Genomic DNA, 48,209 nt, shown 5'->3' with positions numbered 1-48,209 from the left:
ACGCCCGGCACATTGGCCTGGCCGCCGAGCTTGCCTTCGGTACCCACTTCGCGCGCCACGCGCGTGACTTCCGAGGCGAACGAGGAGAGCTGGTCCACCATCGTGTTCGCCGTCGATGCCGCCCGCAAAAAGTGACCCTTCAACGGCCGGCCATCCACGTCCAGCGCCATGGTCTGCGACAGGTCGCCTTTCGCTACCGCGCCGATCACGCGCGCCATCTCCGTCGTCGGGCGGACCAGGTCGTCGATCAGGGTATTGACCGAGCGGACCATGACATCCCAGCCGCCCGAAACGCTCGGCACAGTGGCGCGCTGGTTGAGGCGGCCCTCGCGTCCGACGACGCGGCTGACCGTGGTGATGCTTTCGGCCATCTGCTCGTTGGCCTCCATGATGTCATTCAGCGTATCCGCGACCTTGCCGGCAAGTCCGGTCCAGTCGCTCGGCATGCGGGCGCTGAAATCGCCTTTTTTCAATGCCTTGAGGGTGGAAAGCAGGACCTTGATGTCCAGCTCGTCGACGGGGGTGGCGCACGTGTCCATGGATTTACCTTCTAATAATGGTGAAGCCCGGCCTGACGAGGCCGGGCGCGGTCAGGCGAGGCTGCGCTGCATCAGCGTCTGCACGAGGTCGCCGGCCGGAAGAGGTTTGCTGTAGAAATAGCCCTGGTGTTCGTCGCAGCCGAGGTCATGCAGGACCGCAAGCTGCTCCCTGGTCTCGACGCCTTCGGCGACGACGCGCAGGGCAAGGGCGCGTGCCATGTTGACGATGGCCGCCACGATGGCCGTGTCGCTGGCATTCTTGCCGAGGTCGCGAACGAAGGACTGGTCGATCTTCAGGATGTCGATCGGCAGGGTCTTCAAGATGGAGAGAGAGGAATAGCCGGTGCCGAAATCGTCGATGGCGATCGTGATGCCGCTTTCGCTGATCTCGCGCAGAACGGCCGTTGCCTTCTCGGTGTCGGTGATGACCAGAGACTCGGTAATCTCCAGCTGGATGCTCGATGGCGGCACTTGCTGCCTGCGCAGCTCGCGCTCGATGATCTCCGGCAGGTCGGCGTAGATCTGCGGGATGGCGACATTGACCGCGATCGGTATCGTCGGCATCGGAATCCCCTCATCGCGCCATTGCCTCGCTTGCGCGCAGGCGGCGGCAATCACCCATTCGCCAATCGAGACCAGCATGCCTGTATCCGATGCGGCGGGGATGAATTGCCCGCCACTCAGCAGCCCATGCCGCGGATGATGCCAGCGCAGCAAGGCTTCAACACCCGCGACGCGCCCGGTGCGCGCCTCGATTTTTGGTTGGTAGTAGAGCTCGAACTCGTCATTTTCCAGGGCGTGCTGGAGTTCCTGCTCCAGCCGGGAGCGTTCGAGCATGCGCGCATTCAGGTCCTCATGAAAAAACTGGACCGTACCGCGCTGTTCCTGCTTGGCGTGATACATCGCGAGGTCGGCGCTGCGCATCAGCGTCTGCATGTTCGTGCCGTCCTGGGGGAACAGGCTGATCCCCACACTTGCCGACGTCTTGATGGATTGCGAGCCCAGCAGGAATGGCTGGTCGATGGTCGCAATGATCTTGCGCGCGACCTCGGCCGCCGCCGTGTAATTGGGAAGCGCCTCCATCAGCACCACGAACTCGTCGCCGCCCAGCCGGGCAACGATGTCCGATTCGCGCACCGAGTGGCAGATGCGGTCCGCGACTTGCAGCAGGAGATCGTCTCCGGCGTCGTGGCCGAGGCTGTCGTTGATGCTCTTGAACCGGTCGAGGTCAAGAAAGAGCAGCGCGAGCCGCTGACCGTAACGGTTCGCCATCGCAATCGCATGTTCCAGGCGCTCAGTCAGGGAGCGACGGTTCATCAACCCGGTCAGGGGATCACGCGTGGCAAGGTCGTGCGCGCGCGCTTCGGCCTGCCGGCGTTCGAGGATCTCGCTTTCCAGCGCGGCATTGATGCGCTTGAGGTCGCGCATCTGCTGTACTTGCAGGTCGCGGTTCATCAGCGCAAGCTCCTCCTTCTGGTACTCGAGCTGGAGGTTCTTCTTGGCCAGTTCGATGAATACGGCGACCTTGCTGTGGAGGATCTGCGGAATGACCGGACTGATCAGGTAGTCCGCCGCGCCGTGCTGGTATCCGCGCAGGCGATTCATTTCGTCGGCGTAATAGGCGGTGATGAAGATGATCGGCACCGCTGCGGAGCGCGGATGCGAATGGATGGTTTGTGCGGTTTCGAACCCGTCCATGCCGGGCATGCTGACATCCAGAAGGATCACGGCAAAATTGTGATCGAGCACCGCGCGCAGCGCTTCGGCGCCGGATGTCGCGGTAATGACCTCATACTCGTCCCCTTGTGGGGCATTGACCAGCAAGGTTTTCAGGGCGAGCAGACTTGGCGGGTGATCGTTGACGAGAAGAATTTTTGGTTTAAGCAATTGAATCGTCTCTCGTGGCCCTCAGGCGGGCGTCATATAGTCATGGCCTCGCAGCTTGCGCGAGGCCGAGGCGGAAAGGCATTGCGTTTGCATGCCGGGCGCGGGTATCCAGAGGGAAAGCTTGCGCGGAGCAAAGCACTCCCATCGTCTCCACGCCGAGACCCTTAGAAAGATGAAAATGGCCAATGTTCCCAGCAGAAGCAGGAAATATCGAACTTGAAACGAGGGATTTAAGGTGAAGATTTCCTTCCTGCATCAAACGTTGGGTGCGCTGATGCAAGAGGGAAATTTTGGGTCGGCTCAGCGAATGCGGCCGGGACTGAGTTGCTGCACATCAGCACCGAAAACGGCAATATGGGATGGCACGGAAAGTCCGCGCAGCATCGCAGCGTACAGCTCGCCTGCGGCGGCGGATGACTGGATTCCGTATCCGCCCTGGCCGGCCGCCCAAAAGAAACCGGGCAGCGTGCTGTCGAAGCCACCGACCAGGCTTCCGTCAGCGACAAAGGAACGCAGGCCGGCCCAAACATGTCGGGGCCGCCGGATGGCGAGCGTCGTCATCGTCTCGATGCGGTCGATGGCCAGGGCAATGTCGAGTTCTTCCGCCTGGACATCGTGCGGTTCAACGGGGTCCGCATTGGCCGGCGATCCGAGAAGCAGCCCGGCATCAGGCTTGACGTAGTAGGTTTCATCGACGCCGATGAACATCGGCCAGCGCGACGTGTCGAGTCCATCCGGCGGCGCAAAGGTAAATGCGGAACGGCGTTTCGGCACGAGGCCGATCGGCGCTGCTCCGGCCATGGCGCCGATCACATCACACCATGCGCCTGCGGCATTGACCACAACCGGCGCTTCGACGGCCTGCGTGCCCGCGGTCACGCGCCACTTGCCGTTCGCGTGCGTCATGGCGGACACCGGCGCGTCGCACATGACCTTGCCGCCCGCCGCACGCATGCCACGCAAATAACCCTGGTGCAGGGCGTGGACATCGATGTCCGATGCATCAGGTTCATACACCGCGCCGAGAACGCGCTCAGGCCGCAGCGCGGGCACCAATTCACATGCCTGCGCCGCGTCGAGCCGCTGCGCGTGACTGGATACCGACCTCACGATCGCATCGTGTTCGGCGAGCATCGCCTCCTGGCCTTCGCCGGCCACCATCAGCGCGCCGCGCGGTGTGAGGATGGGATGATCGGTGAAGCCTGCGGGCGGCTTCTCGAAAAAGGCGCGGCTGGCGCAGGTCAGGGCGCGTACCTGTGGCGGTCCGTAACTTTCAAAGAAGAGGGCGGCGGAGCGTCCGGTGCTATGGTAGCCCGGCTGGCTCTCCTGCTCGAGCAGGATGACACGGGCGTGAGGCGCGAGCCAGTAACCGATGGCGGCGCCGGCGATGCCGCCACCGATAATGAGGAAGTCAGCGGTTGTGTCGGTCATGGGTAAGTTGTCAGAGTGTTCAGGATGCACGTGCAAGAAAACGTTTCGTCGATGATATCCGATACGCATGTACGCCCGGCACGACAGTACACAGTTCTGATAATTGACACAACCGGCCTCCATGGGCGAGCATCTTTCCTCCCGCGTGCAGAAGAAGGGCTGCACATTTCCTCACATTGCAATTCGTATCACATGGCACGCATCCTGATCGTCGAAGACAATCCCGCCAACATGAAACTCGCTGTGCTCGTCCTTGCCAGTGCGGGACACCGTGCGCTCCAGGCGACCACGGCCCAGGAAGGCATCGCATGTGCACTGAAGGAAAGGCCAGACGTTGTCCTGATGGACATGCAGTTGCCTGACATGGACGGCGTCGAGGCAACGCGCATTCTCAAGGCGGCGCCTGAAACCGCGCATATCCCTGTCATCGCCGTCACCGCGTCCGCGATGAAGGGCGACAAGGAGCGCGTGCTGGAGGTCTGCGACCGGTATGTCGAAAAGCCGATTGATTACAAGCGGCTGATTGCCGAGGTCGCGGACATTTCCGCGGCATCCAGCTAGCGTCCATTTCCTGCGCGTCCCGCCAATTCTCTTGAGTTACATAGAGATTATTTCTGAATCAGAAATGGTGTCTTGCTGGCTTTCGTCTTTTTTGCATGAATTGATGTGGATAGACTGTGCTTCATCGATGAGCGCACAAGATAAACAGCGAGTTGCGGCTCACCGAGGCGGGCAAAAAGTCCCGCACTCATCCACCTCTTTATCGTATGGAGCACATCATGAACGCAAAGAACATCATCGCCGCCGCCGCCATTTTCGCCGCTACCGGATCCGCCTTCGCGCAGGGCAATAGCGAATTCGTCGAATTCACAGACTTCGTGTCGAGCCGCACCCGTGCCGAAGTGAAGGCCGAAATCGTGCAGGCAGCGGCAACCCCGGAATTCGTGGAGTTCAACAACATCGCATCCTCCACCCCGCGCGCCCAGGTCATTGCCGAGACCCGCGCTGCCTACGACCAGGGCCTGCTCGCACGCTCGCCGGAATTCGTCGAACACGTGAACGTCGCATCGTCCCGCAGCCGCGCCGACGTCCGCAACGAAGTGATGCAGGCCGCCAAGCCGTCCCGTACCGCGATCGGCGGCTAAGCATGGCGGACGACGCAAGCCGTTGATTATTCGTCGACCGTCGGGTGGATGGGTTTGAACGGCTTGCGGAAATGCTGTACGAGGAAGTCGATAAAGGTGCGCGTCCTGACGGATTGATTGCGCCGGCCGGGGTAATAGACGAACAGGTCGGCCGACGGGAGCGTGAGCTCCGGAAGCACGACCTGCAGCCTCCCGCTTTCGACATATTTCGCGAGGTCCCACTCGGAGCGGATCAGGATGCCGTGTCCATCGAGCGCCCAGCCGAGGACGATGTCGCCATCGTTGCTCGATAACGCGCCATGCACCTTGATCGCTTCGCTGTGCTCACGCTGCATGAAGCGCCAGATCCCATAGGCATCGTCGTTCTGGCGATGGATGATGCAGCGATGATCGGCAAGGTCGGCGAGATTTGCGGGCGTGCCATGCCGCTTGAGATAGGCGGGCGACGCACAGAGGAAGCGCCGGTTCGACATCAATCGCCTCGCATTCAGACGCTTGTCCGGCAACGTGCCGAAGCGGATCGCCAGGTCGAACCCGCTCTCCACCAGGTCTACCGGCCTGTCCGTCACTTCAACCTGCACCTCCACTTCCGGATACTTCTTCGCAAACGCGGAAACAAGCGGCGCGATCGTCGTGCGCCCAAAGCCCAGCGTCGCGTTAACCCGCACCAGCCCGCGGGGTGTGTTGCGTGCCGACGTCACGGCTTCTTCCATTTCCCCGATCTCGTCGAGGATGCGTGTGGCGTGCGCGAGAAACGTTTCCCCTTCGCTCGTCAAGCTGAGGCTGCGGGTCGTACGGTTCACAAGCCGTACGCCAAGCCGGGTTTCGAGTTGCGCCAGCCGTTTGGTCGCCGCAGCCGGGGTCAGGTCAAGCGCCCGCGCGGCGGCGGACAGGCTGCGATGTCGAGCGATGAGGACAAAGAATTCCAAGTCCGCCGAGATATGTGTTTTCACTCAAATTCATAAGTAAATTGAATTGGAGTTGATTTTAATCGTCTTTTCCGCGATTAACCTAGCGTCTCCCCGCCAGTGCATCCGCAACGCCGTTCAGGAGATACCCATGAGAATCGTCGAAATCCGAGAGAAAACCGTCCCCATCAGTTCGAACATCCGCAACGCGTACATTGACTTCAGCAAGATGACGCTGAGCCTCGTCGCCGTTGTCACCGATGTCATCCGCGATGGCAAGCCCGTTGTCGGCTACGGGTTCAACTCGAATGGACGGTACGGGCAGGGGACCTTGATGCGGGAGCGATTCATTCCCCGCTTGCTGGAAGCCAATCCGGAGAGCCTCGTCGACGGGACCGGCAGGAACCTTGATCCGGAAAAGGTCTGGAACACCATGTTCACGAACGAAAAGCCGGGCGGCCACGGCGAGCGTTCCGTGGCCATCGGCACCATCGACATGGCCATCTGGGATGCCGTCGCGAAGATCGAAGGCAAGCCGCTGTTCCAGCTCCTTGCCGACCGTTACGGGAACGGCAAGCCCAACCGCAAGATATTCGTCTACGCCGCAGGGGGCTACTACTATCCGGGCCAGGACCATGGAAAGCTGAAGGACGAGATGCGCAGCTACATCGACCGCGGCTATACGGTGGTGAAAAAGAAGATCGGCGGCGCTTCGCTCGACGAGGACCTGCGCCGCATCGACGCCATTCTCAGCGTGTTGCAGGATGGCCAGAAACTCGCCGTCGACGCCAATGGACGCTTCGATCTCGACACGGCCATCCGCTACGCGAAGGCGCTGTCGCAGTACGACCTGTTTTGGTATGAGGAACCCGGCGACCCGCTGGACTTCGAGTTGCAGGCAACCTTGCGCAATTATTATGATAAACCGATGGCGACGGGCGAGGATCTGTTCTCGATGCAGGATGCGCGCAACCTGATCCGCTACGGCGGCATGCGCCCGGACCGCGACTGGCTGCAATTCGACTGCGCGCTGAGCTACGGCCTGGTCGAATACCTGCGCACGCTGAAGATGCTGCATCAGCACGGCTGGTCGCCGAGCCGCTGCATTCCGCACGGCGGCCACCAAATGTCGCTCAATATTGCGGCCGGTCTCGGATTGGGCGGCAACGAATCCTATCCGGACCTGTTCCAACCGTATGGCGGTTTTCCAGACGGCGTCAAAGTGGATAACGGATATATCACGATGCCGGACCTGCCGGGCATCGGCTTTGAAGGGAAGGCGGACCTCTACGCCGAGATGCAGAAGTTGTCCGCCTGAACCGAATGGCAATCGTGCCGGTTTCGGCACGGTGTGCGCCGTCGCACTTCAGAAGCGACAACGCCACCGATCTGCCGGTGGCGTTGTCCTATCTTCCCAAAGTCATTGTTGGTCTCTGTGCCCCTGAATGACGTCAGAACTCATCCCACTCGTCATTCGTTCCGGTCTTCAGCGCGACAAGCTGGCGCGGCTCCGAACGGCGCTGCGCAGCGACAACCGTGCTCGAGGTGGTCTTGCGGCCCACGGGTCTTGCCGGAGACCGCGTCTCCCGGACAGCGGATTGAACGGGCGGAACGCCACCTTCGATCTTGAACACGCTGACGACGCCCGCAAGCGATGCGGACTGTTCCCGCAGGGCTTCGGACGCTGCCGCGGCTTCTTCCACCAGCGAGGCATTCTGCTGCGTGACTTCGTCCATCTGCGTAATCGCCTGGTTGATCTGCTCGATGCCTGTAGTCTGCTCGGTGCTGGCCGCCATGATCTCGCCCATGATGTCCGTCACGCGTTTGACGCTGTCGACGATCTCGGTCATCGTCGTGCCCGCCTGGTCGACCAGACGTGACCCGGTATCCACCTTCTCGACGGAGTCGTCGATCAGGGCCTTGATTTCCTTCGCCGCCGAAGCGGAGCGCTGCGCCAGGTTTCGCACCTCGGCGGCCACCACGGCAAAGCCGCGTCCCTGTTCGCCTGCACGTGCGGCTTCCACCGCGGCATTCAGGGCGAGGATGTTGGTCTGGAAGGCGATGCCGTCAATGACGCCGATGATGTCGACGATCTTCTTCGCCGATTCATTGATCGACCCCATGGTGTCGACCACCTGCGAGACCACCGATCCGCCCTTGCTTGCGACCTCGGAAGCGGACAGCGCGAGCTGGTTTGCCTGCTGGGCATTGTCGGCGTTCTGCTTCACCGTGGAGGTCAGTTCTTCCATCGAGGACGCGGTCTCTTCCAGCGAGCTCGCCTGTTCTTCGGTACGGGAAGAGAGGTCGAGGTTGCCGGTGGCGATCTGGCTGGAGGCGGATGCAATCGATTCCGTTCCCTTGCGCACTTCCTGGACGATATTCGAGAGACTGTCGCGCATGGCCTTCATCGCGAACAGCATGCTCGCGTTGTCGTCCTTGCGCAGCGTGACGTTGACGGTCAGGTCGCCGCTCGCGATGCGGTTGGCGATCTCCGTGGCGTAGGCCGGTTCGCCGCCCAATTGCTTGACGAGCCCGCGCGTAATCATGACTGCCGCCCCGATTCCGGCCGCGAGAGCGAGGGCGGACAGCAGGATCATCCAGAATCGCGCGCTGTCGTAGGCCTCGTCAGCCGCCTCTGCGTCCTTCGCGTTGTTCTGCTTCTGGAGATTGATGTTTTCGTCGAGCGCGTCCTGCCATTTCCGGGTGGCCGGCGCGGCGGTGGACATCAGGAATTGCGTTGCTTCGGCATCCTTGTTTTCCTTCGCCAGTTCGATCACCTTCTGATTGAGCGGGCGGGCCGTCTGCATGGCTTCGCGTATGCGGGTCCGCAACGCCATGCCGGCCTCGTTTGCGGGAACCTTGTCCAGCGCCGCCGCGGCGTCATCGTATTTCTTGCGCGTTTCGCCGATCTTCGCGATTTCGGCTTCGATGGCCGCTGCATCCTGGAGCAGCACGACGGTTCGGGTGATGCGCGATACGACGTGAACGGCTTCCGACATGTCCTGCAGGAGGCCCATCTTGTAGACATTGACGTTAACGATCTGATCGACGCGGTCATCAATCTGTCGCATGCGGAGCATGCCAAGTGCGGCGACAAATGCCAGCATGACGAGAACGATGCCGAAACCGAGGCCAAGACGATGACTGACCTTCATCTTTGAAAGATTCACAATGTGTCTCCCTGTTGTTGTGAAATGAATTGCAGGCTTCAGGCGGCTTGACGAAGCCTTGTGCCCAGGCCGAGCACTTCGTCGTTCACCACTTTGTCGATGTCGAGGAGGATGAGCATCCGATCGTCGACCGTGGCGAGTCCCTTCAGATAATTGCTGTCGAGCGCCGTGCCCATTTCAGGCGCCGGCTTGATCTGCTCCGGCGAGAGCAGGACGACGTCCGATACGCTGTCGACGACAATGCCGATGACGCGCGTACCGATGTTGAGGATGATGACGACCGTGAACTGGTCATAGGTCACGCTGCCGACGTTGAAGCGGACGCGCATGTCGACGATCGGCACGATGATGCCGCGCAGGTTGATGACGCCCTTGATGAAGTCGGGCGCATTCGCGATGGTGGTGACAGCCTCGTAACCGCGGATTTCCTGTACGTTGAGGATGCCGATCGCGTACTCTTCCTTGCCCAGCCTGAACGACAGGACTTCATTTTCATTACTGCTTTGCGTGTCGTTGCTCATGTCTCCTCCTTATTTATTTGAAGCAACAATAAGATGATTTTCGGGCGAGCGAAATTGGAACGAATGCATAAAAGACAAAGTTGTCACTTGGAAACAACGAATGTGCTTATGCGGTAAGTGCCGACGGAAAAAGGTGATGCGGGAGAGGGAAAGCCGCCCGTGGATTTTCTCTGACAGGACGGCGTGGACAGGGACAACAACGACCGACGCGGGCGGCCGGTTTGGAATGGTTAAAATGCGTTGACGTAGTTCTGACGTCTTGCATTCCTCTGACTCCCGATTCAATGTCCACCGGGAAATTAAATCGCACGGAGAAGAAACTCGCCTCTCATGTTTATGGTGGTGTCGATTCCACTTTGCAATGACTTGACCTAAGTCAATTTAATGTTTGACGGAAAGTTACACGACCAGCGCAACGTCTGGTAGTGACATCTTATGCGCCGCAGGTGGCGGCGATCATGTCAAGTTCCACGGTTGCATTCTTCGGCAATTGGTAGACACCGACCGAAGTGCGCGAATGCACTCCCGCGGCACCGAGAATCCGGAACAGGAGGTCGGACGCGCCATCGGCCACTTCGCTCTGCTGGGTGAAATCCGCGGTGCACTGCACATAGACGGTGATGCGCAGGATGCGCTCGACCTGCTCCAGCGATCCGAGCGACTGCCGCAACAGGGCGAGGGCGCGCATGACGCAAATGGCCGACGCATGTTGTGCGCGGGCGAGAGGCACATCCGCGCCTGCCCGTCCGGTGACCATGACCTCGTTGCCCACACGGGGGATCTGCCCGCTAACATGGATCTCCCCGCGATGACGAACGAGGGGCGAATAATTGCCGCCGATGCGGATCTCACCATTGAAGTCGTAGCCTAGTTCCCGTGCGGCAGCCTGGAATGCTTCTTCGCGCGACATGTGTTCTCCCTGACATCGAAGCTGGAATGTCCATGCATGCTGCCACGGCATTGTCAAAACCGCAATGCGATCAGTGGAGCCGGTACCAGGACGCAAACTCTGGCGCGGGAAGGGGATGGCTGAAGAGGAAGCCCTGGGCCTGGTCGCAGCCGAAATCGCGCAGGAAGTTCATCGACTCTTCGGATTCGATGCCTTCGCCCACCACTTTGAGATTGAGCGTCCGGCCAAGCGCGATGATCGCTTCGGTAATCGAACGGCTGCGGCGGTCGCTGGTCATGCTGTGGATGAAGGAGCGGTCGATCTTCAGCTTGTCCAATGGCAGGCTGCCAAGATAGCTGAGGCTTGAATAACCGGTGCCGAAATCGTCGAGGGAAATCCGGATGCCGATATCCTGGAGTTGGCGAAGCCGGGCAACGGTTTCGGGAACGTTATCCATCAGGGTGCTTTCCGTGACTTCTATCTGCAGGAATGAAGGATTCATGCCCGAGTCTTCGACAGCCTGCACGATGGCCGAAGCGAAAGAGGGTTGCCGGAACTGGATCGGCGAGACGTTGATGGAGATGGTGATCGGCTGCAGTCCGGCCTCGACCCAGGCACGATGCTGCCGGCATGCCTCCCGTACCACCCAATCACCAAGACGGTTGATCATGCCGGCTTTTTCCGCGACGGGGATGAAGTCGGCCGGCGCAAGCAGGCTGCCGTCGTCCGCACGCATGCGCAGCAAGGCTTCGGCGCCGATGACGCGCTGGCTGCGAATCTCGATGATCGGCTGGTAGTGCAGCGAGAAACCGTCCGACTCGAAGGCGCGCTTCAGCTGCATTTCGAGGCGAAGCAGGTCGTTTTCGCGTTCGTTGATACCGGGTGAATAGATCTTGAAGTTGCTGCGGCCCGCTTTTTTTGCCGCGTACATTGCGAGGTCGGCGCAGCGGACCAGGGATTCGAGGTCAGTGCCGTGTTCCGGAAAGAGGCTGATGCCGATCGAGGGAGAGACATTCAGCTGCAGTTCACCAAACGGAATGGGGCGGGAAACAGCGGCGACGATATGGCCGGCCACCGTTGCCGGATCGTGCGGCGACACGATCGACGGGAGCACGACGATAAACTCGTCACCGCCCAGCCTGCTGACGACGTCTTCCTTGCGCGTGCAGGCAAGGAGGCGTTGCGCGACATCCTGCAGCACCTTGTCGCCCGCATCATGGCCGTACATGTCGTTGATCGGCTTGAACCGGTCGAGGTCGATGAACAGCAGGGCGCCGCCGGTGCCGGATCGCAGCGCGCGTGCCAGGATGTGCGTGCAGTATTCGTGTAGCAGCGCGCGGTTGGGCAGGCCGGTCAGGGAATCGTGGCGGGCGGCATCGGCGATCTGCTTTTCCGAGCGCTTGCGTTCCGTAATGTCGATCGCGACGCCTTTGACGAACACGGGAGCGTCAGCATGATCGAACATGACGTGCCCGCGGTTTTCCAGCCATACGATCCTGCCATTGTCAGGACGGACCAGCCGGTATTCCAGGCGGTAGCGCGGATTTGCCGGCGTGCAGTGAAGCGGCGCATCGCGTACGGCATGGGCATCATCGGGGTGGACGGCGTCAAACGCGGATTGGCCAAAGGCGGCCGCGCTACCGATGATCTCCGGCGCATTCTCCGAAAGTTTCACGCGTCCTGTCGCAAGGTCCCAGTCCCACACCAGCATGCGTGCCGCATTCATGCCCTCCCGCAGCCGGTCCTGGCTCTCGCGCAAGGCGGCCTGTGCGCGGTAGGCCTCGGTGACGTCGTTGAGCTGGCAGACGATGCCGGTGACCTTGCCGTCGTCGTCGACCACCGGCTGGAACAGCGCATCGAAATAGACGTCGTGAAGCGGTGCACCCGACGTCAGCCGCAAGTCCGCCCGCATGCCGCGCCCGATGAAGGGCTTGCCGGTATTGAAGACCTCGCTGAGCAGGTCGTCATAGCCCTGGCCGGCGAGTTCAGGGACGGCCTCCAGCAAGGTCTTGCCGATGATGTCCCGCCTGCCGACAAATTTGAAATAGGCGTCATTTGCCATGTCGAACACGAGATCCTTGCCGCGGAAGGCGACCAGGGGACTTGGCGCATGCTTGAACAGGTCGCGCAGGCGTTCGCTGTCTGCCTTGAGCAGGAGGTTGGCTTCGTGAACGCTTTGCGCGCGCAGGAAAATGCCGCTTTGCGCGTCGCCCAGTTCGACCGGCAGGCCGTCCTCGGGTGTGTGAAGTGCTTCGCGCAAACGCTGGAGTTCCGTGACGTCGATCGGGTGCTGCAGGAGGGTGTCAACTTCTCCGACTGCGTTCAGCACCGGGGTGGCGACAATGCTCCAGTAACGGACTTCGAAGCCGCCGCCTTCCGGTTCCGGGCGCGGAATGTCGAAGCGCAGGAGGGCGAGGGTGTCGGGCTGCTTGGTGCGGATGGCACGCTCGAATGATGCAATTGCCTGGCGCAGCGTGTCGGGATCGGTCGGAAAGGCATCCCAGGCCCAGCGCCCGACAATGTCCGACAACGCGCGCTTGGTGGAAGCCAGGTAGGCCTTGTTTGCGCCGACGATGTTGAGCGCCCGGTCCAGCACGAGGTAAGGGTTGGGCGAGGCGTCAAACAGCGCATGGTAATCGAGCTCACGCGCGTCCGCAGGCTCGCAGGGCGGACTCCTTTCGTGCTGGCCGTCCTCGAAAGCCGACTGTTGCGGCTTTCTTTTTCTACGATGACGGATGTCCATGGGAAACCTGGGAAAGTCACGTAACGATGATTGCTCGTGTGATAGACGGTGTATTCGACCCAGTAGTTTCCGGATGCGCCGATCAAGCGCCATGGGCAGGCGTCACTGCCTTGATTTTCATCAATGGAAAGTTTCTCTTGAAAATCATGAACATAGGAAAACTTCCTCGCACTTGTCCACAGAATTGACCACAGGAATTGTGGGGAAGTGCACAGGGTCAGTGCTTTTGGTTGTCCTGCGTGCCACGTCCGGTTCGTTGCTGGAGTTCGTCGATGCGCTCCGACGCCTGGGCTTTGGTGAGCGACTCGTCCATCTCCTCGCCGGCCTCCTCGGAAAGGGTCTTGAGGTAGGACTTCTGCGCCCCGGTCATTGGTTCGTCACCGGTCGTCCAGTCCTTCGGGTCCTTCAGCATGTTGCTGTTTTGCGCTTCACTTTGGGTTTGCTTGTCCATGTTGGCCTCCAGAGGGGAATGACAAATATGCACAAAAGACTGTGGATTTATACAGTTTGTTCCCGGGATGCCTGGAGTAGGGGCGAAAAAAAACCCGCAGACCTTGCGGTTTGCGGGTGAATCCAATTCAAGAAGAGTTGGAGGAGACAGGTACTACTTTATCGCAATGCAGCATAGTTGTCTTCTTTATTGTCGTTATATGAGTTATATGCATTGGTTATAAAGAGCGTGAAAATAAGAAAGCCCGCTATGCAAACGCTTCGCGGGCTCCTGTCTCACTCGTCATCCTGAAATGGATTTTTTTGGTGCAGCGAGTGGATATTACAACGAAAAGTTCGAAATTCGCGAAAAAATACCCCCGTGCATTGAAAAGTTGAGAATCCTTACTGCGCGGCCTTTTCCCGCTCCTGCAGCTCGCGCCACTGGAGCTTTCCCGTAGAGGATTTTGGCAGCGCATCGACAAACTGCACGATACGCGGACTCTTGTATGCGGCCATGTTGGCATGCGCCCAATCGACGATTTCCTGCTCGCTGACCTTGCCGCGAAAAGCCTCGCGCAGCACGACCACCGCCTTTACCGTTTCGCCGCGCTTCGCATCCTGCGCCGCAATGACGCAGGCTTCCTGGATCGCCGGATGCTGGTACAGCAGGGATTCCACTTCCGCCGGCCAGACCTTGAAGCCGGAGGCGTTGATCATCCGTTTCAGCCGGTCGACCATGAAGAAATAGCCGTCCTCGTCGGTCTGCGCCAGGTCGCCGGTGCGCAGGAACCGTTTTCCCTCGAGCTCGACGAAGGTCTCCGCGCTGGCCTGCGGATTGTTCCAGTAGCCTTGCATGACATGCGGGGCATGGACGACGATTTCGCCGACTTCGCCTGGTGGCAATTCGTGGAAGTCCGACGGGTCGACCACACGCGCGTCGACGTTATAGAGCGGAATGCCGAGGCACTGCTTCATCGGGCGGTGCATCGGGTTGATGTGCGTGGCGCCGATGGTCTCCGACATGCCGTAACCCTCGACATAGGGCACGCCGATGATTTCCTTCATCTTTTGCGCCACCGCTTCCGGCATTGCCGCACCGCCGCCGCGGATGCCATGGAGGCTGGAGAAGTCGAACTCGGCGATGCGCGGGTTGGCCAGCAGGTCCACGACCATGGTCGCGATCAGCTGCATGGTCTTGACCTTGTAGCGCTGCACGCATTGCGCCGCCACCTCGCGGTCCCAGCGCGTGAGCAGGACGATGGTGGCGCCGTGGTAGAGCGGGCCGCTCATGCTGCCCACCATGCCGGTCACGTGGAAGAAGGGCAGCACCGACAGGATCACCGCGTCCTGGTTGGTATTGAACCACTGCATGCTCGCTGCCACCGAAAACATCACGCCGCGATGGGTATGCATGCATCCCTTCGGATGGCCAGTCGTGCCGGAGGTATAGGGCATGACGCACAGGTCATCCGGGCCGGCGGTCAGCGGGCCGGGTTGGAGCTGCTGCGCCAGCGCGTCGCTCCACAGGGTGACGCCGGGGCCGGAAATCGGTTGGCGCGGAGCAGCCACGACATCGGGCAGGCGGAGATCCGTCGGGCGCCGCACATAGTCCGAATAGGCGGCCACCAGGATGTGCTCCAGTCCCTCGCCGACGAGCGGTCCCATCTGCGGATACAGGTCCTGGGCGACGATGGCGACCTTTGCTCCGGTGTCCTTCACGTAGTGGCGCAACTCGTTGGTCAGGTTCATCGGGTTGACCGGAACGACCACCGCGTTGGCGCGCAGGATGCCGTAATACGCCAGCACGAATTGCGGACTGTTCTGCATGTACAGCAGGACCCGGTCGCCCCGTTTGACACCGCAGGTCTGTTCGAGCCAGCCCGCGATCCGGATCGTCTCGTCACGGAACTCGGAAAAGCTGATGGAGGTGTCGTAATACTGGATGAACGGCTTTTCCGGCCAGCGTGTGGCGGAAACTTCCACGTTGTAAAAGAGATTGGTCTGCGGGGCGCTCAGGGTGCGCGAGTGGCCGGCCGGCCAATGGGCGAAATGGCGGTCTGACATGGGTTGTGGTTCTGCAATGCAGAATTGAGTTCCAAAATTGACATGTGATCGTAGCAGGCCGGATGCGTAGTGTAAATGGGTACCTGAACCTGCATGGTGACAAAGGTCTAACACACCATATGTCTAGAACAGGAGTCAGCATGTACAGGAACACGATTATTTCCGTTGCCCTGTTGGCCGTGTCCGGCACCGTATTCGCGCAATCCTCCGCGCCGCCGGCCTCTTCGCGCGAGCCAAGCCTGCGTGAAGCCATCCAGGAGTCGAGCGGTGCATCCGGGACGAAGGGGAGCGGCGCGAGCGGCACCGGGCCGACCACGGAGGGAAACAAGGCGCTCAATTCAACGGTGCGCGGCAATTCGTCCGACGCGTCTACTTCGGACCGCGACACCTCGCGCCGCTGGTCCGGTGTGGGGAGCACCGGCGGCGCAACCGGGACAGGCACGAGTTCGGGAACGACGGACGATCCGCCGACTTCCGGGGGGAATCAGCAGGGGAGTTCGGCGTCGGGCGCGGCGGATGACAGTAATCGTTCGCAGAAGCACACGACCGAGGGAATACGGGAGCCGGGTGGGAGCCGGTAGTAATGCCGATCATTCCCGCGAAGGCGGAAATCCACGGTGAGGCAGTTGGAACACACTCACTATGGGTTCCCGCCTTCGCGGGAACGACGGGGAGTGGGGATTTCAGAAATCGAATAGGCGGCGCCCGCAAGCAAACACCAGGTGAATCCATGGAAGTTATCAGAACACCTGGCAGCCTACTTCACACCCGCCATATCCGGCAGCGAATGCGCGATCCCCTTGTGGCAATCGATGCAGGTCTTTTCCCCACGTGCCAGCAGGGTCGAGTGCGCGTCCACCGCGCGCTTGCTCTGCTTGGTGAAATCCATCGATTCAAATTGATGGCAATTCCGGCACTCGAGTGAATTGTTGGCCTTGAGCCGCCGCCACTCGTTGTTGGCCAGCTGCAGCCGATGCGCCTCGAACTTCTCGCGCGTGTCGATCGTGCCGAAGATCTTGCCCCACACTTCCTTCGATGCTGCCATCTTGCGTGCCATCTTGTCGGTCCAGTTATGCGGCACATGGCAGTCCGAGCAGATCGCGCGCACCCCGCTGCGGTTGCTGTAGTGGATTGTGTTCTTCAGCTCGGCGAACACGTTGTCGCGCATTTCGTGGCAGCCGGTGCAAAACTTCTCGGTGTTGGTCGCTTCCATGATCGTATTGAAGCCACCCCAGAACAGGATGCCCATTACAAACGCACCGATGGTGAGGAAGCCGAAGCTGAGGTGGACGCTGGGACGGCGCAGGATGTCCCAGAAGCGCCTGAGCATGCGAATCATGTAGCCCCCTTACTTTTTCGGCCTGGCTGGCGCGGCTTCGGCGGGAGGCGCTTGATTCAGCATCGTGTCGACATCCTTGAAGTTGTTGTTGACGAGCGGGTTGAGGTTGGCCTGTGGCACATGGCATTGCATGCAGAAATAGCGCCGCGGAGACAGCTCCGCCAGGAAATTGCCGTCGCGGTCCATAAAGTGCGTGACGCTGATCATTGGCGCCTGGCTTTCCTGGGTGCGTGTGCGGGCATGGCACATCATGCAGCGGTTGGCATTCTTGTCGAGCTGGTAGCCTTCGATCTTGTGCGGAATCACAGGCGGCTGCATCGCGTAGTTGCGCGAGCGCCGCACATCGCTGTTGTCCGGATTGACGATGGGCGGCGGCGGCGCAGTCTGGTCCAGGGGTACATTACCGCGCATGCGGTCGTAGAAATTCTGCGCCGAGGCGAGGCAGGGAAGCAGCAGCAGGGTTGCCAGTATTTTTCTCATTGCGGCCTCCTATACCTTGCGCAGCTTGACCGCGCACTTCTTGAAGTCGGTCTGGAAGGAAATCGGATCGGTCGCGTCCAGCGTTACCTTGTTGATGAGCTGGCTGGCATCGAAGAACGGCACGTAGACCAGGCCGCGAGGGGGCCGGTTGCGGCCCCGCGTTTCGACGCGCGACCGGATCGATCCCCGGCGCGAAGTGATCTCGATGAGATCGCCGCGCCGTGCGCCGAGGTCCTTCGCATCATCGGGATGGATGTAGCAGACTGCATTGGGAACAGCCCGGTACAGTTCCGGCACGCGGCGCGTCATGGTGCCGGTGTGCCAGTGCTCCAGCACGCGTCCGGTGGACAGCCAGAACGGGTACTCCTTGTCCGGTTCTTCCGCCGCCTTCTCGTAAGGCAGGGCAAAAATGACGGCCTTCCCGTCCGGCATGCCGTAGAAGTTGAATCCTTCCCCCGGCTTCACATAAGGGTCGGTGCCTTCGCGATAACGCCAGCGCGTTTCCTTGCCGTTCACCACCGGCCAGCGCAGGCCGCGTTCCTTGTGATAGGTCTCGAACGTTGCCAGATCGTGACCGTGGCCACGGCCGAATTGCGCGTATTCCTCGAACAGGCCTTTCTGGAGGTAGAAGCCGAACGCCTTGGCCTCGTCATTCGCGTAGCCGGCTTCCATCTGCGACGCCGGGAACTTGTCCACTTCACCGTTCCGGAAGAGCATGTCGTACATCGTCTTGCCGCGATACTGCGGCGCCTTGTCGAGCAGTTCCGGCGGCCAGACTTCCTCCATCTTGAAACGCTTGGAAAACTCCACCAGCTGCCACAAGTCCGAGCGCGCCTCGCCGGGCGCATTGACCAGCTGGTGCCAGAACTGCGTGCGGCGTTCCGCATTGCCGTAGGCGCCTTCCTTCTCCACCCACATGGCCGCAGGCAGGATCAGGTCCGCCGCCATCGTTGACGCAGTGGGGTAGACGTCCGATACCACGACAAAGGCATTCGGGTTGCGCCAGCCGGGCAGGATTTCCTGCATGACGTTGGGGCCCGCCTGAACGTTGTTGGTAACTTGGGTCCAGTAAAAACCGAGCTTGTTATCCTTCAGCATGCGGCTCTGCACCACGGCGTGATAACCGGGCTTGTCGGGAATCGTGCCGGGCGGGAGTTTCCAGATTTTTTCCGCAATCTCGCGGTGCTTCGGATTCACCACCAGCATGTCGGCGGGGAGACGGTGAGAGAAGGTGCCGACCTCGCGCGCCGTTCCACAGGCGGAAGGCTGGCCGGTCAGCGAGAAGGGACTGTTGCCGGGCGTGGAAATCTTCCCGGTCAGCAGGTGCAGGTTGTACAGCAGGTTGCTGCACCAGGTGCCGCGCGTATGCTGGTTGAAACCCATGGTGAAGAAGGACATCACCTTCACCTTCGGATCTGCATACATCTCGGCCAGCCGCTGCAGGCGGTCCTTGGGGACGCCGGACAGCTGCGAGACGGAGTCGACATCGTAGGTGCTGACGAACTTCGCGAACTCCTCAAGCGTGATCGGCTTGCCGCCGCCTGCTTCGGCGACATTCTTTGCCGCCTTCTGCAGCGCATGGTCGGGGCGCAAGCCGTACCCGATATCGGTGTTTCCCAGTACAAAGCGCGTGTGCTTATTGACGAAATCGCGGTTGACCCGGTTGGTGCGGATGATGTGGTTGGCGATGTAGTTCATGATCGCCAGGTCGGTCTGCGGCCGGAAGATCATCGACAGGTCGGAGAGCTCGAAGCTGCGGTGCTCGTAGGTGGAAAGGACCGAAACCCGGACATGCGGCGCCGACAGCCGGCGGTCCGAGACCCGCGTCCAGAGGATCGGGTGCATTTCCGCCATGTTCGATCCCCACAGGACGAAGGCGTCCGCCGCCTCGATGTCGTCATAGCAGCCCATCGGCTCGTCCATGCCGAAGGTGCGCATGAAGCCGGCCACCGCTGACGCCATGCAATGCCGGGCGTTCGGGTCGATATTGTTTGACCGGAAGCCCGCCTTGAACATTTTCGCGGCGGCGTAGCCTTCCCAGATGGTCCACTGTCCGGAGCCGAACATGGCGATGCCGGTCGGGCCCTTTTCCTTCAGCGCCTTCTTGGCTTGCTGCGCCATGATGTCGAACGCGGCGTCCCACGAGATCGGCGCGAACTCGCCATTCTTGTCGTACTTGCCGTTGGTCATGCGCAGCAGCGGACGGGTCAGCCTGTCCTCGCCATACATGATCTTGGAAAGGAAATAGCCTTTCACGCAGTTGATGCCGCGGTTGACCTCGGCATTGATATCGCCATGGGTCGCGACAACGCGGCCATCCTTCACGCCTACGTTCACGCCGCATCCCACGCCGCAGAAGCGGCACGGCGCCTTGTTCCAGGTCAGTTGGGTTTTCGCCGCGTCGGTGACGACGTTGGAGGCGAGTGTCTCGAGGGGAATGCCGACTGTCGTGGCCGCGGTCACCGCGGCCGTCTGCTTGATGAATGCGCGTCGCGTCATCTTCATGTTTCGATCTCCTGTTCGATGTCTGCCAGCGGCTCGGCATGCTGGTACACGAGCGCGACATCGGCGACGCCGGGCAGCGCGCGCATGGCATCCATGTAATCGAGTGTCCGTTTCGTGCTTTCCGTCTCAAGGGTGACGATCATTTTTCCATCCGCGGATGTCGCGTGTATCGTCGCGCCCGGAATCGCGCGGACATGGGCGGTGACGGCATCAACGCGTTCTGGCCGGGCGAAGACGACGACACCTGCGATATGCACTTCCTGTTGCATGGACGGGATGCTTTCGGATGCGGTTGATGGGATCATGGGCGGTTCAGCCGGAGGGCAGGGAACCGGTCATGAGCTGGTACATCCAGATGAAGAAGCCGTACCCCCCGACAACGGCAACCGCGAGAATGGGCGCCGTAATGACCGTAAGGAAGAGGAATGCCCGCAGTTCCTGCGCTTTTGTTGCCGGTAGCTGTCTATCGTCCATATCTCTCCGTTTGTCCCGTGATGTGACGGTAGGGATGGCCGAGCCGTTGTGCGCCGCCTGCATTCAGGGTGGCGCGGAAAACGCGGACGGTTATAGGTGAGCGGGCCCGGCCAATAGGTATTTTGGCAATATAGATACTCGGGGAATCATGATGGTTCCCTTCCGCGAGACAAAATGGCACGCATAGACGATGCCGGAATGCAAGGGGCGCTTATTTGCGGGGCTTCAGCGCGTTTCCAGGCTCGGCGAGGGTGCACGCCATCAGCCGCCACATCGCATCCTTGATCATGGCAAGCGTGATACGGCCCTTGCCGCGTTCAAGGTAGTAGCGGTACCCGAGGAACTCGATGCCGGTGACCATCAGTTCGACCAGGAGGCGGCTCTGCACCTTGGCGCCGCTCGACTCGATGGTTTTCGTATAGAGGTCGACGATGCGTGCGAGGACCTGCGGACGCAGCTCGGAAACCGGGGAATACGGGTCGTGAAGCTCGACGTAGAAGGGGCGAAGCAGCGGCCCCATGCTTTTTGCCCAGTCCAGGTACAGCTCGACCGCATGGGCCATCTTCTGCTCGATCGGCGCCTCGGCCGGAATGCGGGTGACGAGGCGATCGACGAGTCCGTGATGCGCCCCGGCGATGACCAGGCGCAGCGGCTCGTCGACGTTGCTGAAATGCCGGTAGAAGGTGGGACGCGAGAGCTCGGCCTTTTCCAGGATGGCCTTGACACTCAGCGCGTGGTAGCCGGTTTCGCCATAGGCCGCAGCCGTCGCATTGAGGAGGCGGTTGCGAATCTCGGCCTGGTCCGCTTCACTCTTTGTCGGACGGCCGCGAGGGCGGGAGTGGTTGTCTTCTGGCGTGGCTGATCGCATCGCAGTCTGCTGGTCGGGACCTGGAAAACGGAGGGCGCTTGTGGCGCTGTCCGGCTGTTACCGCATTTTAACAAAGCGGCAACTGCATTATGAAATCTCAAGAGTGGTGCACCGATGCTGCACCGTGCCTTGAATTAAAGTGACAGTGCTGTTACTTTAATTCAGCCGGGCCCCGAAAAACGGTCAAAGAACCGCCGCGCCGGCATCAAGAGAGTGGGACAAACCAACACCAATGGAGACAATCAATGACAAGCAGACCGGTCAGGTCCGCCTGGCTTGCGGCCGCGCTTTGCGCCGCAGCCGGCGCCTTCGCTGCAACTGCCTCGGCACAAACCAGCTTCTCCGCCACGTATAGCGGCGCCGGCATCAACGGCGGGAGCTGCACCAGCACCTACAACATCTCCGGCATGGAGCCGGCGGACACCGGGACCCATCCCGTATTTGTGTACATGGTCGGCACCGCCGAGACTTATACGAATGCGGCCGCGATGGAGGCGGTCCGGCGCATGGCGGCCAAGGGCTACGTCGCCGCCACGATCGAATACGCGAGCTCCCAGTTCGGCACATGCTCAGTCATCAGTGGCAAGGCGTCCTGCGTTTTCAACCCGGCCAACGCCGCGAGCGCCGTCTCCCAGCTGTGCTCGCGCGCGAGGGCGGATTGCTCCAAGGGCATTGTGGTGGCGGGCTTTAGCCAGGGCTCCATCATGGCAATCCTCGCAAAGAATTTCGATGCGCGCGTACAGGCGGCGTACGGAATCGGGGCCGGTGTGCAGTATTCGGCCTATGATCTCCGATCCTGCGTTGCCAACGGCAACCGCGTCCTGCATAGCGACCGCCTGCGCGCGGTCAATGGGGAACGGGACAACTTCAACGGCGGCACGGCCTCGGCGGCGCGCAGCCAACTGCAGGAACTGACCGGCCTCAACTGCGGGTCCACTGCCTATGGCTGCCTCAGTCCGAACAACAGCGGCTGGCTGATCGTGAAAAACGCCCAGGTTGCCGACCGTTCCGCCGATCACTGCTACATGCGCCGCTCGGGAGACTGCCTGGGCAGCCAGAACAGTCTTGATGCCGGCTGGCAGGGCGGCACCACGAACTGGCAGCTCGAATCCAACCTCCAATGGCTCACGACATTTACCGCGAAGTAAGCGCAATGCGATGACCCGTGCAGCAAAAGGCTTGCAGGTCCTGGCAGTCGCCGCACTGATGGCATCTGTCATCGGCGGCGCGTTGCTTGCGGGGGGCGAAGTGCCTCCCGCTGCAGCGGCGCGCGAACCGGACTTCTTTGCTTTCGTGCGCCCGCTGCCGCATTCCATTACTCCTGAAAGCCAGCATCGGGAGCCCGCTCCCGACCCACGCTGGCGTGCCATCTTTGAACGTCACCTGGAATTGGCTGGCGAAGGGCCCGGTACCCATGAAGCAATCGCGCGCGAGTCCGGTGGGTTAACGCCTGCGGCGCGCGACGCTCTGGACAAGTACCTCCGCTATCGCCGGCAAATGCGTCCGCTTCAGGCGGCGATTGACGAGGGGCGCGATGTCCCGGGTTCAATCGCAGCGCTGCAAGCGCTGCGTGCCGAGCTCTTTTCTTCTGTGGAGCGCGAGATGCTCTTCCCGGCTGACGATGCCTATGAAGGGTTCCTGCTCGCGCGACAAGCGCTCATCGCCGATGCCACTCTCGGCGACGATGAACGGCATCACCGCCTCCTACAACTGGAGGCGTCTCTTTCTCCTGAAACAAGACAAGTGGAAGAAATGCGCGGCGGCATCGTGCGCCTGGCGCCCTCACTGCAGCCGGGGGACGAGGAGGACGTGTATCGGCTCGCCCCCGGGCAGTGACGGCAGCCTGTTGCTACCCGCGATCAGCGGGTAGTCGACGAAGTGCCTGACGGCGAAGTCGTTCCATAAGGCTGCGTCGCCGACGATCCCGATCCTGACGTGCTGTCGGACGAAGTCGAGCCGCTGCCGGAGGACGTGCCTGAACCGGTCGTCGAGCTGTCCGTCCCTGACGTGCCGGACGTTCCCGTGCTCGATCCGCTGCCGCTACCCATCGTACCGCTGGTCGATCCGGAGCCGGAGGTGGAACTGTCCATGCTGGATGTGCCGGAGGTCGAACTACCTGTTCCAGAGGTTCCCATTCCAGAAGTACCGCTTCCTGATGTTCCGGACGAGGTGCTGCTGTCCGTCGTGCCGGTACCCGAAGACGACGTGCCCGATGTGGAGCTGCCCGAGCCCGAGGTGCCGGAGCTGCTTGTGTCGCTGCCTGAGGTTCCCGAGGTTGAACTGCCTGATCCGTAGCTCGGCGTCGACGGTGTGCTCAAGCTTCCCGAGCCGCTTCCCGAGGAGGATGTGCCGCTCGACGGCGAGCTGCCGCTCGTGCTGGAACTGCCGGACATGTCGCTGCTTGACGAGCTGCTGCCGGACGTGCTGCTGCCGCTCATGCCCGAGCTGCTGGAGGAACTGTCGCTCTTTGGCGTTTCCACCGTGGTCGTCGTCGTAACCGTTCCCGATGCGCCGCTGCTGGGCGAGGATGAACTGGCGCCGGACGAAGAACTACTGGCCTTGGACGGATCGGTTGTTGTCGTGGTAGTCGTGGTTTGCCCGAACGTCATCGTCGCCGTTCCGAGCAGCGACAGAAAGATTGCAATAGGTAATTTCTTCATGTTCGCTCCTAGTTTGATTTGGATTCGAAAGACCCCGGAAGGTAAGGATTTAGACTTGAAATTGTTGACAGGTTCGCAGTTTTTCAGCATCGGAACGCTGAGGGCGAGCAGATTGACTCCTGTCATTGCTCCGTGGATTGCAAGATCGGTCGCTGCGCTGCACTGGAGAGCGATGTACCATTGGAAAATTTCTTGAGCGGGAGACGCGTGATGACGGAAGGGTGCGGCAGGATGGGCAGTCGAAGCAGTGCCGCAGCCGTCAGTCGGAATGCGGCATGAACATGCAAAGCGCACCGGTCGCGGGGAAGTCCTCCATGCTTGCGGAGGGGCAAGCCAGCGAGGCGCCGTTTCGAACGGTCTGGGAAACCGACCACCGTGGCATGAACCATTACCAGAGTCCTTCGTGGTACAGGTACGTTGGTGAGGGATTCGGCAGTTCATTCGGCGAGGATTGGCTGCGCTTCTATCACCCGGCGGACCGGGAACACTTGACGTCGGAATGGGAAAAGAGTCTGCGTACGGAAGGCGAACATCCCTACGACATCGAGGTACGCATTCGTCGCCATGACGGCGAGTACCGGTGGTTCCGCGTCACGGGGACGCCGCAGCGCGCCCGGGACGGAAGCGTCGTCAAATGGGCCGGCAGCTGCACTGACATTCACGACGAGAAACTGGCACGGCTTGCTTCCGACACGCTGGAGTCGCCCCCGGACACGCCTTCAACGCAGGCGGACACAGGACGTCGGCGCGGGTGGGGACGCGTGCGGCTCGGCGCGCTTGAAACACGCCTCTTCCTGATCGTCCTTGCCGGCTTGCTGCCGCTGGTCGTGCTGTCCTTCGTTACCTTGTCCTACAACGCACGCGTCCAGCGCAGCGAGCTGATCGAAGCGAACAAGGACACGATGCGAGCGGTCATTACCGCCGTCGACGCGGAACTCTCCATGTCCCTCGCTGCCCTGGATGCGCTTGCGGCCAGTCCGCGTCTCGCGACGGGCGACATTGCCGGGTTCCACAAGGAGGCGAGGGAATTGCTGGCGCATCGTCACGGGTGGCTCAACGTCGTGTTGTCCGACCGGTCGGCGCAACAGGTGATGAACGCTTACCTGCCGTTCGGTACCCCGCTTCCCGCGAGAGTGGATCCCGCTTCGATTGACGAGACGGTGCGCAGCGGGACACAGGGTGTCGGTGATGTCATCCTGTCCCCGGTCCTCAAGCGGCATGTCTTTTCCGTACGCGTACCGATCATGCAGGATGGCGCCGTACGTCACGTGCTCACCGCCGTCATCAGTCCCGACAGCATCCGCAACATCCTGGAACGGCAACGGATACCGGAAGAGGGCGTCGTTGCCATTTTCGACAAGCGGTATTCGATCGTCGCGCGCACAATCTCGCAGGATGAATGGGTGGGGAAGAAGCCCTCGAAGGGTTTGCTGGAGCTGCTGGAACAGGGCGGCGACGGCGGGTTCGCGGCGACGAAGACGCTCGAGGGGCGCGAGGTTTATTCGGTGTACTGGCGTTCGCCGCTATCCGGATGGTCGGCGGCGGTCGGCATTCCCTCCGAGGTGATCGATTCGCCGATCCGGCGTTCCTACGTGCTGCTCGGCGGCGCAATCGTGATATCGCTCCTGCTTGGCTTGTGGGCAGCATACCTGCTCAGCCGCACGGTATCGCGTCCGTTGCAGCACCTGGCAAGGGCCGCGGCGGCGATGGGGCAGGGCGAGCTGCCGGCGGTGCCGCGGTCCGACCTGCCGGAGGTGCAAGAAGTGGCATCCGCGCTGTCGATCGCCCATGTGGAGCGCGAAAAGCTCCTGCAGGGAGAGCGCAATGCGCGTCTTCTGGAGCAGGAAGCCCGGTTGCTGGCCGAGAATGCCAACAAGGCCAAGGACGAGTTCCTTGCCATGCTTGGACACGAGCTGCGCAATCCGCTCGCGGCCATCACTACGGCCTCGGAAATCCTCGACCTCATGGACCAAGCTCCGTCGCGCGACAAGGAGGCAGCAGGCGAGGCGCGGGCCATCATCCGCAGGCAGGTGCGTCATCTCGCGCGCCTGACCGACGATCTCCTCGATGCAGGGCGTGTCATCCTCGGCAAGATCAGCCTCGAGCGCAAGGCCGTGGACCTTGCGTCGATCGTCCATGCAGCCGTAGAGACGCTGCGCGGGACAGGCCGGCTGGGAGAGCTTGTGCTGCATGTGCACCTGGAACAGGCGTGGGTGGAGGGCGATGCGACGCGGCTCGATCAGGTGGTCGCGAACCTGTTGGGCAATGCCGTGAAGTACACGCCCGCACCGGGCAACATCTGGGTGTCGCTCTCACGCCGCGAGGGCGAGGCCGAACTGCGGGTGCGCGACAACGGCCTGGGGCTGGAAGCCGATCTCCAGCCACGGATCTTCGATCTCTTCGTTCAGGGAAAGCGCTCGCTGGACCGTTCGCAGGGAGGTCTCGGTATCGGCCTCACCCTGGTGCGCCGCCTGGTCGAACTGCACGGCGGGCGCATCGAGGCAAGAAGCGAGGGCGCGGATAAAGGCAGCGAATTCATTGTGACGCTTCCCTCCATTCCCGCGCCGGAGCATGTGGCGCCTGCATTCCTGACGGGGACGGCGCACGCGCCGCGCACGATCGTCGTCATCGAAGATAACCGCGACGTGCGCGCCGGCCTGCGCGCGGCGCTGGAACTGGACGGCCATCGTGTCATCGAAGCGGACGATGGCCCCGCGGGGATCGACGCCGTGCTGCAGGAAGAAGCGGAGATCGCGCTCATCGACATCGGGTTGCCGCGCGTGGATGGCTTCGGCGTCGCTCGCGCACTGAGGGAACGCGCCGTTCACAACGTGCGGCTCATCGCCATGTCCGGCTACGGGAGCGAGGATGACATGAATCGTGGCAAGCTCGCGGGCTTCGATGCCTATCTTGTGAAACCGGTGGATATGGGGGCGCTGCAGCGGGTCATGACGGAGGGTTAGTGGAGCCGGCGCAGGCTTGGCTCCATGCTGTCCCTGCTTGCACGCGATGTGCCAAGCAACTGCTCGAACTGTTCCGCCGGCACCGGCTGGGAAAAGAGATATCCCTGCCCGTAATCGCAGCCCGCCGCCACCAGGAGGTCGCGTTGCTCGTCGGTTTCGATGCCCTCTGCAATCACCTTCAACCCCAGCTTGTGCGCCATGACGATGATGGATTCCGCAATGGTCTGGTTGGTCGGATCGGTCGTGATGTCCCGGATGAAGGATTGGTCGATCTTCAGGTAATCGATATCGAACTTCTTCAGGTAGCTCATCGAGGAATAGCCGGTTCCGAAGTCGTCGATGGCCACCTGTATGCCCGCGTCGCGGTAGCGCAGCAGCGTGTCGGCGACGTTGTCCGCGGCATGCAGGAGCATGCCTTCGGTAATCTCGACGGAAATGGCGGCGCCGGGCAGGTTCATGCGTTCAAGATAAGTCAGCCAGCTTTCCCCGGAATGCGACATGAACTGCAGCGGCGACTTGTTGACGGCGATCTGGAAGGGCGCTTTCATGTTCGCGCTCCAGCGGCGTGAGCAGTTTGCCGCTTCGCGGAAGACCCAGTTGCCGATATCGGTAATCATGCCCGACTCCTCGGCCAGGGGAATGAAGCGGGAGGGTTCGACCGAGCCCATGCGCGGATGCTTCCAGCGCAGCAAGGCTTCGGCCTTCACGATCTCGCCGGTACGCAAATCGACCACCGGCTGGTAATGCACTTCCAGCTGGCCGCGCGCGAGCGCACTGCGCAGCTCACTCGCCAGGCGCAAGCGCAGGTGCGCCGACTCGTCCATTGAGCGCGTGAAGTAACTGAACTGGTTCTTGCCGGCGTGCTTGGCGGCGTACATGGCCTGATCGGCCTTGCGGATCAGCTCTTCCGATGTGGTGCCGTCGTCGGGGAAGATTGCCACGCCGATGCTGCCCGAGACATAGGCCGACTCGGTATTCAGCTTGAATGGCTTGCTGAGCGAATCAAGCAGCTTCTGCGCCAGATGCTCCACATGACTCAGATGTCCGAGCGCGGTCAGGATGATGGTGAATTCATCCCCGCCAAGGCGGGCCACGGTATCCGACACGCGCACGCAACTGGTTATCCGCTGCGCGGCCTCCTTCAGGAGCAGGTCCCCGGCATCGTGACCGAGGAGGTCGTTGACCTGCTTGAACCGGTCGAGGTCGATGAACATCAGGGCTACTTTCGATCCCTCGCGTTCGGCATTGACCACCTCCCGGTTGAGACGGTCCCGGAAGAGCCGGCGATTGGGCAGCCCGGTCAGGGCGTCAAAATTGGCATGGTGCCAGATGCGTTCATCGGCTTCCTTGCGCTCCGAAATGTCCGTGATCATGCCGGTCATGCGCACCGGTTCGCCGCGCGCATCCCGCGCCACGACAATGCCGCGCGACAGCAGCCATTTGTAACTGCCGTCATGGCAGCGCATGCGGTACTCGCAGGAGAGCGTGCCGCCGTCGCGCAGGCAATCCTCGGTTGTGCGTTCGAGCTGCACGGCATCATCGGGATGGATCAGTTTCATCCATTTGCGCACATTGTCGGGCATCGCATCGTCCGAATAGCCCAGTATCTCTGTCATGCGCGGAGACAGTTCGACACGTCCATCCTTTACGTACCAGTCCCACACCCCGTCGCCCGTGCCGGCCACCGCGAGGCTCAGGCGTTCTCCGGTCACACGGAGTTCCTGCTCGGCGCGGCCGCGCTCCACGGCATCGCGGGCGCGGGCAGCCGTTTCTTCGATCAGTTGGACCGCTGCTTCCGCCCACTCATGCCGCTCGCAGCACAGGACGACGAATACGCTGCGCAGGCGCCCGTGGCGAATCAGGGGGACGGACACGCCGGCCAGCGCGTCGATCTCCTTGAACAGCGATGGCCGGATGCCGGCAACCTGTTCGTCTTTGGTGATATCGTTGATGACAACCGTCCTTCCCGAACGCAGCGTGCGCACGACATGCTCGCCAAAGTCATTCAGGCGCCAGTACCCCGAAAACCGCCGCTTGCCCTTGCTGTAAGCGGCGCGGATGACCAGATGGTCTTCGTCATCCTCGAATTCCGCGAAATACACGTAGTCCGCCGACAGTCGTTCACCCAGCATGTGGCAGACGGCGCGCGGAATCTCTGACGGATCGGTGACGTCGCGAAGGCAGGCGTCCAGACGCAGCATGAAGGTTTGCCGCTCTTCGTTCTGCTTGCGCTCGGTGATGTCCTCAATCACCGTCACGTTGTACTTCACGGTGCCGGCTGTTTCGTCGACGATCGAAGTGGAATTGATTCGCGCCCACATGATGCTGCCGTTCTTCCGCAGGTAACGCTTCTCGACTGTGAAGCTCGGAATTTCACGGCTGATGGATTGCCGGAATGCCTCGAGGCCGATTTCCCGGTCGTCAGGATGGGCGAGGTCCACCATCGTCATTCGCGTCAACTCGTCGGGCGTGTAACCGATCATTTCGCAGAACTTCCGGTTGACCAGGCGGAAATGCCCGTCCGGCGTGATGTGCGTGATGCCGATGCCGGCATGCTCGAAGGTCGCGTTGAAGACGTCTGCATTCTCCCGCAGGGACTGCTCCGCAAGTTTCGCATGGCTCGTGTCTGTCACGACGCCAAGGATGCGGGTACACGGCCCTCCCGCCTTGCAAAAACCTTCGCCGATGGCAGTGACGTAACGGATGCGTGAATCGGGCAGGCGAATGCGGAAGTCGACTTGCAGGCGCGGCTCCTGTGCATTCAGGTTGTTGATGATGCCCCCGATGTGGTCGCGGTCCTCGGGCAGCATGCGTGCAAAATAGTCCTGCGACCGCCGACCTTCATTGCCTGAAAGGCCGAAGATCTCGCGCGTACGTTCGGAATAGATGATCCGGTCGGCTTGCAAGTCCCAGTCGAAGGTGCCGAGCTGGGCGATGTCGAGTGCCGTACGGAAACGTGCTTCACTCTCGCGAAGGGATGTCTGCGCGCGCGCACGCTCCACCGCGTCCCAGGCCAGTGCCGCGACTTCCTCGACGCAGGCAATCTCGCTTTCACTCCAGGAGCGGGGTTGGCTGCAGTGCACATAGAAGCCGCTTCGCCAACGCCCGCGCCGGACGATGGGAACGCCGATGCAGGAGCGCACCCCGAGGGACGGAAAGAGGGAATCCACGGTGAGCGGATCGTCAAGAACGTCGCGGACCGCCATGACACGGCCTTCATACGCTCCGGCACGCATGCCGGAACCTAGTGCCGCTTCCGGCAGATCCCTGTCGATAGGCGCAAGCGAGCCATCGGTCCAGGTGACGGTATGCCGCAACAAGTGATCCTCGGTCCATTCGGCGAAACCGGACCGGTTGACGCCGAGATGGCGGCCGACCGTCTCGGCCGCGGCCTGCATGATGTCCTCCGGATTCTTCAGGTCGCGCAGCAATTGCGTCATGCGGAGAAGGGCCGCATGACGATCGCTCGTCGCCTGAAGCGCCGCGCGCGAACGGACTGCATTGGTGGTGTCGAATCCGACGGCGAGAATGCCCGCGATCCTGCCGTCGTCCCCCCATAAGGGGCTGTGGCTGTGGGTAAAATAAAGTTCATCGACACCGTTATCGCTGCGCAAGACGTCGTACGAACTGTCTACCGCATAGGTGGCATGTCCATGCATGGCTTGTTCGAAGATGACGCCGAGCTTGTCCCAGACTTCGAACCACCATTCCTTGGACGGTCGCCCAAGCGCGCCTGGATGCTTGGCGCCGAACACCGGGATGAAGGCGTCGTTGTAGATGCAGACAAATTCCCGGCCCCAATGCACCGCCATGGGGAGCCTTGAGTGCAAGACCGCGCGAACCCAGGTCTGGAGAGATTGCGGCCAGGCTTCAGGTGGGCCAAGCGGATTCGACTTCCAGTCCGTCGCGCGCAAAAGCTGTCCGCATGCGCCGCCGCCTTCCAGGCAGGAAAGAGGGGGAGATGCGTTGTCCGGCATGAATGGGCTAGCGTCGTGTTCCACGGAAAATGGCGGCAACAACGCGCGCGGCCACGCATGCGGTGTTGCCTCGCAGGTACATGGATTAGACGGCGCGGTTCTGCATTGGTGCCGTGCGCCGGTGAAGGGACTAACCGGCGACGGTGGAGCGGGAAGTGTCCAGTGGAGGTTGTGCGGCGATCGCATCCCGTATTCCTTGCCGCAAGGCATCGATGGATGCGCTCGTTCCGAGCTTATCGGAGAATCGCGTCAGGTCGGTGAAGGCGGTGACTTTAAGGAGCTTTGCCGCCGCGCGGATACCTTGCACGATGGCCGGGGAGTACCGGCTTCCCGCACCGAGGAGGATGAAGAAGGGCAGGTTCGCAGTGCGCGGGTTCTCCCGCACAAAGCGAAGCAGGTCGAAGACCCTGCCATTGTCGAAGTGCACGCCGCAGGTCACGAGGCGGACATCATTCTTGAGCTGGGCACAAGCTTCAGCGTACGAGTGGCAGAACACCGCGTTGAATTCCTCGCCAAGAATGCCCTTTGACATTGCAACATCTTCCGGCCGGACCGCAAGGAGCAGCTGGGGCCGGGGATCTTCCTGTCCCTGGCGGGCGGCCTGGAAGTCGGAATCGTAGGCAAGGTAAAGGCCCATGGCGGGCTCCTTTAATCTGGATCAAAAGGTGGCGGAGAGTGTACGGCAGAAAAATTAGATAGCGTGCTCTAAATTCGCAGTGCGATCGACCCCCTCTGGCGCAGACAGTTCCCTTGGAGAACAACATGCAGGAACAGGCACGGGTGCGGAACCAGTTGACCGTTCGACCAATCGGTTGAAAGAACGAACAAGGGAAGAATTTCCGATGAGCATGACGCACAAGCCGAAACTGCAGGTCTATCTGGATCTCGATGGCGTGTTCGCTGACTTCGACGCGCGCGTGAAGCGCCTGACCGGCAAGCACCCAAACGAGCTGGACCGCAACCGCCTGTGGAAGATGGTCAATTCCGACAAGCGCTTTTTTGCGGAGCTTGAATTGATTGAAGGCTGCATGGTGCTGTGGGAGGCGACACGTGACCTGGAGCCGATCTTCCTCACCGGGGCGCCATCGTCAAAGGTATTTCAGGAACAAAAGCGCGAATGGGTCGCCCGCATCTTCGGCCCGGAATTCATTGTGCATGTGGTGCCGAGGAAACTGAAGGCCGACTACAGCGGTCCCCACAGGGTCCTGATCGACGACACGCCGGACAACATCTCTGCATGGGTAGCGCGCGGCGGGCACGGCATTCTGCACGAGGGCAATCATGCGTCGACCGTCAAGGCGCTGCGGGAACTGCAGGCGCTGTATTCGGCCAGCGATTAAGCGTGCATTGAAGCGGCGCAAGACGTGCGCACATGGCGGCGCCTATAAATAGTGTTTGTGCCCGCAGCACGCAGAAAGGACACGCGATGGATACCGCCCCGAATTTCGAATTGATCAAGGATGCCTATGCCATCATCGATGGCATTCCCGAAACCGCCATCGACCTCGACAGTCTGGTGAGCCGCCGCGGCGAAACGCTGGAGTTCGGCACAGTCTGCTCCCCGGCCGGATGGCTTGCACAGCATCCGAAATTCATGGCGCTAGGACTGTCGCTTGACGAGGACGACAGCAGGCTCGTCCTGTCGGGCGAGCCGCCGGTGGCTGAGTCAACGACCGCAGTCCTGGCACATACCTTCGGCCTGGAACCGGGCGACGCCGAACACCTCTTCAGCGGCAGGAATACGTATACGCTCGGCGACGATTCCGGCCTCAGCGACAAGCGCCTCTGGTTGCGCGAGGTGCGCGAGTTCCTGAAGCAGCACGGCCAGCTGGATGCAGAATTCGAAGAGCACCTCGAGACCCGCGGACCCTTCGCCGAGCCGGCGAACCCTTCCGAGATCCGCGCCATCTGATCCGCTGTTTTCCTTTCCGCAGTGCATACCCGTGCCGGTACGCCTGCGGAAGATTTCCGCAGCTTCCCTGATCCGAATCGCCTCAATGCTGAAACGGCTTGAACTTGCCCAACGCCGCGAGGACAAAGTAGCAAGACGGACAGCTGCCGCACAGCGGCTTGCCGAGCCGCGTTGCGGCGCGATACCCGGGGAAACCATCATGGCCTTTCTGAATATCTTCTTCATGCTCATGACTTTCGATCTCGCCTGGCAGGCGTGGAAGGTCGGCATGCGGCAAATGGGGAAACTCCTCGCCGCGTGCGCGGTCCTGGGCTTCGGCGGCGCAATCTTTACCGATTCGCCCCTCATCCTGATTCCGCTGCTGGGTGTCCTCGTCCTGGGCGGCACCGCCAATTACCAGATGCGCAAATACCGCGTCGGCCGCTACAAGGACCTCCGTTGAGGCGCGGCCGGGGATGAAAAGGACGCCCATCTACAGCAGGTCCGCGCGCAAGCAGCGCAGCGGCGCGGCATCACACCCGTCACCCGGCGGGCAGGCGCAGCCGCAGGAAGCTGCGCCCGCGCCGCCGCCGCCGCGACCTCCGCGGTTTGTCCGCACACGTGCCTTCATTGCGCGCCGCGAACGAATGCTGCTGATGGTCGTTCCGGTGCTGATGTGCGTGCTGATGTTCCTCGCGTACTTGTCGCTTGTGCCCGGCGAGCGCCGCTTTACCCAGCACGACATTGATGCCGCTGTGTTGCATACGCTTGAGAACAACGTGCTTCCGTCGCAGGAGTCGAAGGCCTACGCCCGCATCCGTCCCTCCGTCGTGCGCGTGGTGCAGGAGGGCGAGCAGTCAGGGCCGCACAAGGGAATGCGCGGCGTGGGAACGGGCGTGGTGATCATCGACAAGGGCGTCATCCTGACCAATCTCCACGTTGTCGGAACGGACGACAAGATCCGGCTCAAGGTCCATTTCGCCAACGGTCATGTGGCGGACGCGATCGTCCTGCGCCGCCAGCCTGAGAACGACCTGGCAGTCATCCAGGCGCTGAGCGTTCCGGACGACCTCGTGCCCGCGACCCTGCGTTCGACCCAGGGCTTGGCGGTGGGCGACAAGGTGGTTGCCGTCGGCTTCCCGTTCAATATCGGTCCCTCCGCTTCATCCGGAATCATTTCCGGCCTCAAGCGCACGTACATGTCGCCGCGTGACAACGAAGTGCTGCGCAACCTGATCCAGTTCGACGCCGCCGCCAATCCGGGTAATTCCGGCGGGCCGCTGATCACCATGAGCGGGGAGGTGGTTGGCATTGTCACGGCCATCCTCAGCCCGCATGAGCAGGGGAGTTTTGTCGGCATCGGCTTTGCGGTGCCGATCGAGATCGCGGCGGCAGCGGCCGGCGACTCCCCCTTCTGAAACCCTTTACAGGACATGCATGGATACCAACGAGAACAGCCGGCCCGACGTTTCGCTCCAGATGGAGCGCGTCCTTTATGAAGTGAAGCGGGTGGTGGTCGGACAGGACCACTTCCTGGAACGCGTGCTGGTGGCCATCCTTGCAGGCGGGCACCTTCTGGTCGAGGGCGTCCCCGGGCTGGCGAAGACGCTGACCGTCAAGACACTGGCAAAGACGATCCGGGGCAGCTTCCACCGCATCCAGTTCACGCCCGACCTGGTGCCGGCCGATCTTGTCGGCACCCGCATCTACAACCAGAAGACCGGCGAATTCAGTACTTCCCTCGGCCCGGTCTTTTCGAACCTGCTGCTGGCGGATGAAATCAACCGCGCGCCAGCCAAAGTGCAGAGTGCGCTGCTGGAAGTCATGCAGGAACGCCAGGTCACCATTGCCGGGACGACGCATCTTGTTCCCGAACCCTTCCTGGTGATGGCGACGCAGAATCCGATCGAGACGGAAGGCACTTATCCCCTGCCGGAAGCGCAGGTCGACCGCTTCATGATGAAAGTGCTGGTCGACTATCCCACCGAAGAGGAGGAATTCGTCATCGTCAATCGCGTCACCAGCCATGACCAGGAGGTGGCTTCCGTGACGACGACGGAGGAGCTTGCCCGACTGCAGCGGCAGTGCCGGGACTGCTACATCGACCCGTCGCTGGTCCGCTACGCGGTGCGCCTTGTCGCGGCCACGCGCGATCCTGACCGTTGCAACGTGCCGCACCTGAAACATTACATCTCCTGTGGTGCCAGTCCGCGCGCCTCGATCCATCTGGTCGAAGGGGCGAGGGCGCTGGCCCTGCTGCGCGGACGCAACCACGTGCGTCCCGAGGACGTCGTCGATCTCGTGCCCGACGTACTGCGGCACCGGCTATCGCTGTCGTATGAAGCGTTGGCCGACAATGTCACGCCGGACCAGATCGTGCACCGCATCCTGAAACACCTGCCACCCCCGGAAAGAGTGCTGGAAAACCATGTCAAAGTCGACGCCAACGCCTGAAGCCATCCTCAACCGTCTCGAACTGACGGTGCTGCGCCGTCTCGACGGATTGCTGCACGGCGATTACCGGACGCTATTTCGCGGGCTCGGCGTCGATCTTGCCGACCTGCGCGAATATCAATACCAGGACGACGTGCGGCATATCGACTGGAACGTCACCGCACGCCTGCAGACGCCCTACGTGAAGGAGTACTACGAGGAACGGGAACTGACCGCGTGGTTCCTGCTCGACCTGAGTCCGTCGGAGGATTTCGGCTCTCAGTCTGTGACCAAGCGCCGGCAGGCGGTGGAGCTGACCGCCATTCTGGCCAGCATGTTGAACCGCCACGGCAACCGTTTCGGCGCCTTGTTCTATGGCACCAGCGTGGACACCGTTCTTCCGGCCAGGACCGGAAAGATGCAGTTGCTGCAGTTGATTCATCGCATGGCGCATCGTCCCCGGCCCGGGCCGGGGACCGCTTCGACGCGGCTCTACGACCTCCTGCAAACCGCTGCGCATGTGATGCATCGGCGATCGCTGGTATTTGTCGTGTCCGATTTCATTACCCAGCCTGGCTGGGAAAAGCCCCTCGCCATGCTTGCGCAACGTCACGACGTCGTTGCGATCCGCCTGTACGATCCATTGGAAATGGAATTGCCTGATCTCGGGCTGCTGACGATCCAGGATGCGGAAACCGCGGAACAACTGCTGGTCGACACGCACGACAAGGCCTTCCGCAGCCGCTTTGCCGCGGCCGTGACGAAGCGCGAGGACGACCTGCATGATGCCTTCGCTTACGCTGGTGTGGACGTGCTGGAAATATCCACCGAGGACGATATCGTGGACGCGCTGTTCAGGTTCTCCGAGTTGCGCCGAAACAGCGGGCGCCTCGCCGCGGGGGCGACTGCGGGCAGGGGGATGTAATGACTTTCATCTGGCCGGAATTGCTGTGGCTGCTGCTGATCTTGCCTGCCCTCGTGCTGGCGTACTGGTTCATGCTGCGCCGGCGCAAGAAGGTCGCCATCCAGTACGCGGGCCTGGCCACGGTGCGCGATGCCATGCGCGGTTCGCAGATCCGGCGCCATGTTCCGCCATTGCTGTTGCTGCTGGCGATTGCCCTGATGCTGGTCGCGGTCGCACGCCCGGCCGCGGTGCTGACACTACCCTCCGACCACAAGACCATGATTCTTGCGGTCGATGTATCGGGAAGCATGCGCGCCACGGATGTCGCGCCGAGCCGTTTCTCCGCGGCGCTCACCGCGGTGCGCACCTTTGTCGAGCAGCAGCCGCGCAACACGCGCGTCGGCATTGTGTCCTTTGCCGGCGCCGCCAGCCTCATCCAGCCGCCGACCTCCAATCGGGAAGACCTGCTGGATGCGCTTGGACGCATGCAGTTGCAGCGCGGAACCGCCGTTGGAAGCGGTATCCTCGTTTCGCTGAAAGCCATCTTCCCGGACGTCCGCTTCAATCTCAACAGTTCTGATCCGCGCGAGGTCGAGCCACGTCACGGATCGGCTGCCCGCGCGCTGGGCGCGGATGTTGCGAAGGAGCCGACGGAGGACTTCCGGCCGGTTCCTCCCGGATCCTATGGTTCCGCCGCGATCATTCTCTTGACCGACGGACAGACGACGACCGGGCCGGATCCGGTAGAGGCGTCACGCATGGCAGCAGAGCGCGGCGTTCGCGTGTTCACGATTGGTATCGGCACCGCCGCCGGGGAAGTCCTGACGGGAGACGGCTGGGCAATGCATGTACGTCTGGACGAGGCGCCGCTCAAGGAAATCGCGGAACTGACCAAAGGCCAGTACTTTTACGCCGGCACCGCTACCGACCTCGCCAAGGTCTACAAGACACTCAGCTCCCGTCTGACGCTGGAACGGCGCGAGAGCGAAGTGTCGGCATTGTTTGCAGCCGGCGCGGCATTGCTCGCCGTGCTGTCGGCTGCGCTTTCGATGCTGTGGTTCAACCGGATACTCTGAACGCTACACGCGCACAAGCCGGTGCAGGAATCCACGCTTCGGAAGTTCCGGCCGCGCGCGTTCGACCACGGCGGCCCACTGGTCCGAGAGTTGTTGGCAGGTCGCACGCAGCACCGGCGACAAATCCGGAAAGTCCGCTAGGGCGCGCAAGTGCCGTTCGATGATCGAGCCGAGCTTCAGGCAGGGTCCCGACTCCGAATTGTTCGCGGCATAGTGCGACATCAAGTGCAGTACCGCAGAGACAAGCAATTCGGGCTTCGTGGCAGTGTCCGGCTCTTCAAAGAGGGAAGTTCTTGCATCGCTATGCATGGCAATCCTTTCATCGGGGCATCCGGGCTGGCTGCCGCAATAGCGCGGTTAGCTGGCGTGGTTTTTAAATGAGAATCATTCGCATCTGATTGTTGCCTAAATGGCGACGGTATGCAAGTGGAATTTGCGGCAAGGATGCTCGAATGATCGATCGCCAGAGACGGTGATATTCAAGTAGCGAATGTCGGCTATCCCGGCTTTGAATTGGCGTGGCCGTCCCGAGCTCCGTATGCTGTGCTCCAATGCATGATTGATTTGGAGCACACCATGGAATACGCAGGAATTCTTTCTTTGAGCGCCGCTGTCGCGGCCGTCGGGTTGCGTTGCTATTTCTCCCTGAGGGAGAAAGCGGAGATCACGCAGGAGCGAGGCAATCCCTTGTCACCTCGCGCCCGACGTGTTCAGGAGGCTGCAATCGTTCGCCGACTCTTGCGTTATCACCGCGGTTTGTCCCACGCCTGACGGCTGCAGGCGGGGCGCAAGGTTTTATGCGTCGTCTTTGCGCCAGCGATTGAATGGGGCGAGATCGACCCCTGGCGGCGCGTACCAGGAACGCCGATCGGCATTCCAGCGCGCCCCCAGCTTCTTGGCCGCATCCTTTTCAGCAAACGGGACGGCGAGGAGGGTAGAACCCGCCGGCATCCCTGAGGAGGGCCGGGCGGCTTTCTTGGGACTGGGACGTTCAGGGGCGGTTGGTGACCTTGCCCCATCGTTCGGTAACCAGGCTGCCTCGCCCATGGGCATGATGCGTTCCTGTTGGCTTCCGTCAATACCGGTTTCAACCACGCGCAGACCTTGTTCGGTCTTTTCGATAAAAAAATAGGGCGGGTCAAAGGGTGGGGCGTCCATCATGGCTGTTCCGGCGGTAAGGGGATCGGCATTATCGCAGGGTTGCCGTGTTCCGGCTTCACCCAATTGGTCAGCAAACGTCTTGTCATGCCGACCATCGGATGCAGAAAGTCGGTTGCCATGGCGCAACTATCATGAGCGGCCGGTCCTGCGCGTTTGAGTTCCGGTCTGCCCCGGGCTATAATGCCGGTTGCATGTATGCAATGAAATAGTCGCCGAAAGGGGCCCGGGATCACCGGCGCCGCCACGACAAGTGTTCATGCGGACGGCGGCGTGCACGACACCTCCCCCTGCATTTTTCGATCCTGATTGCGCCCGCATATGACGCGAGTATTGCCGCGTACAAATTTCCATAGTTCAAAACTCATTCGTTGTCTCGCTGATCTCGCTTTGGCGGATGCTGGCGATTCGGGGAATGCGTTTGCGGAACAACTGGGACAGTGGGTGCATTTTGCCGATGCCATCACACTTTCAGCAGTGCACAGCGAGGGCTTGCCGCGCGTGCCGACAGCGCGGGCGGAAGTGCAGGCGGCAGCGCGCACAGCCGTCGCCGACGAAGCGGAGCGGATTCAGGCTTTCCTTGTCAATTCGGTTCGACGCAGCTTTTCGCCAAAGCTGGGCCGGACACATATCCAGTTGCCCATCCCGGAGCTCGCGTTGCCGATGAACGTTGGGACCGCATACGCGCCGTACCGCCGGTTTTACGAGTCGCATCAGCGCGACATGGAGCTGAGCATCCAGCCCCTGCGCACCAATGTCAGGGAAGCGCTGGCGAAGGCTTCGCCAAGGCTCAGGAAACTCGCCGAGCTGGATGTGACCCTGGAGAAGATCCTGCGCGACCGCGAGGGAAAGCTGCTTGCGCGGGTGCCGCTGCTGCTCCGAAAGCGTTTCGAACAATTATTCAAGGAACATCAGCAAAAGCTCGCCGATTCCGCGCAGGCGGATAACCCCGCCGCATGGGCGCAAGCGGGCGGCTGGCTGGCCCGTTTTTGCGACGACATGCAAATGCTGCTGCTGGCTGAAGTGGAACTTCGCCTGCAGCCGACGCTTGGTCTCATTGAAGCATTCAAACAAGACACGCAATGAATAAACATCTATTTTCAGGCGCTTTCGTTCTCGGAGCGCTCGGCATCATTTGGGTCGGCGCCGGATTCTTCGGTTCCAGTTACCTGGCGCTGCTGATGACGGCCGTGATCGGCGGCGTCTATGCCTATGGCGCCCTCGAATTGCGCCAGTTCCGGCAGGCGACCTCCACGCTGAGCACCGCGCTAGGCGCGATTCCCGAGAACCTGGCAAGCCTTGATGACTGGCTGGCCGGCCTGCATCCTTCGCTGCAGAATCCAGTGCGCTTGCGCATCGAGGGCGAACGCGCCGCCTTGCCTGGCCCCGCACTGACACCCTATCTGGTCGGCCTGCTGGTCATGCTGGGCATGCTCGGCACCTTCCTGGGCATGGTCGTTACCCTCAAAGGCGCGGTCTTCGCACTGGAAAAGACGACCGACCTCCAGGCGATCCGCTCCGCGCTCGCGGTACCGGTGTCAGGTTTGGGGCTGGCGTTCGGCACGTCGGTAGCCGGCGTTGCCGCATCCGCGATGCTGGGCCTGATGTCGGCGCTCAGCCGCCGCGAAAGATTGCAGGCATCGCAATTGCTGGATTCCAGAATTGCCACGGTATTGCGCAGTTTCTCCCTCACGCACCAGCGCCAGGAAACCTTCAAGGCGCTGCAATTGCAATCCCAGGCCTTGCCGCAGGTCGTCGACAAGCTGCAGGCGATGATGGCGCAGATGGAAGGCATGAGCCAGCAATTGAACCAGCGCCTGCTCAGCAACCAGGAAAGCTTCCACAGCAGTGTCAAAGGCGTCTATACCGAGCTGGCTTCTGCGGTCGACAAGTCCTTGCGCGAGACCCTGAGCCAAAGCGCGCATGCAGCAGGGGAAAGCATCAAGCCCGTGGTTGAACTTGCAATGAGCGAGATCGCGCGCAATGCCAACGTGTTGCACGAGCGCACGGCCGAAACGGTAAAGATGCAGCTCGACGGACTCTCATCGCGCTTCGGCGACGCCACCGCAGCCGTGACCGATACCTGGACGGCATCCTTGAAGAGCCACGAGCAGGCAAACACGGGCATCGTCGCGGAGGTAAGCCGTTCTCTGGCCGCCTTCAACGAGACCTTCGAGCAACGCACGGCCGCCCTGGTGGCAAACGTCGGCGAGGCCTACACCCGCCTGCAGGCCGATCAAGCAGAGCAAGACCAGCAGCGCCAGCAGGCGTGGACGCAATCGCTGGAGGCATTGGCAGCGGGCCTGACACGCGAGTTGCAGCAGTCTGGAGCGCAAACGCTGTTGCAGCAGCAGGAAATCTGCACGACCTTGACCCGGGCCGTGCAAGACATCACCCAGCAGGCGCAGGACAGTGCCGGCAACGCGCTCGCCGAGACGACGCGCCTGGTAACCGGCGCGGAAGAACTGATGCGTTCCCGCATCGCCGCCGAAGCGCAGTGGATCGAACAGCATCGCGAGCGCATGGATCAACTCGCGAATACCCTGCGAACCGAACTTGGCGCCCTCAGGGACGACCAGGCAGAACGCGACAGGCAGCGCCAGGAGGTTTGGGCAGCGTCGCTGGAATCCATGGCGACAACGCTCACCCGCGAGCTGCAACAGTCGGGCGTGCAGACACTTTCGCAGCAGAAGGAAATCTGCGACACCTTGGTCCGGACCGTGCAGGATGTGACGGGACAGATGCAGACAGGCGCCCGCGAAACACTGGCCGAAACGACGCGCCTGGTGACCAGCGCGGAAGAATTGGTGCGTTCCCGCATCGCCTCCGAAGCGAACTGGATCGAGCAGCATCGCGACCGCATGGATCAGCTGGCCAGCCTGTTGCGCTCGGAACTCGGCGCGCTCAAGGAGGAGGAAGCGGCGCGCGGCAATGCGGCGGTCGAAAGGCTGGGCCAGTTGCAGGCTGCACTGGCAACGCACCTGACGACGCTGGGCACCGCGCTGGAAGAACCGATCACGCGCCTCATCGAAACCGCGTCGGAAGCACCGCGCGCCGCGGCGGAAGTGATCGGACAGCTGCGCCAGGAAATTTCGAACAGCGTCGCGCGCGACAACGCCCTGCTGGAAGAACGCAGCCGCATCATGGAAACGCTCAATTCGCTGCTCGAGGCGATCAACCACGCGTCCGCCGAACAGCGTTCCGTGATTGATGCGCTGGTGGCTTCCTCTGCAACAGCGCTCAATACGACGGCGGAGGCATTCTCGGAGAACGTGGCCGCCGAAGCCGGCAAGTTGACCGACATCGCAGCGCAAGTCACCAGCAGCGCGGTCGATGTGGCGAGCCTGAGCGAAGCCTTCGGTTTTGCCGTGAATGCGTTCAATGATGCCAACGAAAAGCTGATCGCCAACCTGGAACGCATCGAAGGCGCGATGGACAAGACCATGTCGCGAAGCGACGAACAGCTCGCTTATTACGTGGCCCAGGCACGCGAGATCATCGACCTGAGCATGTCCTCGCAAAAGGAAGTCCTCGAAGAGTTGCGCCAGCTGCCGGCAAAGCAGGCTGCATTTGCTGAAGAGGCCAGGTGATGGTGGACACCGAATCGGGCGTTGAAAATACCGCACCGGTCTGGGCCGTCTTTGGCGACCTGATGTCCAGCCTGCTGGGCGCTTTCGTGCTGCTGCTGGTGGGTGTCGTGGCCGTGCAGATGGAGTTGACGTCCAGCTTGCAGGACGAGGTGAAGAAGCGCCAGCTCGAAGAACAGCGCCGCATGAGCCTGGAGAAGGCGCTGGCCATTCCGCTTGCCTCGGGGCGGATCACGTTGAACAACGGGCGCATCGGCATCAGCGGCCAGGTGCTGTTCGCGCTTAATTCGGACGAATTGCAGCCGGAAGGGCGGCAACTGCTGACGAGCCTGGTCGTTCCCCTGAAGGCTTACCTTGCGTCGCGCGACGAACTGCTGATGGTGAGTGGTTTTACCGACGACCGGCCCATCCGCGGCGGCCCTTTCACCGATAACTGGGAACTGTCGGCACAGCGCGCGTTGACCGTGACCCGCACCCTGATCGAGGAGGGGATGCCGTCGTCGATGGTATTTGCGGCCGCCTTCGGCTCCGAACAGCCGGTAAAGCCGAATACCGACGACGCCGCACGCGCACAAAACCGCCGCGTGGAAATGGCGCCGGTGCCGAAGTCCTCCAACGCAAAACCTGCTTCGTGATGAACGCCCCGGATCACATGGAAATCGAAGGGGGCGCGATGGACGCGGCTCCGGATTTCATGACGCAGATCGCCTCGCTGCGTGCGGCTGGCGGCGAACGCTTCGATCCCGTGCGCCTGCATTACCTGGATGTGCTGGCCAGGCGTTCAATGGCGCACGAAGGTAGCGTTAAACGCATGCTTGACGCCAAGCTCGAGAAGGCGCTGGCCGCATTCCAGGAACGTTTTCACGCGGCGCAATCCCCTGCACGGGAAGCGCTTGACCACAGTGTCCAGCAATACCCGGATGCGGCCAGGGAACTGCAGCAACTTTTCGCCGCAGGCGATTTCAATGCCTTGCAGCGATGCATTGCCGACCTGAAGAGCCGCGAGCAATGCGCTTCGCTGGGGGCTCTGGTGCGCCGGCTCGACCAGCATTCTTCGGAAAGCACGGATGCGCGGCCGGCGGCACAGTCCGGTTCGCGCACCGAACTGAAGGCCATCCGCAATTTCAGGAATACGTGGGCAAAACTGAGCGTGGACAAGCAGGTTGCCCAGGCGCTCCAGCAGGCGCCCAAGAATGCCGGTCCGATCAACTCCCACATGCTGGTACTGCGCTCGCTGACGCTGATGCGCGACATCTCACCGGATTATCTCGGTCGCTTCATGACTTACGCGGACACCTTGCTGTCCCTCGATCGGTGCGAGATGGAAAAGCCGGCTCCCCCCAAGAAACAGCCGACCGCGAAGTCGTCGAAAAAATAGCTGCCTTTCAAGTGGCGCCAGCAACAGTTTCTCCGCCACATCCTTCCATGTGATCCGCCCACGAGCCGCGCGCAGCCTCGCGCGTTGACGGGTTTCAATGCTCCGAATCAATCGGAACTCGCGTCAAATTTTAGCTTCTTACTAACCCATTGCGATATTTGTATCGCCCCTGAAACGTCGAAGGACGCAAGGCGCGTGGTTGGCGGCGCGCACATCGACTCTTCAAACAACCGAAGGAGAATGGAAGATGGCAAACCAAACCAGAGACAACACCGGCATGCTGACAGGTCTGTTCAACGACAGGGACAGCGCAGAACGTGCCTATCAGAGCCTGGCGACTCGCGGCTATACGAAGGACGACATCAATGTCGTCATGTCGGATGAAGCCAGGAAGAAGCATTTCGCCTCCGGAACAGCGGAAACCGAGCTGGGCAGCAAGGCAGCCGAAGGCGCGGGTGTCGGCGGTGCCATTGGCGGCACGCTCGGCGCCGTGCTTGCAGCGGCGACCGCTACCGGAACCAGTCTGGCACTGCCTGGACTCGGCCTGGTCATCGCCGGACCGCTTGCTGCTGCTGCAGCGGGGGCGGGCGCAGGCGCCGCCACGGGTGGCCTGCTCGGCGCGCTGGTCGGCTGGGGCATCCCGGAAGAGCGCGTGAAACACTATGAAAGCGGCCTGAAGCAGGGCGGCATCCTGATGGGCGTGCGCCCGCGTTCCGACGAAGACGCCACATGGCTGGAGCAGGATTGGCGCAAGCACAACGGGCAGCACATCTATCGCCCGGGAAGCACGATGACGTCCTCGTCCTCGTCCTATGACGACGAAGGCGGCGCGCGCAGCGTGGTCGGGGTCTACGACGAGTATTCGGACGCCCAGGCCGCCGTGCAAGCCCTGGTGGCGGACGGTTTCCAGCGCACCAATATCCAGTTGAGCGATGAGAGCAGTACGACGGACACCACCACGGCAACCACGACGAAGAAGGAATCGGGCGGTGGCATCGGTGGATTCTTCCGTTCGCTGTTCGGTTCGGAACAGAACCCCTATCACGACACCTACGCGGAGTCCGCGCGGCGCGGCAGCTACGTACTAACCGTGCATGCGCGTGACGATGACGAAGCCGATCGCGCTTCCGACATCATGAACCGCTTCGACCCGGTGGACGTGGACGAGCGCGCCAGCTACTGGAAGCAGCAGGGTTGGTCCGGCTACGACGCGAAAGCGCCGCGCTACACCGACGACCAGATCCGGACCGAACGCAGCGCCTGGCAGTCCGCTCGCAGCGGCAGTGCCACGACCGACGAGACGCGCATCCCGGTCGTCGAAGAGCAGCTGAAGGTCGGCAAGCGCGAAGTGCAGCGGGGTGGCGTACGGGTGTTCCGCCGCCTGACCGAAAAGCCGGTCCATGAACAGGTGCAGCTGCGCGAAGAGCGCGTTCGTGTCGAACGCCATGCGGTCGACAAACCGGCGACGGAAGCCGACATGGCGGCGTTCAAGGAAGGCTCTGTCGAGCTGCGCGAAACCGCGGAAGAGGCGGTGGTTTCCAAGTCGGCCCGTGTGGTCGAGGAAGTCGTCGTTGGCAAGGAAGTCACGCAGCGCACCGAGCAGGTCAACGACTCTGTCCGCAGGACCGAGGTGGAGGTCGAACAGCTCGGGGCAACGGGCACGACGACCGACGACACCGACTTCCGTCGTCACTGGCAGACCACCTACGGCACCTCGGGTGGACGTTACGAGGACTATGACGCGGCTTACCGCTATGGTTCCACCATGGCAGGCAGCGACCAGTACAAGAACTACCAGTGGAACGATGTTGAACCGCGGTTGCGGAACGACTGGGAATCCAGCCACCCCGGAAGTACCTGGGATAAGGTGAAGGATGCCGTCCGCTACGGCGCTGAACGCGTAACAGGTCATCGTCGTCATTAAGAAGCAAGGAAGAACAGGCCGCATGTGCAACGCATGCGGCCTTTTCCTTTGAAAGGAGGATGAACATGAATACCAAGCTCAGCGTGATCGCCGCATCCCTCGCATTTGCACTGTCCGGGGGCGTCCAGGCGCAGCAATCTTCCGGCGCCTCGGGCGCATCGTCGCAAAAATCCGGGCAGCAGTCGCAGAAGGACAGTATCGAACAGCAGCACCAGGCTGCCATGGAGAAGTGCAACGGCATGAAGGAAAACGCCAAGGACATTTGCAAGGCCGAGGCGGACGGACAGAAGAAAGTCGCCGAGGCGCAGGCAAAACTGACCGAACGCGACACGCCGAAGAACCGGCTGGAAGTGGAAGAGGCCAAGGCCGAGGCGCAGTACAAGGTCGCCAAGGAGAAATGCGACGACCAGGTCGGCGATGCCAAGAACGCCTGCCAGAAGGAAGCCAAGGCCACGCGTGACATGGCGATGGCACAGGCGAAGAAGCAGTCCCAGACGCAAACCTCGTCTGGCGGCAGCAGTTCCGGCGGATCGTCGGCATCGGGACAGTCGCAGCCGTCGTCGGCCGCAAGCAGCGGGGGGGCTGCGGGACAGCAGCCACAGAGCAGCGGAGGTTCGTCGTCGGGCCAGATGCAGTCCTCCGGCGGCAGCGGAACGGCCGGTAGCAGCGCCTCGGGTGCATCGTCCTCCAGCCAGGCACCCGTATGGAGCAGCGGATCGTCAGGTCAGCCGTCTTCCGGAGCTTCCGGCGGCGCGACGATGCAACAACAACCGCAGCAGCCCCAGCAGCCTCGTTAAGGCGCTTCAGCCGGTTGCAAGACCGGCCGCGCGTTGCAACAGGAGTTCACGTTCCCGCGCATTGCGGGCCATCGCGGCTGCCCGTTCAAACTCTTCGCGTGCCTCTTGCGTCCGGCCGAGTTTGGCAAGCAGGTCGCCGCGCACGCTTGGCAGCCATTGATAGTTGCGCAGCGACTTTTCATCGCGCAGCGTATCGACGATGTCGAGTCCGGCGGCCGGCCCGAATGCCATGCTGACGGCGACAGCGCGATTCAACTCCACTACCGGGGACGGCATCGCGCGCGCGAGGGCGCCGTACAGTTCCGCAATACGCATCCAGTCGGTTTCGGCGGCACTTGGCGCCTGCGCATGGCAGGCGGCGATGGCGGCTTGCAGCAGGTAGGCGCCGGGCTCCTGCACGACAGCGAGGCCGCGGTCCAGTGCCGCGAGTCCGCGTCGGATCAGCAGGCGGTCCCAGCGTCCGCGGTCCTGGTCCGCCAGCAGGACCGGCCTGCCGGAGTCGTCGACCCGTGCCTTCGCGCGCGAGGCCTGGATTTCCATCAGCGCCGCCAGCCCATGGACTTCCGGCTCGCCGGGTGCAAGTTCGCCAAGCATGCGGCCCAGCCGCAGGGCTTCGTCAATGAGCGCGGGACGCATCCAGTCATCGCCGGCGGTGGCCGTATAGCCTTCATTGAAGACCAGATAGACGACCTCCAGGACCGATGCCAGCCGCTCTGCCAGGGCATCGCCGTGCGGCACTTCGAAAGGCACGCGGGCGTCCCGCAGCGTCCGTTTGGCGCGCACGATCCGCTGGGCGATGGTGGGCTCGGGGACGAGGAAGGCACGCGCGATTTCGTCCGTCGTCAGGCCGCCCAGCAGCTTGAGCGTCAGCGCCACACGGGCTTCGGTCGACAGCACCGGATGGCAGGCGGTAAAGATCAGGCGCAGCAGGTCATCGCCGATATCGTCCGACCTTGCCGCGTCCAGTTCATCCACGAAATCGGGCACGATCAGGGCCTCCTGTGCGTCGAGGTCATGGCCCAGCTGTTCGAGCTTGCTCGCGGCCAGCTTCTGGTGGCGCAGCCGGTCGAGCGCGCGGTTTTTTGCCGTGGCCATCAGCCAGGCGCCGGGATTGTCCGGCACACCGCCTGATGGCCAGTGCTCGAGCGCGGCGACCAGCGCATCCTGGGCGAGCTCTTCCGCCAGGCCGATATCCCGCACCAAACGAGCGACGCCGGCGACGATCTTCGCCGACTCGATGCGCCATACGGCGTCGATCGCCTTGTGGGTGGGGGATGCCATCAGGACTGTGCCGGCGGCTCGCCAACCATGTAGACCAGTTCCCAGATATGGCCATCCGGATCCTCGAATCCGTGCTGAACCATGAAGCCGTGGTCTTGCGGTGCGCGTGGCGCCTTGCCGCCTGCGGCGACCGCCTTTGCAACCAGGCCTTCCAGTTCGGCGCGGCTGTCGCAGGACAGGCAGACCAGTACTTCGGTGACCGCGTTCGCGTCGGCAACCGGCTTGTGGGTGAAACCCTGGAAGAAGGGCTCGGTCAGCAGCATCACATAGATGGTGTCCGAGACAACCATGCACGCCGCCTTCGCGTCGGTGTACTGCGGATTGAAGCTGAAGCCGAGCGCGCCGAAAAACGCCTTGCTGCGATCGAGATCCTTGACCGGAAGATTGACGAAGATTTGTTTGCTCATGGTTGCGTCCTCAGTTCCCCGCCGACGCCCAGGTCGCGGAATTGCCGGATTGCGTCACTCTGTTCAAAGTCTTCCAGCGCGTACAACTGCCGCACTTCGATCTCCGCCGTGACGTCCTTGCCATGCGGCGCCGGGAAGCGTCGCGACCATTCGAGCGCTTCCTCGCGCGACCGGACCTGGATGAGGGTGTAGCCGGCAATCAGTTCCTTGCTTTCCGCAAAGGGACCATCAACGACGCTGCGCTTGCCTTCCGTGTAGCGGACACGCCAGCCCTTCGAGGTCGGCTGCAGGCCGTTTGCGTCCAGCAGGACGCCGGCCTTTGCAAGTTGCTCGTGATAGGCCGCCATTTCGGCGAACAGGCTTTCGGGCGGCAGAATG

The 48,209-nt window shown here is 61.8% G+C and carries 44 protein-coding genes and 1 pseudogene (1 of these 45 only partly in view); 22 read left to right on the top strand and 23 right to left on the bottom strand.

Annotation, left to right across the window (positions count from 1 at the left end; genetic code table 11):
* The 3 genes and pseudogenes from ACNOHI_RS22605 to ACNOHI_RS22595 all read right to left on the bottom strand — a co-directional run.
* Positions 1-539 (bottom strand): annotated as a pseudogene (locus ACNOHI_RS22605) (hybrid sensor histidine kinase/response regulator); the annotation flags it as partial.
* A gap of 51 nt (positions 540-590) precedes the next feature.
* On the bottom strand, positions 591-2,426 hold the full coding sequence (locus ACNOHI_RS22600; protein WP_420476975.1) for a putative bifunctional diguanylate cyclase/phosphodiesterase: 1,836 nt from the start codon (positions 2,424-2,426) through the stop codon (positions 591-593).
* Positions 2,427-2,726: 300 nt separating this feature from the next.
* Positions 2,727-3,857 carry an NAD(P)/FAD-dependent oxidoreductase gene (locus ACNOHI_RS22595; RefSeq protein ID WP_420476974.1) on the bottom strand — a complete coding sequence of 377 codons (1,131 nt, stop codon included), beginning with the start codon at positions 3,855-3,857 and terminating at the stop codon, positions 2,727-2,729.
* A gap of 192 nt (positions 3,858-4,049) precedes the next feature.
* On the opposite strand from ACNOHI_RS22595, the gene ACNOHI_RS22590 reads away from it, so the two are divergent.
* Together ACNOHI_RS22590 and ACNOHI_RS22585 are read left to right on the top strand one after the other, a co-directional pair.
* Positions 4,050-4,418 (top strand): response regulator, encoded by a 369-nt coding sequence (locus tag ACNOHI_RS22590; RefSeq protein ID WP_420476973.1) that lies wholly within the window; start codon positions 4,050-4,052, stop codon positions 4,416-4,418.
* A gap of 218 nt (positions 4,419-4,636) precedes the next feature.
* Positions 4,637-5,002: a DUF4148 domain-containing protein gene (locus tag ACNOHI_RS22585; protein ID WP_420476972.1), complete on the top strand. Its 366-nt coding sequence runs from the start codon at positions 4,637-4,639 to the stop codon at positions 5,000-5,002.
* 26 nt (positions 5,003-5,028) lie between these two features.
* Here the strand turns inward: ACNOHI_RS22585 and ACNOHI_RS22580 are convergent, their stop codons facing one another.
* The gene (locus tag ACNOHI_RS22580) at positions 5,029-5,955 is read right to left on the bottom strand and encodes a LysR family transcriptional regulator (protein WP_420476971.1); all 927 of its coding nucleotides are present in this window, start codon (positions 5,953-5,955) and stop codon (positions 5,029-5,031) included.
* 106 nt (positions 5,956-6,061) lie between these two features.
* On the opposite strand from ACNOHI_RS22580, the gene ACNOHI_RS22575 reads away from it, so the two are divergent.
* The gene (locus ACNOHI_RS22575) at positions 6,062-7,228 is read left to right on the top strand and encodes a mandelate racemase/muconate lactonizing enzyme family protein (protein WP_420476970.1); all 1,167 of its coding nucleotides are present in this window, start codon (positions 6,062-6,064) and stop codon (positions 7,226-7,228) included.
* 133 nt (positions 7,229-7,361) lie between these two features.
* Here the strand turns inward: ACNOHI_RS22575 and ACNOHI_RS22570 are convergent, their stop codons facing one another.
* The 6 genes from ACNOHI_RS22570 to ACNOHI_RS22545 form a co-directional block, all read right to left on the bottom strand.
* Complete coding sequence (locus ACNOHI_RS22570) at positions 7,362-9,080, bottom strand: methyl-accepting chemotaxis protein (protein ID WP_420476969.1); 1,719 nt, start codon at positions 9,078-9,080, stop codon at positions 7,362-7,364.
* Between the two features lie 38 nt (positions 9,081-9,118).
* Positions 9,119-9,601 carry a chemotaxis protein CheW gene (locus ACNOHI_RS22565; protein WP_420476968.1) on the bottom strand — a complete coding sequence of 161 codons (483 nt, stop codon included), beginning with the start codon at positions 9,599-9,601 and terminating at the stop codon, positions 9,119-9,121.
* 433 nt (positions 9,602-10,034) lie between these two features.
* Positions 10,035-10,511: a RidA family protein gene (locus ACNOHI_RS22560; RefSeq protein ID WP_420476967.1), complete on the bottom strand. Its 477-nt coding sequence runs from the start codon at positions 10,509-10,511 to the stop codon at positions 10,035-10,037.
* A 70-nt stretch (positions 10,512-10,581) separates the two neighbouring features.
* Positions 10,582-13,233, bottom strand: coding sequence for an EAL and GGDEF domain-containing protein (locus tag ACNOHI_RS22555; protein ID WP_420476966.1), 2,652 nt, complete (start codon positions 13,231-13,233; stop codon positions 10,582-10,584).
* A 217-nt stretch (positions 13,234-13,450) separates the two neighbouring features.
* Positions 13,451-13,684, bottom strand: a complete 234-nt coding sequence (locus ACNOHI_RS22550) for a DUF3072 domain-containing protein (protein ID WP_420476965.1) — start codon at positions 13,682-13,684, stop codon at positions 13,451-13,453.
* A 383-nt stretch (positions 13,685-14,067) separates the two neighbouring features.
* Positions 14,068-15,729, bottom strand: coding sequence for a long-chain fatty acid--CoA ligase (locus tag ACNOHI_RS22545; protein WP_420476964.1), 1,662 nt, complete (start codon positions 15,727-15,729; stop codon positions 14,068-14,070).
* A 140-nt stretch (positions 15,730-15,869) separates the two neighbouring features.
* Between ACNOHI_RS22545 and ACNOHI_RS22540 the strand changes: the two genes are divergently transcribed.
* Positions 15,870-16,310, top strand: a complete 441-nt coding sequence (locus ACNOHI_RS22540; protein WP_420476963.1) for a hypothetical protein — start codon at positions 15,870-15,872, stop codon at positions 16,308-16,310.
* Positions 16,311-16,486: 176 nt separating this feature from the next.
* On the opposite strand, the gene ACNOHI_RS22535 is transcribed toward ACNOHI_RS22540, so the two are convergent.
* The 6 genes from ACNOHI_RS22535 to ACNOHI_RS22510 form a co-directional block, all read right to left on the bottom strand.
* Positions 16,487-17,068 carry a NapC/NirT family cytochrome c gene (locus ACNOHI_RS22535; RefSeq protein ID WP_420476962.1) on the bottom strand — a complete coding sequence of 194 codons (582 nt, stop codon included), beginning with the start codon at positions 17,066-17,068 and terminating at the stop codon, positions 16,487-16,489.
* A 9-nt stretch (positions 17,069-17,077) separates the two neighbouring features.
* Positions 17,078-17,548: a nitrate reductase cytochrome c-type subunit gene (locus tag ACNOHI_RS22530; RefSeq protein ID WP_420476961.1), complete on the bottom strand. Its 471-nt coding sequence runs from the start codon at positions 17,546-17,548 to the stop codon at positions 17,078-17,080.
* A gap of 9 nt (positions 17,549-17,557) precedes the next feature.
* On the bottom strand, positions 17,558-20,053 hold the full coding sequence (gene napA / locus ACNOHI_RS22525; protein WP_420476960.1) for a nitrate reductase catalytic subunit NapA: 2,496 nt from the start codon (positions 20,051-20,053) through the stop codon (positions 17,558-17,560).
* Positions 20,050-20,358 (bottom strand): chaperone NapD, encoded by a 309-nt coding sequence (locus ACNOHI_RS22520; RefSeq protein WP_420476959.1) that lies wholly within the window; start codon positions 20,356-20,358, stop codon positions 20,050-20,052. The genes napA and ACNOHI_RS22520 overlap by 4 nt, the downstream gene beginning before the upstream one ends.
* A gap of 7 nt (positions 20,359-20,365) precedes the next feature.
* Positions 20,366-20,527 (bottom strand): periplasmic nitrate reductase, NapE protein, encoded by a 162-nt coding sequence (locus ACNOHI_RS22515; RefSeq protein WP_420476958.1) that lies wholly within the window; start codon positions 20,525-20,527, stop codon positions 20,366-20,368.
* Positions 20,528-20,738: 211 nt separating this feature from the next.
* Positions 20,739-21,395, bottom strand: coding sequence for a TetR/AcrR family transcriptional regulator (locus tag ACNOHI_RS22510; protein ID WP_420476957.1), 657 nt, complete (start codon positions 21,393-21,395; stop codon positions 20,739-20,741).
* 245 nt (positions 21,396-21,640) lie between these two features.
* Here ACNOHI_RS22510 and ACNOHI_RS22505 point away from each other — a divergent pair, with 245 nt between their 5' ends.
* From ACNOHI_RS22505 to ACNOHI_RS22485, 5 genes are all read left to right on the top strand, one after another.
* Positions 21,641-22,543, top strand: coding sequence for an alpha/beta hydrolase family protein (locus ACNOHI_RS22505; protein ID WP_420476956.1), 903 nt, complete (start codon positions 21,641-21,643; stop codon positions 22,541-22,543).
* 10 nt (positions 22,544-22,553) lie between these two features.
* A complete protein-coding gene (locus ACNOHI_RS22500) occupies positions 22,554-23,231 on the top strand; it encodes a lipase secretion chaperone (RefSeq protein WP_420476955.1) in 678 nt (225 codons plus the stop codon).
* A gap of 99 nt (positions 23,232-23,330) precedes the next feature.
* Positions 23,331-23,690, top strand: a complete 360-nt coding sequence (locus ACNOHI_RS22495; RefSeq protein ID WP_420476954.1) for a hypothetical protein — start codon at positions 23,331-23,333, stop codon at positions 23,688-23,690.
* Between the two features lie 15 nt (positions 23,691-23,705).
* Positions 23,706-24,251, top strand: a complete 546-nt coding sequence (locus ACNOHI_RS22490; RefSeq protein ID WP_420476953.1) for a hypothetical protein — start codon at positions 23,706-23,708, stop codon at positions 24,249-24,251.
* Positions 24,252-24,330: 79 nt separating this feature from the next.
* Complete coding sequence (locus ACNOHI_RS22485; RefSeq protein ID WP_420476952.1) at positions 24,331-27,018, top strand: ATP-binding protein; 2,688 nt, start codon at positions 24,331-24,333, stop codon at positions 27,016-27,018.
* Here ACNOHI_RS22485 and ACNOHI_RS22480 read toward each other — a convergent pair.
* Positions 27,015-30,995 (bottom strand): EAL domain-containing protein, encoded by a 3,981-nt coding sequence (locus ACNOHI_RS22480; protein WP_420476951.1) that lies wholly within the window; start codon positions 30,993-30,995, stop codon positions 27,015-27,017. The genes ACNOHI_RS22485 and ACNOHI_RS22480 overlap by 4 nt on opposite strands.
* Before the next feature lie 130 nt (positions 30,996-31,125).
* The gene (locus ACNOHI_RS22475; protein ID WP_420476950.1) at positions 31,126-31,632 is read right to left on the bottom strand and encodes a hypothetical protein; all 507 of its coding nucleotides are present in this window, start codon (positions 31,630-31,632) and stop codon (positions 31,126-31,128) included.
* Between the two features lie 205 nt (positions 31,633-31,837).
* Here ACNOHI_RS22475 and ACNOHI_RS22470 point away from each other — a divergent pair, with 205 nt between their 5' ends.
* The 7 genes from ACNOHI_RS22470 (at position 31,838) to ACNOHI_RS22440 (ending at position 37,299) form a co-directional block, all read left to right on the top strand.
* Entirely contained in the window at positions 31,838-32,335 is a 498-nt protein-coding gene (locus ACNOHI_RS22470; protein WP_420476949.1) for a hypothetical protein, read from the top strand.
* 86 nt (positions 32,336-32,421) lie between these two features.
* The gene (locus ACNOHI_RS22465; protein WP_420476948.1) at positions 32,422-32,907 is read left to right on the top strand and encodes a hypothetical protein; all 486 of its coding nucleotides are present in this window, start codon (positions 32,422-32,424) and stop codon (positions 32,905-32,907) included.
* Positions 32,908-33,106: 199 nt separating this feature from the next.
* Positions 33,107-33,349, top strand: a complete 243-nt coding sequence (locus ACNOHI_RS22460; RefSeq protein WP_420476947.1) for a hypothetical protein — start codon at positions 33,107-33,109, stop codon at positions 33,347-33,349.
* A 13-nt stretch (positions 33,350-33,362) separates the two neighbouring features.
* Complete coding sequence (locus tag ACNOHI_RS22455) at positions 33,363-34,304, top strand: S1C family serine protease (protein ID WP_420476946.1); 942 nt, start codon at positions 33,363-33,365, stop codon at positions 34,302-34,304.
* Positions 34,305-34,323: 19 nt separating this feature from the next.
* A complete protein-coding gene (locus ACNOHI_RS22450; RefSeq protein ID WP_420476945.1) occupies positions 34,324-35,340 on the top strand; it encodes an AAA family ATPase in 1,017 nt (338 codons plus the stop codon).
* Positions 35,315-36,244, top strand: coding sequence for a DUF58 domain-containing protein (locus ACNOHI_RS22445; protein ID WP_420476944.1), 930 nt, complete (start codon positions 35,315-35,317; stop codon positions 36,242-36,244). The genes ACNOHI_RS22450 and ACNOHI_RS22445 overlap by 26 nt, the downstream gene beginning before the upstream one ends.
* A complete protein-coding gene (locus tag ACNOHI_RS22440) occupies positions 36,244-37,299 on the top strand; it encodes a VWA domain-containing protein (protein ID WP_420476943.1) in 1,056 nt (351 codons plus the stop codon). Before ACNOHI_RS22445 ends, ACNOHI_RS22440 begins: the two co-directional genes overlap by 1 nt.
* Before the next feature lie 3 nt (positions 37,300-37,302).
* On the opposite strand, the gene ACNOHI_RS22435 is transcribed toward ACNOHI_RS22440, so the two are convergent.
* A complete protein-coding gene (locus ACNOHI_RS22435) occupies positions 37,303-37,608 on the bottom strand; it encodes a hypothetical protein (RefSeq protein WP_420476942.1) in 306 nt (101 codons plus the stop codon).
* A gap of 486 nt (positions 37,609-38,094) precedes the next feature.
* Positions 38,095-38,460, bottom strand: a complete 366-nt coding sequence (locus ACNOHI_RS22430; RefSeq protein WP_420476941.1) for a DUF5710 domain-containing protein — start codon at positions 38,458-38,460, stop codon at positions 38,095-38,097.
* Between the two features lie 306 nt (positions 38,461-38,766).
* Between ACNOHI_RS22430 and ACNOHI_RS22425 the strand changes: the two genes are divergently transcribed.
* The 6 genes from ACNOHI_RS22425 to ACNOHI_RS22400 all read left to right on the top strand — a co-directional run bounded on the left by ACNOHI_RS22425 (position 38,767) and on the right by ACNOHI_RS22400 (position 46,143).
* A complete protein-coding gene (locus ACNOHI_RS22425; RefSeq protein WP_420476940.1) occupies positions 38,767-39,543 on the top strand; it encodes a DUF3348 domain-containing protein in 777 nt (258 codons plus the stop codon).
* Complete coding sequence (locus ACNOHI_RS22420; protein ID WP_420476939.1) at positions 39,540-42,047, top strand: DUF802 domain-containing protein; 2,508 nt, start codon at positions 39,540-39,542, stop codon at positions 42,045-42,047. Before ACNOHI_RS22425 ends, ACNOHI_RS22420 begins: the two co-directional genes overlap by 4 nt.
* Complete coding sequence (locus ACNOHI_RS22415; protein ID WP_420476938.1) at positions 42,047-42,679, top strand: OmpA family protein; 633 nt, start codon at positions 42,047-42,049, stop codon at positions 42,677-42,679. Before ACNOHI_RS22420 ends, ACNOHI_RS22415 begins: the two co-directional genes overlap by 1 nt.
* Before the next feature lie 17 nt (positions 42,680-42,696).
* Positions 42,697-43,422, top strand: coding sequence for a DUF2894 domain-containing protein (locus ACNOHI_RS22410; RefSeq protein ID WP_420476937.1), 726 nt, complete (start codon positions 42,697-42,699; stop codon positions 43,420-43,422).
* A 247-nt stretch (positions 43,423-43,669) separates the two neighbouring features.
* Positions 43,670-45,346, top strand: a complete 1,677-nt coding sequence (locus tag ACNOHI_RS22405; RefSeq protein ID WP_420476936.1) for a YsnF/AvaK domain-containing protein — start codon at positions 43,670-43,672, stop codon at positions 45,344-45,346.
* A 65-nt stretch (positions 45,347-45,411) separates the two neighbouring features.
* Positions 45,412-46,143, top strand: coding sequence for a hypothetical protein (locus ACNOHI_RS22400; RefSeq protein WP_420476935.1), 732 nt, complete (start codon positions 45,412-45,414; stop codon positions 46,141-46,143).
* A gap of 6 nt (positions 46,144-46,149) precedes the next feature.
* Here the strand turns inward: ACNOHI_RS22400 and ACNOHI_RS22395 are convergent, their stop codons facing one another.
* The 3 genes in view from ACNOHI_RS22395 to ACNOHI_RS22385 are tightly spaced (each overlapping or abutting the next) and all read right to left on the bottom strand, a layout consistent with a single transcriptional unit that may run on beyond the window.
* Positions 46,150-47,424 (bottom strand): RNA polymerase sigma factor, encoded by a 1,275-nt coding sequence (locus ACNOHI_RS22395; RefSeq protein ID WP_420476934.1) that lies wholly within the window; start codon positions 47,422-47,424, stop codon positions 46,150-46,152.
* A complete protein-coding gene (locus ACNOHI_RS22390; protein WP_420476933.1) occupies positions 47,424-47,831 on the bottom strand; it encodes a VOC family protein in 408 nt (135 codons plus the stop codon). Before ACNOHI_RS22390 ends, ACNOHI_RS22395 begins: the two co-directional genes overlap by 1 nt.
* Positions 47,828-48,209, bottom strand: partial view of a YciI family protein gene (locus ACNOHI_RS22385; protein ID WP_420476932.1) — the 3' portion only. Its footprint extends 47 nt past the window's final position; only the last 382 of its 429 coding nucleotides appear in the window; its start codon lies beyond the right edge, outside the window — the gene reads right to left on this strand; its stop codon occupies positions 47,828-47,830. Before ACNOHI_RS22385 ends, ACNOHI_RS22390 begins: the two co-directional genes overlap by 4 nt.

Origin of the sequence: Noviherbaspirillum sp. ST9, assembly GCF_048799745.1 — a bacterium.
GTDB lineage: Bacteria > Pseudomonadota > Gammaproteobacteria > Burkholderiales > Burkholderiaceae_D > Noviherbaspirillum.
The sequence above is the reverse complement of the archived record's forward strand: the minus strand, read 5'-3'. Positions and strand labels throughout refer to the sequence as shown.

Bases quoted from the DNA above. Each gene is read 5' to 3' on its own strand.
- ACNOHI_RS22565 (WP_420476968.1), bottom strand. From the start codon at position 9,601: ATGAGCAACGACACGCAAAGCAGTAATGAAAATGAAGTCCTGTCGTTC.
- ACNOHI_RS22550 (WP_420476965.1), bottom strand. From the start codon at position 13,684: ATGGACAAGCAAACCCAAAGTGAAGCGCAAAACAGCAACATGCTGAAG.
- napA (WP_420476960.1), bottom strand. From the start codon at position 20,053: ATGAAGATGACGCGACGCGCATTCATCAAGCAGACGGCCGCGGTGACC.
- ACNOHI_RS22395 (WP_420476934.1), bottom strand. From the start codon at position 47,424: ATGGCATCCCCCACCCACAAGGCGATCGACGCCGTATGGCGCATCGAG.
- ACNOHI_RS22455 (WP_420476946.1), top strand. From the start codon at position 33,363: ATGAAAAGGACGCCCATCTACAGCAGGTCCGCGCGCAAGCAGCGCAGC.
- ACNOHI_RS22450 (WP_420476945.1), top strand. From the start codon at position 34,324: ATGGATACCAACGAGAACAGCCGGCCCGACGTTTCGCTCCAGATGGAG.
- ACNOHI_RS22585 (WP_420476972.1), top strand. From the start codon at position 4,637: ATGAACGCAAAGAACATCATCGCCGCCGCCGCCATTTTCGCCGCTACC.
- ACNOHI_RS22405 (WP_420476936.1), top strand. From the start codon at position 43,670: ATGGCAAACCAAACCAGAGACAACACCGGCATGCTGACAGGTCTGTTC.
- ACNOHI_RS22520 (WP_420476959.1), bottom strand. From the start codon at position 20,358: ATGATCCCATCAACCGCATCCGAAAGCATCCCGTCCATGCAACAGGAA.
- ACNOHI_RS22465 (WP_420476948.1), top strand. From the start codon at position 32,422: ATGGATACCGCCCCGAATTTCGAATTGATCAAGGATGCCTATGCCATC.
- ACNOHI_RS22560 (WP_420476967.1), bottom strand. From the start codon at position 10,511: ATGTCGCGCGAAGAAGCATTCCAGGCTGCCGCACGGGAACTAGGCTAC.
- ACNOHI_RS22510 (WP_420476957.1), bottom strand. From the start codon at position 21,395: ATGCGATCAGCCACGCCAGAAGACAACCACTCCCGCCCTCGCGGCCGT.
- ACNOHI_RS22420 (WP_420476939.1), top strand. From the start codon at position 39,540: ATGAATAAACATCTATTTTCAGGCGCTTTCGTTCTCGGAGCGCTCGGC.
- ACNOHI_RS22500 (WP_420476955.1), top strand. From the start codon at position 22,554: ATGACCCGTGCAGCAAAAGGCTTGCAGGTCCTGGCAGTCGCCGCACTG.
- ACNOHI_RS22410 (WP_420476937.1), top strand. From the start codon at position 42,697: ATGGAAATCGAAGGGGGCGCGATGGACGCGGCTCCGGATTTCATGACG.
- ACNOHI_RS22470 (WP_420476949.1), top strand. From the start codon at position 31,838: ATGAGCATGACGCACAAGCCGAAACTGCAGGTCTATCTGGATCTCGAT.
- ACNOHI_RS22415 (WP_420476938.1), top strand. From the start codon at position 42,047: ATGGTGGACACCGAATCGGGCGTTGAAAATACCGCACCGGTCTGGGCC.
- ACNOHI_RS22575 (WP_420476970.1), top strand. From the start codon at position 6,062: ATGAGAATCGTCGAAATCCGAGAGAAAACCGTCCCCATCAGTTCGAAC.
- ACNOHI_RS22485 (WP_420476952.1), top strand. From the start codon at position 24,331: ATGAACATGCAAAGCGCACCGGTCGCGGGGAAGTCCTCCATGCTTGCG.
- ACNOHI_RS22440 (WP_420476943.1), top strand. From the start codon at position 36,244: ATGACTTTCATCTGGCCGGAATTGCTGTGGCTGCTGCTGATCTTGCCT.
- ACNOHI_RS22475 (WP_420476950.1), bottom strand. From the start codon at position 31,632: ATGGGCCTTTACCTTGCCTACGATTCCGACTTCCAGGCCGCCCGCCAG.
- ACNOHI_RS22595 (WP_420476974.1), bottom strand. From the start codon at position 3,857: ATGACCGACACAACCGCTGACTTCCTCATTATCGGTGGCGGCATCGCC.
- ACNOHI_RS22540 (WP_420476963.1), top strand. From the start codon at position 15,870: ATGTACAGGAACACGATTATTTCCGTTGCCCTGTTGGCCGTGTCCGGC.
- ACNOHI_RS22535 (WP_420476962.1), bottom strand. From the start codon at position 17,068: ATGATTCGCATGCTCAGGCGCTTCTGGGACATCCTGCGCCGTCCCAGC.
- ACNOHI_RS22515 (WP_420476958.1), bottom strand. From the start codon at position 20,527: ATGGACGATAGACAGCTACCGGCAACAAAAGCGCAGGAACTGCGGGCA.
- ACNOHI_RS22400 (WP_420476935.1), top strand. From the start codon at position 45,412: ATGAATACCAAGCTCAGCGTGATCGCCGCATCCCTCGCATTTGCACTG.
- ACNOHI_RS22545 (WP_420476964.1), bottom strand. From the start codon at position 15,729: ATGTCAGACCGCCATTTCGCCCATTGGCCGGCCGGCCACTCGCGCACC.
- ACNOHI_RS22505 (WP_420476956.1), top strand. From the start codon at position 21,641: ATGACAAGCAGACCGGTCAGGTCCGCCTGGCTTGCGGCCGCGCTTTGC.
- ACNOHI_RS22460 (WP_420476947.1), top strand. From the start codon at position 33,107: ATGGCCTTTCTGAATATCTTCTTCATGCTCATGACTTTCGATCTCGCC.
- ACNOHI_RS22555 (WP_420476966.1), bottom strand. From the start codon at position 13,233: ATGGACATCCGTCATCGTAGAAAAAGAAAGCCGCAACAGTCGGCTTTC.
- ACNOHI_RS22435 (WP_420476942.1), bottom strand. From the start codon at position 37,608: ATGCATAGCGATGCAAGAACTTCCCTCTTTGAAGAGCCGGACACTGCC.
- ACNOHI_RS22590 (WP_420476973.1), top strand. From the start codon at position 4,050: ATGGCACGCATCCTGATCGTCGAAGACAATCCCGCCAACATGAAACTC.
- ACNOHI_RS22445 (WP_420476944.1), top strand. From the start codon at position 35,315: ATGTCAAAGTCGACGCCAACGCCTGAAGCCATCCTCAACCGTCTCGAA.
- ACNOHI_RS22390 (WP_420476933.1), bottom strand. From the start codon at position 47,831: ATGAGCAAACAAATCTTCGTCAATCTTCCGGTCAAGGATCTCGATCGC.
- ACNOHI_RS22530 (WP_420476961.1), bottom strand. From the start codon at position 17,548: ATGAGAAAAATACTGGCAACCCTGCTGCTGCTTCCCTGCCTCGCCTCG.
- ACNOHI_RS22430 (WP_420476941.1), bottom strand. From the start codon at position 38,460: ATGATGGACGCCCCACCCTTTGACCCGCCCTATTTTTTTATCGAAAAG.
- ACNOHI_RS22480 (WP_420476951.1), bottom strand. From the start codon at position 30,995: ATGCCGGACAACGCATCTCCCCCTCTTTCCTGCCTGGAAGGCGGCGGC.